The organism is Desulfovibrio sp. (genome assembly GCA_016208105.1).
Classification (GTDB): Bacteria; Desulfobacterota; Desulfovibrionia; order Desulfovibrionales; family Desulfovibrionaceae; genus Fundidesulfovibrio.
On sequence record JACQYS010000024.1, the window covers coordinates 1 to 57,495 of the forward strand.

General features: G+C 60.7%; 50 protein-coding genes and 4 tRNA genes. 28 read left to right on the forward strand and 26 right to left on the reverse strand.

The genetic code is table 11. The features are described 5' to 3' along the window. The 15 genes from tuf to HY795_15970 form a co-directional block, all read right to left on the reverse strand. Positions 1-139, reverse strand: a 139-nt coding sequence (gene tuf, locus HY795_15900) for an elongation factor Tu (protein MBI4806706.1), incomplete at its 3' end; no start/stop codon positions are given. 65 nt (positions 140-204) lie between these two features. Beyond that, a tRNA-Thr gene (locus tag HY795_15905) sits at positions 205-280 on the reverse strand. Between the two features lie 35 nt (positions 281-315). Then, positions 316-392, reverse strand: a tRNA-Gly gene (locus HY795_15910). Positions 393-450: 58 nt separating this feature from the next. Beyond that, positions 451-536 (reverse strand) — tRNA-Tyr (locus HY795_15915). A 6-nt stretch (positions 537-542) separates the two neighbouring features. After that, positions 543-618 (reverse strand) — tRNA-Thr (locus tag HY795_15920). Between the two features lie 173 nt (positions 619-791). Further along, positions 792-1,406: a hypothetical protein gene (locus HY795_15925; protein ID MBI4806707.1), complete on the reverse strand. Its 615-nt coding sequence runs from the start codon at positions 1,404-1,406 to the stop codon at positions 792-794. Continuing rightward, positions 1,403-2,047: a 4Fe-4S dicluster domain-containing protein gene (locus tag HY795_15930; GenBank protein ID MBI4806708.1), complete on the reverse strand. Its 645-nt coding sequence runs from the start codon at positions 2,045-2,047 to the stop codon at positions 1,403-1,405. Before HY795_15930 ends, HY795_15925 begins: the two co-directional genes overlap by 4 nt. Then, positions 2,044-4,206, reverse strand: a complete 2,163-nt coding sequence (locus HY795_15935; GenBank protein MBI4806709.1) for a molybdopterin-dependent oxidoreductase — start codon at positions 4,204-4,206, stop codon at positions 2,044-2,046. Before HY795_15935 ends, HY795_15930 begins: the two co-directional genes overlap by 4 nt. 6 nt (positions 4,207-4,212) lie before the next feature. Continuing rightward, positions 4,213-4,752 carry a cytochrome C gene (locus HY795_15940; GenBank protein ID MBI4806710.1) on the reverse strand — a complete coding sequence of 180 codons (540 nt, stop codon included), beginning with the start codon at positions 4,750-4,752 and terminating at the stop codon, positions 4,213-4,215. A 110-nt stretch (positions 4,753-4,862) separates the two neighbouring features. Continuing rightward, the gene (locus tag HY795_15945; protein MBI4806711.1) at positions 4,863-6,302 is read right to left on the reverse strand and encodes a mannose-1-phosphate guanylyltransferase/mannose-6-phosphate isomerase; all 1,440 of its coding nucleotides are present in this window, start codon (positions 6,300-6,302) and stop codon (positions 4,863-4,865) included. 21 nt (positions 6,303-6,323) lie between these two features. After that, positions 6,324-6,929 (reverse strand): dTDP-4-dehydrorhamnose 3,5-epimerase, encoded by a 606-nt coding sequence (gene rfbC, locus HY795_15950; protein MBI4806712.1) that lies wholly within the window; start codon positions 6,927-6,929, stop codon positions 6,324-6,326. An 89-nt stretch (positions 6,930-7,018) separates the two neighbouring features. Then, positions 7,019-7,897 carry a lipoyl synthase gene (gene lipA / locus HY795_15955; GenBank protein ID MBI4806713.1) on the reverse strand — a complete coding sequence of 293 codons (879 nt, stop codon included), beginning with the start codon at positions 7,895-7,897 and terminating at the stop codon, positions 7,019-7,021. Further along, the gene (gene lipB, locus HY795_15960; GenBank protein MBI4806714.1) at positions 7,863-8,504 is read right to left on the reverse strand and encodes a lipoyl(octanoyl) transferase LipB; all 642 of its coding nucleotides are present in this window, start codon (positions 8,502-8,504) and stop codon (positions 7,863-7,865) included. Before lipB ends, lipA begins: the two co-directional genes overlap by 35 nt. After that, on the reverse strand, positions 8,501-9,664 hold the full coding sequence (locus tag HY795_15965; GenBank protein ID MBI4806715.1) for an rRNA methyltransferase: 1,164 nt from the start codon (positions 9,662-9,664) through the stop codon (positions 8,501-8,503). Before HY795_15965 ends, lipB begins: the two co-directional genes overlap by 4 nt. After that, positions 9,654-11,195, reverse strand: coding sequence for a DUF4445 domain-containing protein (locus HY795_15970; GenBank protein MBI4806716.1), 1,542 nt, complete (start codon positions 11,193-11,195; stop codon positions 9,654-9,656). The genes HY795_15965 and HY795_15970 overlap by 11 nt, the downstream gene beginning before the upstream one ends. A gap of 472 nt (positions 11,196-11,667) precedes the next feature. Here HY795_15970 and HY795_15975 point away from each other — a divergent pair, with 472 nt between their 5' ends. The 5 genes from HY795_15975 (at position 11,668) to HY795_15995 (ending at position 17,371) form a co-directional block, all read left to right on the forward strand. Further along, positions 11,668-12,273: a C40 family peptidase gene (locus tag HY795_15975; GenBank protein MBI4806717.1), complete on the forward strand. Its 606-nt coding sequence runs from the start codon at positions 11,668-11,670 to the stop codon at positions 12,271-12,273. A gap of 115 nt (positions 12,274-12,388) precedes the next feature. Beyond that, positions 12,389-13,444 carry a hypothetical protein gene (locus HY795_15980; GenBank protein ID MBI4806718.1) on the forward strand — a complete coding sequence of 352 codons (1,056 nt, stop codon included), beginning with the start codon at positions 12,389-12,391 and terminating at the stop codon, positions 13,442-13,444. Next, positions 13,441-14,622 (forward strand): response regulator, encoded by a 1,182-nt coding sequence (locus tag HY795_15985; protein ID MBI4806719.1) that lies wholly within the window; start codon positions 13,441-13,443, stop codon positions 14,620-14,622. Before HY795_15980 ends, HY795_15985 begins: the two co-directional genes overlap by 4 nt. A gap of 67 nt (positions 14,623-14,689) precedes the next feature. Further along, the gene (locus HY795_15990) at positions 14,690-16,237 is read left to right on the forward strand and encodes an exo-alpha-sialidase (protein ID MBI4806720.1); all 1,548 of its coding nucleotides are present in this window, start codon (positions 14,690-14,692) and stop codon (positions 16,235-16,237) included. Positions 16,238-16,243: 6 nt separating this feature from the next. After that, on the forward strand, positions 16,244-17,371 hold the full coding sequence (locus HY795_15995; GenBank protein ID MBI4806721.1) for an acyltransferase: 1,128 nt from the start codon (positions 16,244-16,246) through the stop codon (positions 17,369-17,371). Positions 17,372-17,387: 16 nt separating this feature from the next. Here HY795_15995 and HY795_16000 read toward each other — a convergent pair whose 3' ends face one another. Further along, positions 17,388-18,011, reverse strand: coding sequence for a YkgJ family cysteine cluster protein (locus tag HY795_16000; GenBank protein ID MBI4806722.1), 624 nt, complete (start codon positions 18,009-18,011; stop codon positions 17,388-17,390). A 512-nt stretch (positions 18,012-18,523) separates the two neighbouring features. On the opposite strand from HY795_16000, the gene HY795_16005 reads away from it, so the two are divergent. Continuing rightward, positions 18,524-20,704 (forward strand): glutamine synthetase III, encoded by a 2,181-nt coding sequence (locus HY795_16005; protein MBI4806723.1) that lies wholly within the window; start codon positions 18,524-18,526, stop codon positions 20,702-20,704. A gap of 180 nt (positions 20,705-20,884) precedes the next feature. On the opposite strand, the gene HY795_16010 is transcribed toward HY795_16005, so the two are convergent. The 3 genes from HY795_16010 to HY795_16020 form a co-directional block, all read right to left on the reverse strand. Then, complete coding sequence (locus tag HY795_16010; protein MBI4806724.1) at positions 20,885-21,301, reverse strand: YjbQ family protein; 417 nt, start codon at positions 21,299-21,301, stop codon at positions 20,885-20,887. Positions 21,302-21,447: 146 nt separating this feature from the next. Further along, on the reverse strand, positions 21,448-22,014 hold the full coding sequence (locus HY795_16015; GenBank protein MBI4806725.1) for a tetratricopeptide repeat protein: 567 nt from the start codon (positions 22,012-22,014) through the stop codon (positions 21,448-21,450). Between the two features lie 276 nt (positions 22,015-22,290). Further along, positions 22,291-23,139 carry a glycosyltransferase family 2 protein gene (locus HY795_16020; protein ID MBI4806726.1) on the reverse strand — a complete coding sequence of 283 codons (849 nt, stop codon included), beginning with the start codon at positions 23,137-23,139 and terminating at the stop codon, positions 22,291-22,293. 198 nt (positions 23,140-23,337) lie between these two features. Here HY795_16020 and HY795_16025 point away from each other — a divergent pair, with 198 nt between their 5' ends. From HY795_16025 to HY795_16040, 4 genes are read left to right on the forward strand one after another with little or no spacing between them, the layout of a single operon-like run. After that, the gene (locus tag HY795_16025; protein MBI4806727.1) at positions 23,338-24,438 is read left to right on the forward strand and encodes an MlaE family lipid ABC transporter permease subunit; all 1,101 of its coding nucleotides are present in this window, start codon (positions 23,338-23,340) and stop codon (positions 24,436-24,438) included. Then, positions 24,438-25,184: an ATP-binding cassette domain-containing protein gene (locus tag HY795_16030; GenBank protein ID MBI4806728.1), complete on the forward strand. Its 747-nt coding sequence runs from the start codon at positions 24,438-24,440 to the stop codon at positions 25,182-25,184. The genes HY795_16025 and HY795_16030 overlap by 1 nt, the downstream gene beginning before the upstream one ends. Positions 25,185-25,192: 8 nt before the next feature. Beyond that, positions 25,193-26,185 carry an MCE family protein gene (locus HY795_16035; GenBank protein MBI4806729.1) on the forward strand — a complete coding sequence of 331 codons (993 nt, stop codon included), beginning with the start codon at positions 25,193-25,195 and terminating at the stop codon, positions 26,183-26,185. After that, positions 26,182-26,805, forward strand: coding sequence for a membrane integrity-associated transporter subunit PqiC (locus HY795_16040; GenBank protein MBI4806730.1), 624 nt, complete (start codon positions 26,182-26,184; stop codon positions 26,803-26,805). The genes HY795_16035 and HY795_16040 overlap by 4 nt, the downstream gene beginning before the upstream one ends. A 9-nt stretch (positions 26,806-26,814) precedes the next feature. On the opposite strand, the gene HY795_16045 is transcribed toward HY795_16040, so the two are convergent. The 5 genes from HY795_16045 to HY795_16065 form a co-directional block, all read right to left on the reverse strand. Next, complete coding sequence (locus HY795_16045; GenBank protein MBI4806731.1) at positions 26,815-29,481, reverse strand: AMP-binding protein; 2,667 nt, start codon at positions 29,479-29,481, stop codon at positions 26,815-26,817. 16 nt (positions 29,482-29,497) lie between these two features. After that, positions 29,498-30,724: a diaminopimelate decarboxylase gene (locus HY795_16050; protein MBI4806732.1), complete on the reverse strand. Its 1,227-nt coding sequence runs from the start codon at positions 30,722-30,724 to the stop codon at positions 29,498-29,500. A gap of 65 nt (positions 30,725-30,789) precedes the next feature. Then, positions 30,790-32,133: an HD domain-containing protein gene (locus tag HY795_16055; protein MBI4806733.1), complete on the reverse strand. Its 1,344-nt coding sequence runs from the start codon at positions 32,131-32,133 to the stop codon at positions 30,790-30,792. Positions 32,134-32,243: 110 nt separating this feature from the next. Then, entirely contained in the window at positions 32,244-33,179 is a 936-nt protein-coding gene (locus HY795_16060; protein MBI4806734.1) for a TIGR01777 family protein, read from the reverse strand. Between the two features lie 48 nt (positions 33,180-33,227). Further along, positions 33,228-33,788 carry a DUF4390 domain-containing protein gene (locus HY795_16065; GenBank protein MBI4806735.1) on the reverse strand — a complete coding sequence of 187 codons (561 nt, stop codon included), beginning with the start codon at positions 33,786-33,788 and terminating at the stop codon, positions 33,228-33,230. Between the two features lie 90 nt (positions 33,789-33,878). Here HY795_16065 and HY795_16070 point away from each other — a divergent pair, with 90 nt between their 5' ends. From HY795_16070 to HY795_16080, 3 genes are all read left to right on the forward strand, one after another. Continuing rightward, positions 33,879-34,349, forward strand: coding sequence for a 23S rRNA (pseudouridine(1915)-N(3))-methyltransferase RlmH (locus tag HY795_16070; protein ID MBI4806736.1), 471 nt, complete (start codon positions 33,879-33,881; stop codon positions 34,347-34,349). Positions 34,350-34,477: 128 nt separating this feature from the next. Then, complete coding sequence (locus tag HY795_16075) at positions 34,478-35,569, forward strand: nitronate monooxygenase (GenBank protein MBI4806737.1); 1,092 nt, start codon at positions 34,478-34,480, stop codon at positions 35,567-35,569. Positions 35,570-35,605: 36 nt separating this feature from the next. Beyond that, the gene (locus HY795_16080; protein ID MBI4806738.1) at positions 35,606-35,821 is read left to right on the forward strand and encodes a hypothetical protein; all 216 of its coding nucleotides are present in this window, start codon (positions 35,606-35,608) and stop codon (positions 35,819-35,821) included. On the opposite strand, the gene HY795_16085 is transcribed toward HY795_16080, so the two are convergent. Continuing rightward, on the reverse strand, positions 35,791-36,525 hold the full coding sequence (locus HY795_16085) for a class I SAM-dependent methyltransferase (protein ID MBI4806739.1): 735 nt from the start codon (positions 36,523-36,525) through the stop codon (positions 35,791-35,793). The two genes, HY795_16080 and HY795_16085, sit on opposite strands and share 31 nt — an antisense overlap. A 156-nt stretch (positions 36,526-36,681) precedes the next feature. On the opposite strand from HY795_16085, the gene HY795_16090 reads away from it, so the two are divergent. The 8 genes from HY795_16090 (at position 36,682) to HY795_16125 (ending at position 44,549) form a co-directional block, all read left to right on the forward strand. Further along, positions 36,682-37,563 carry an ACP S-malonyltransferase gene (locus HY795_16090; GenBank protein MBI4806740.1) on the forward strand — a complete coding sequence of 294 codons (882 nt, stop codon included), beginning with the start codon at positions 36,682-36,684 and terminating at the stop codon, positions 37,561-37,563. A 159-nt stretch (positions 37,564-37,722) separates the two neighbouring features. Continuing rightward, positions 37,723-39,378 carry an arginine--tRNA ligase gene (locus HY795_16095; protein MBI4806741.1) on the forward strand — a complete coding sequence of 552 codons (1,656 nt, stop codon included), beginning with the start codon at positions 37,723-37,725 and terminating at the stop codon, positions 39,376-39,378. Between the two features lie 114 nt (positions 39,379-39,492). After that, positions 39,493-40,266, forward strand: coding sequence for an SPOR domain-containing protein (locus tag HY795_16100; protein MBI4806742.1), 774 nt, complete (start codon positions 39,493-39,495; stop codon positions 40,264-40,266). 46 nt (positions 40,267-40,312) lie between these two features. Then, positions 40,313-40,867 carry an arginine decarboxylase, pyruvoyl-dependent gene (locus HY795_16105; protein ID MBI4806743.1) on the forward strand — a complete coding sequence of 185 codons (555 nt, stop codon included), beginning with the start codon at positions 40,313-40,315 and terminating at the stop codon, positions 40,865-40,867. Between the two features lie 63 nt (positions 40,868-40,930). After that, positions 40,931-41,971, forward strand: a complete 1,041-nt coding sequence (locus HY795_16110) for an MBL fold metallo-hydrolase (GenBank protein MBI4806744.1) — start codon at positions 40,931-40,933, stop codon at positions 41,969-41,971. A 111-nt stretch (positions 41,972-42,082) separates the two neighbouring features. Next, positions 42,083-42,724, forward strand: a complete 642-nt coding sequence (gene nth / locus HY795_16115) for an endonuclease III (protein ID MBI4806745.1) — start codon at positions 42,083-42,085, stop codon at positions 42,722-42,724. A gap of 5 nt (positions 42,725-42,729) precedes the next feature. Then, the gene (gene tgt, locus HY795_16120; GenBank protein ID MBI4806746.1) at positions 42,730-43,905 is read left to right on the forward strand and encodes a tRNA guanosine(34) transglycosylase Tgt; all 1,176 of its coding nucleotides are present in this window, start codon (positions 42,730-42,732) and stop codon (positions 43,903-43,905) included. 2 nt (positions 43,906-43,907) lie between these two features. Continuing rightward, positions 43,908-44,549 (forward strand): YdcF family protein, encoded by a 642-nt coding sequence (locus tag HY795_16125; GenBank protein ID MBI4806747.1) that lies wholly within the window; start codon positions 43,908-43,910, stop codon positions 44,547-44,549. A gap of 59 nt (positions 44,550-44,608) precedes the next feature. Here HY795_16125 and HY795_16130 read toward each other — a convergent pair whose 3' ends face one another. After that, positions 44,609-46,636: a diguanylate cyclase gene (locus tag HY795_16130; GenBank protein MBI4806748.1), complete on the reverse strand. Its 2,028-nt coding sequence runs from the start codon at positions 46,634-46,636 to the stop codon at positions 44,609-44,611. Positions 46,637-46,760: 124 nt separating this feature from the next. On the opposite strand from HY795_16130, the gene HY795_16135 reads away from it, so the two are divergent. The 7 genes from HY795_16135 (at position 46,761) to HY795_16165 (ending at position 57,193) form a co-directional block, all read left to right on the forward strand. Next, a complete protein-coding gene (locus tag HY795_16135) occupies positions 46,761-48,809 on the forward strand; it encodes a thioredoxin domain-containing protein (GenBank protein ID MBI4806749.1) in 2,049 nt (682 codons plus the stop codon). 120 nt (positions 48,810-48,929) lie between these two features. Then, positions 48,930-49,343 (forward strand): translesion error-prone DNA polymerase V autoproteolytic subunit, encoded by a 414-nt coding sequence (gene umuD / locus HY795_16140; protein MBI4806750.1) that lies wholly within the window; start codon positions 48,930-48,932, stop codon positions 49,341-49,343. Beyond that, the gene (locus tag HY795_16145) at positions 49,328-50,587 is read left to right on the forward strand and encodes a Y-family DNA polymerase (protein MBI4806751.1); all 1,260 of its coding nucleotides are present in this window, start codon (positions 49,328-49,330) and stop codon (positions 50,585-50,587) included. The genes umuD and HY795_16145 overlap by 16 nt, the downstream gene beginning before the upstream one ends. Before the next feature lie 347 nt (positions 50,588-50,934). Next, on the forward strand, positions 50,935-52,641 hold the full coding sequence (ilvB, locus tag HY795_16150; protein ID MBI4806752.1) for a biosynthetic-type acetolactate synthase large subunit: 1,707 nt from the start codon (positions 50,935-50,937) through the stop codon (positions 52,639-52,641). Positions 52,642-52,710: 69 nt separating this feature from the next. Next, the gene (locus HY795_16155; GenBank protein MBI4806753.1) at positions 52,711-53,634 is read left to right on the forward strand and encodes a DUF362 domain-containing protein; all 924 of its coding nucleotides are present in this window, start codon (positions 52,711-52,713) and stop codon (positions 53,632-53,634) included. An 86-nt stretch (positions 53,635-53,720) separates the two neighbouring features. Beyond that, positions 53,721-56,048, forward strand: a complete 2,328-nt coding sequence (gene hypF, locus HY795_16160; protein MBI4806754.1) for a carbamoyltransferase HypF — start codon at positions 53,721-53,723, stop codon at positions 56,046-56,048. 467 nt (positions 56,049-56,515) lie between these two features. After that, positions 56,516-57,193: a helix-turn-helix transcriptional regulator gene (locus HY795_16165; protein MBI4806755.1), complete on the forward strand. Its 678-nt coding sequence runs from the start codon at positions 56,516-56,518 to the stop codon at positions 57,191-57,193. Positions 57,194-57,495: the final 302 nt, after the last annotated feature.

Below are 57,495 nucleotides of genomic sequence, written 5' to 3' on the forward strand. Positions count from 1 at the left end.
ATGCCACGTACTCGCCGAAACCGCGCATGTGCGACAGCTTGGTGATGGCGGCAGTCAGCGTGGTCTTGCCGTGGTCGATGTGACCGATGGTGCCGATGTTGACGTGCGGCTTATTGCGCTCGAATTTGGCCTTACCCATGGTAAACCCCCTCAAGTGGTTCTTTAGTGGCTGCCGCCAGTTTTTATACTATTGGTTGTTATTTATGGAGCCCACGACCGGAATTGAACCGGTGACCTCTTCCTTACCAAGGAAGTGCTCTACCGACTGAGCTACGTGGGCCTTCAATTTGAAGCGAGGCCGGAGGGGACGTGACGTGGAGCGGGAAACGGGACTCGAACCCGCAACCCTCAGCTTGGAAGGCTGATGCTCTAGCCAATTGAGCTATTCCCGCGTCATATCCGCAGTCCGAACGACGAAAACTCCGTCTCCTGCGCTTCTTTCTCTTCTCGTGGTGGTGGGGGGTGGATTTGAACCACCGAAGGCTGACGCCGACAGATTTACAGTCTGTTCCCTTTGGCCACTCGGGAACCCCACCCTATTCTGGAGCTGGCGATGGGACTTGAACCCGCAACCTGCTGATTACAAATCAGCTGCTCTGCCAGTTGAGCTACGCCAGCGCCAAGACGGCGAGGCTTAGCCCAATCCCCAGTTGAACGCAAGGGCTTTTTGCCCTCACGAGGTAACGCCTTCCAATCTCAAAGAGCGACGGGCTAACTGACAGAAGCATTTCGTCTTGTCAAGCGCCCGGAAGCTCTTTGCAACATATATTTTACCCCCGCGCCAATTTGGTTCACTTCGAAAGCCCCCGGGCCCGCAGCCAGGATGCATATACGCCACATCCCAAAGCGAAGGCCAGGACCAGCCAGTCCTGCTGGCTCGGGGTCACAATGTGGCCGTGGACAACCGGCATATTGGGACTCAATCGCAATGCAAGGAGAATGAAGGCGCCAAGACCGGAAAAGGCGATCACGAATTCGAGTATTCCACTGCAGGGCTTTAGGAAGAAAGACGACAGGCAGACAGCGAAACCCAGTATTGCCTGGCAGAACGTATTGCTCCAGTCCCAATGCGCAACCAGAAACCACACCCGCACCGGCTGTCCGATCATGGCGACAAAGAGAACGAACGCCGCCAGGTACAAGCCCACACCAAGAACCTGGGCTGAACGCATGACTGGCCCGAACCCGCCTTCCCCCCTGACTGCCGCGGCTGCTCTGAGGAGAATGACTCCACCACCCAGCACCATCATCACGTTGGCTGCCGCGAGCCACAACGCGGGCTGGGAATCCGCATCCGGGGCGGCCAAAACCAGGCCCTGGGTCCAGATGGGAACCATGGCGAACCATCCCAACACTCCAAGGGCCAAAGCCCCTGCCCAGGGCAGAATGCGGCTCAGGGCAATCACGCCCTCTCCCTGGCCCAGGTTCGCCTGGAAACATAAAAGACCTGGGGCATTGTCTGTTTGTTCGGCAACAGGACAAAGCCTTCCGGATCTACTCCAAGATGTTCTAGGTTCCCGAACTTTATGGCCCCGGAAGGGCAGGATTCGGCACAGGCCGTGGTGTAGCCGTCCGGCCCGTTCAGCACCAGCCGGTGCGAACAGAAGGTGCACTTCTCAACCACCCCTTTGGACCGAACCGAGGCGAACGGAGTGATCGTGGTTTCCATGCCACCGGGCCAGGCCGCAGAGGTCCACGTGAAGCGCCGCACCCCGTAGGGGCAGGCCTTCATGCAGGAGCGGCAGCCGATGCACCGGGCATATATCTGGCTCACTATGCCTCCCTGCCCGCTCTTCTGGGTGGCTCCCACCGGGCAGGCCTTCACGCAGGGCGGATTCTCGCAGTGCATGCAGGGTTTGGGCAAATACAGCGCGTCGGACCTGGGGAAAGCCTCACCATTATCTTTTTGCGCAACCGTGATCCAATCCGAAGGCCTCTCCAGAGCGGACGGCGGGATGTTGTTCTCCAGGCGGCAAGCGCTGACGCAGACCCCGCACCCAGTGCAGCGGTCCAGGTCGATCACCATGCCCCATTTGACACCGCTCATATGCGCTCCAGCCTCACCCGGCATCCGGCCCAAACCTCGACTCCGCTTTGGGGCTCGGTCCAGGTGGACTGAACCCGCCTGGCGTTGGCACCAAGGCCCTCTCCCAGACCCAGGAGAAGCGCGGCATGCCCGTCCGTCACCGATTCATCCAAAGTCACCAGAGCCTCAAGCCGTCCAGCATGGCTTATCACCCGTACCACGTCCCCGGGCTTCACGCGAACGGTCTTGGCCGTGGCACTGTTCAGCCTGAGAACGGATCTGCCATCGCGTACTTCGTCAGAGCGCAGGCTGGTGACGGATTGCAGCGGGACACCGCCGGGCATGCACACGCGCAGACTGGCCTGAGGAGCGAGCTTCAGCGGAAGCCCCAGGTCGACGGCCTCAGGGATCAACGCCTTGGCCAGAAAGGCCGCCTGGCAGGAAAGCTCGGCCCGTTCAGGCTGCGGATTGACCCAAAGCTGCCCCTCCACAAGCGACCTCCAGAGATCCGCCTCGGGGGCGGGCTGGGCATCGCCTGCCAGCACGCGCCAGGGAGCGACCTCTCGCGCCACGAATCCGCCTGCCCGTTCCATGGCAAGCACCCGCTCCCTGAGAACCTGCCTGAAAGAGGATGGGCCAAGGGGACACTCAAGACGAACGGCAAGTTCAAGCAGCACGTCGCCAGGGTGGCGGGCGTCCGCCCTGGTGCGCACCAGCGGCCGGGAAAGCCCGTAGCAGGAAAAGGCCAGGCCATACGGGGTGGTCACGTCGTCCCAGCGTTCCAGGGGCATGGGCGAGGGCAAAACAAGCTCGCACAAGCGGGCCGATGCGGTCATGACCGGAGTGAAAGCCACCTTGAACAATGCCTTGGACACGGCCCGGGAAACCAGCTCCGTTTCCGGCAATCCGGCCACCGGATCCGCCTCCACAAGCAAAAGAACATCCGGAGCATCCGCGCGGCCCATGCCCATGCGCTTGAGCTCTCCCGCCAGACCCAGCTCGCGGTTTCTGGCAGCGGCCAGATGAACCCCGTCCAGGGCACTGGAGAAGGTGGGTGGCTTCGCCCGCAGGTGCGCTCCGGCAACGCGGCCGCCGCCCTCACCCGGCCACAGGCCGGTCAGGTAGACGCCGCCAGGCCGGTTTACCCTCCCGGTCATGACGGACAGTGCGAATCCAGCCACCTGCGCGGCCACCCCAAGCCCGTCCCCGCTCTGAGACCCAAGGATCGGGAGGGTTCCTTCGCTAAGGCGCAGGGCCATCTTTCGCAAGACATCGGGAGCCATCCCGGTGGCGAGACGCACCTCCTCAGGCCCGAAGCGCTGCCGGACAAGGGAAATAAAATCCGACATGTCCCGAGCCCTGCCCGTGACCGGGCCCATGTCGGCCAGATGCCAGGCCAGGCCCATGGCCAAACTGGCCTGCGCTCCTTCGGGTGCGGGATGCCACTCCCGGCAGAGAGCGGCGGACGCTCCACGCACCGGCCCGAGAAAGGCCGAATGCTCGTCCGCGCGCCCGGCCCAAGCCTTTCTGAAGTGCGGGGACGCTGGCATGGATTCGAAAACGTCCGCCCCGAGAAGCAGGAGTCCGCTGGCGTTGTCCACATCGAAGCCCGGCTGGCAGGCTGCCCCCATCAATGCCATGGCCGAACGTGCGGCAGCCCCCTCTGAAGGCATTAAATACTGTCTGGATGAGCCCAGCCGATCCATGAAAGCGGCCAGAATGTCCTGCAGCCCCCCCTGGCGAGCGGACCCCACGGACATCACTCTCTCCGGGGCCAGGCTGATCTTCTCCGTAAGAAGGGCAAGGGCCGCTGCCCAAGAGATGGGTTCAAACACACCCGAGGAATTTTTCTGGAGAGGGCCGCCGACCCTGCCGGGATGAAAGAGATTATATGCCTCGGCCTGGGCCGGCGGCGTGACTCCCCCCCGGCTCAAGGGATGCGCCGGATTGCCCCGAACAAGAACCGGCCTGCCGTTTGCCGAGAGCACAGTGATGCCCATGCCAGAAGGGCAGGCCAGACTTACGGTGCTCATTTCCCGCAGGCGCTCGGCGGGCAAGGTTTGAGACTCCTGGCTAGATCTGGCCAGGTCGCTTCCGGCCCGCCAAGGCGCCGGACTGGCAGCAACTCCGGCCGCCATTCCAGCAGCCAGGCCGATGAATTCTCTGCGCCCGAGTCCCATGCCAGCCTACCTGTGGCACACCACGCAGTCGTCGGCCGCCCGGCTGTCCGCGTGACAGGCCCGGCAGCGCGCCATGCGCATGGTGTGGTTGGTGTAGCCCGAAACAAGGTTCAGCTTGAGTTCCGGGTAATCTTCGCGGGACATGTCCGGATGGCATGAAGAACACCCCCTGCCCAGGTGCGGCTCGTGGACGAAGCGCACATGCTGGGGCTCACGAGCCAGGGACAGCCAGGGAACCTGTTTGCGCTTCTTCACATACTCGGTGACCAGTTTGTCGATCTCCCGCTCGTCCTCGGTGCGCCCGCCCGTGGGTTCGGGATGGCAGCCCGCGCAGACCGAAATCGGGGGGAATCCATTGAAGGAGGCTCCAGGGCCGCCCATATGGCAGGTGGCGCAGGGGACGTCCTGCTTGGCATGAATTGAATGGCTGAAACGAATGGGTTGCGTTATTACTCTCGTCACCAGCCTGGAATACCCAAGCCAGCCAGCCGCTAACCCGGCCGCCAGGCCCAGGGCGATGAAGCGCCAGGGCAGAGGGCTACGCACCGGTTCCCGCCTGAACAATTCGCCCCCGGGGGAAACCAGTTTTCCTTCCGGGGGCGGTGGTTAATTCGTCGCGACGAGCCGCGGGCATAGTGCTAGCGCCAAAGAGGCAGCTATTTGCCCGCGGGCTTTGCATTGCGGCCGTAGACGTCCTCGAAACGGACGATGTCGTCCTCTTCAAGGTACGGCCCGGTCTGGATCTCGATGATCTCCACCGGGACCTTGCCCGGGTTGGAGAGCCTGTGTGTGGCGGTCTTGGGGATGTCTACGGACTGGTTCTCCGTGAGCAGCATTTCCTTGTCGTTCACCTGCACCAGGGCGGTTCCGGAAACCACCACCCAATGTTCGGAGCGGTGGTGGTGCATTTGCAGCGACAATTTGCCGCCCGCCGGAACCTCGATGCGCTTTATCTTGTAGTGCGGCCCGTCCTCCAGCACGGTGTAGCTTCCCCAGGGTCTGCGCACCGTGACGTGGGCGTTCACCAGCTGGCTGCCCTGTTCCTTGAGAGCGGTGACCACATCCTTGACCCGCTGTGACTCGCTTCGCGGGCAGACCAGGGTTGCGTCCCGGGTCTGGATCACGATCATGTCCTCAAGTCCCACACAGGCGAGCTTGCCTCCCTGGGAAATGAGCAGGTTGCCGGTGCAGCCCTGGGCCATGACATCGCCCTGCACCGCGTTCTGGTCGGCGTCTTTCTGCCCCATACGGTAGATGGCTTCCCAATTGCCCAGGTCGTCCCATACGAAGCGGGCTTCCAGCACGGCCAACCGGTCCATTTTCTCCACCACGGCGTAATCCACTGAGATATCCGGTAGTTGTCCGTACCCCTGGGCCAAGGGGGATTCTTTGCGTTTTTCCCACCACTCCCAGAACAGGGGTTGGTGTGTGCGCACGGCCTCCAGAAATACCTGTGCGGAAAAGACGAACATGCCGCTGTTCCAGTAGTATTCGCCGCTCTCCAAATATTTCTGTGCCGTGGCGGCATCAGGCTTCTCCACGAAGGAAGCCACTTCAAAAGCCCCGGGGCCCAGGGATTTCCCCTTTCGGACATAGCCGTAGCCGGTTTCCGGCTTGGTGGGCTTTATGCCGAAGGTGACCAGCCGCCCGTCGCGCGCCAAGGGGAGCGCGTCGGCCAGGGTGTCCAGCCAGGCGCCGTTGGACTCGATCATATGGTCGGAAGGAAACACCGCCACCAGGGCTTCCGGGTCCTTGTCAACGATGCTGTCCAGGGCGAGCATGATGGCAGGGAGAGTGTTGCGGCCCACGGGTTCGGCCAGTGCCCCCTTTTCCAGCAGCGGGTTGACCTCGCGCAGCTGCCCCCTCACCTCGAAGACGTGTTCCTCGTTGGTGACCACCCAGACGTTTCCAGGCTCGAAGGCCTCCATGGCCCGGGACACCGTGCGCTTGAGAAGCGTCTGCCCGCCGTCCAGGGAAAGCAGCTGTTTGGGTAAAAGCGTGCGGGACAGGGGCCAGAGCCGGGTGCCGGAGCCTCCGGCCAGAATGACGGCATGGCAGGAAGCGAACCGGTCCGTTGGGTCCTTGGGGTCGGTCATGTAATTGGCCTCGATGGAAAGTTAGCCTTCGAAGACGAAGGGGGACTGAAAATCCTTGAATCGGCCAAGCTGGGCGTCCTTGGGCGAGAGGATGGGGTCCTTGACGCCCCAGTCCACTCCGAGGTCCGGATCGTTCCAGATGAGCCCGCTGTCCTGCTCTGGAGCGTAGCAGTCGTCGACCTTGTACAGAAATTCCGTGTCCGGAGTGAGCGTCAGATAGCCATGGGCAAAACCCTTGGGCACTAACAGCTGGAGGAAGTTCTCCCCGGAGAGCACGAAGGATTTCCACTGGCCGTAGGTGGGCGAGCCCTTGCGCAGGTCCACCACCACGTCCAGCACCTCGCCGCGGGTCACGCGCACGAGCTTTGTCTGGGACCGGGGGGGCAGCTGGAAATGCAGACCCCGCAACACCCCTTTGCTGCGCGACAGGGCGTGGTTGTCCTGTATGAACTGGTGTTTGAGACCCTGGGCTTCGAACGTTGCCTGGTTGAAGCTTTCCATGAAAAAGCCCCGGTCGTCCTTGAACACCTTGGGAGCATAGAGCCAAAGTCCTGGTATGCCTGTGGCCTGAAAGCCCACGACGTCACCTCCTTGAGGCGTGGATAAAACTGGTGGTTTGTATCCCATACGGCTTCGCCCGGCAACCGGGCTTGGTTTCTTGTTCTCCGACTGGCTCGTTCAGCTTTCCACACTGCCACGCGCATCGAAATACTGTGCTATTTCAAAAGATTACTAGCGTCGTGACTGGAACGTACCAGCGGACCGCAATACATGACCGGAATGCCGAGTTCCTGGCCAAGCGCGGCAACCTCGTCAAATTCCTCGGGCGGAACATAGCGCACAACCGGCAGGTTGCGCCTGCTGGGACGGAGGTATTGTCCAACCGTGACCATGTCGCACCCCAGGCGCGCAAGGTCTTTAAGCACCCGCGCAAGCTGTTCCCGGGTTTCGCCCAGACCGAGCATCAGGCCGCTCTTTACTTTCGACTCATCCGAAAAAGCTTTGACCCTGGCCAGAAGCTCGAGGCTGCGCTCGTATTTGGCCTGGGGGCGCACTGTCGAATACAGTTGGGGCACTGTTTCAAGGTTGTGGTTCACCACCTCCGGCTTGGCTTCCAGCACCGTACGCAACGCCGCCGGGTCACCCTGAAAATCCGGTATCAAAACCTCCACCGAAGCCTGGGGGAGTTCCCGGCGTACTGCCCTGATGCTTTCTGCGAACTGGTGCGCGCCTCCGTCGGGAAGGTCGTCCCGGGTTACCGAGGTGATCACCACATGCTTGAGCATGAGTTTTTTCGCGGCCGTGGCCACCCGCTGCGGCTCATCGGCCTCAGGCGGCGCGGGCTGGCCGGATGTTATGTTGCAGAACCCGCACGATCTGGTGCACTGGCCGCCCAGGATGAGAAACGTGGCCACGCCTTTGCCGAAACATTCCGACATGTTGGGGCAGCGGGCCTGGCGGCAGACCGTGTGAAGATCCTGCCCGGCGACCACCGAGGCCGTATGCGCGAAAGCCTCGCCCAAGGGCGGCTTCACCTTGAGCCACGAAGGGAGACGGGGGTTACCGGCCCGCGTTTGATTCAAAGGCGTCGACAAGGGCATTCTTGACTCTCCGGACGTCGGCCTCTTGGCTGTCGCGTCCCATCCTCTCAAGTTCACGCGCCGCCGAGGTCATTTCAACCCCAGGCAGGCCGCAGGCCGTTATCATGGAAAACAGTGACAGATCCGGCCCGGCATTGAGCGCCAGGCCGTGATAGCTCACCCAGCGCTTTACGCCAATCCCCACGCTTGCAATCTTGCGCGGCCCCACCCAAACTCCGGGACGGCCGGGGCTGCGGTCCGCCGTGATGCCCAGGCTGGCCAAAGCGTCGATGCCGGTCTGCTCCAGATCATAAAAAAAACGTTTCAGCCCCCCCGGCCTGCCCGACAGACGCATGATGGGATAGAGCACCGCCTGGCCTGGAAAGTGACAGGTCACGCTTCCCCCCCGGCTGGCCTTTTCCACATCCACCCCCCGGGCGCGCAGTTCCTCAGCAGGCATGCGCACAAACGCCTCTCCGCCATGACGGCCAAATGTGATCACAGGGCGGTGCTCCAGGATGAAAAGCCGTTCCTGGCCTCCCTGCAACACGTCTTCCAGGGCTTTCTGCTGGACTTCCAAGGCTTCGGAAAAAGAAACGAGGCCCAGATCAATCACTTTCATGGAGCAGTTTTCTCACGGATCGGGGTGACCCAGGCTCCGCTCTTGGGATCGCGCTCGCCCGGTTTGGGCATGTCGGCCTCCAGGAGCGCCCCGGACACCACCCCTCTGGGCGGCTGATGAAAAGTGAGCAACCGAAGCCCCTCGGATGCGCAGGCGTAAGCGCCCTGTCCAGTGGGCAACGGGAAGCGGTGGGAGACCACACGAGACTTGGATGCATCGTATGCCGGCGGCTGGGCCGCCATGTGCATGAAGCTCAAGCTGGCCCGGTCTTTGTCCAGGCCGGCCAGTCTGGTGAGCTTGGCCAGCCAGTCAGGCGCATTCTCAGCCGGGAACACGAAATGACACCAGGAACGCCACCTGGGAGCCAGCATGGGGCATGGGGAATCATGGGTGCACGGCGACAAGGGGGACAGGCCCTCTTCCATAAGCATGCCGCGAAGACGCGACAACAAGTTGCCCCCCAGGCGCGTACCGGGCTCCACGAGCAAGAGCCTGCCCTCGCGGGACAGCCGCCCCGAAAGCATATCCCCCAAACGTTCCAGACCCTGATGCCCCTCCTCCCCACGGCCCTTGGCCAGTTCGTTCAGGGCGTTGGCAGCCATCAACAGCTGAAAAGGTTCCTGCGGAGCCTTATGGGCCGGGGCCTGGACGAGCTCGATGGTCCAGGATTTCCCTTTGGATCCGGAAACCGCCTCGAACAAGGCTCGCCCAGCGCGCATGACCTGCCCGGTCTGGTCCACGCAGACCAGCCTGATTTTTCTCTCCCGCAGTTGGGGGCGCGATATCCAGAGGGCCTGAGCCAGGGTCAGCGGTCCGCATCCCAGGTCCAGCACGCTCGAACCGTCCGGGATATCAAAGTCCAGTCCGGAGAGAAGGCGGGAGAGGCGAAACAGGTTCCAGGGCAGGAAATAATAAAGGTAGGCCGAGAGATTCGCCGGGGCGGACAAGTAGTTGGCCTGCGGGCCCGGGCCCCGCTCGGCGGTCAAGGCCAGGGAGAGCCGCTTCACGTCCTGAGGCAGGCCAGCCTTGTGCTTGGCTTTGAGCGGATGCACCCCTTCCAATACCTGGCGATACCCCGCCAAGGCGCTGACCAGATCCGGGGAAGGCCTGGAAATGAGCAGAGCGGCACGACGTAGAAGCGCGGCCTGTTCATCCGGCATGGGCACACCTCATTGATTCGAGATACATCTTTTGAAATCCGGGGAAGGACACCACGTCCACCAACCGGGTCTTTGCCGGAAGCTCGCCAAGCCAGTCGCGGACATCGTACCTGGCGGCGGCCAGACAGGCCCCATCCAGCGAGGTATTCCCCGCGGCCCGAACTTTGCCCGCGCCTCCCGGCGGCAAAAAGCCCAGGGTTTCCAAATCCGGGGCATGAATGTGCTCGCCCAAGGCCCCGGCCAGAAACACCGTCGAAAGCCCGCCGTAGGCCATGCCGGCTTCGTGAAGTAAAATCCTGACTGCGGTTTCGAAAGCGGCTTTCACCTTGAGCATGGCCTCTATGTCGGAGGCGTGGACCAGGAGTTCTCCAACGTTGAGTCGGGGTTCGCCCGAATCCCTCCTCACTCCGGCCAAGATTCGAGCAGCCAGGGGCGACGCCGCCTCGCGGGCGAACTGGCCAGCTTCGGTAATGACGCCAAGCGACAAAAGCTTGGCCAACAGGCTTAAGTACCCGGTACCCGAGATGCCCCTGACCGTTCCGGCACCGCCACCGAAGGGAACCGGCACGAGCCCTCCGGGCGAGAGGCCAAAGGCGACAGCGGCTCCAGGCCCTGCCAGCATTCCCTGGGCCATGCCCACGCCTTCGAGAGCCGGCCCCATGGGGACGCTGGCCAACAGGAATCGGCCATCGGGCAAGGCCAACGCGAATTCGCCATTGGTTCCGAGGTCGGCCAGCAGATAGGGCCGGGACGGCTCTGGCCTGGAAAATTCCAGAGCCGCGAGCCCCGCGCTCACGTCCCCGCCAACGAAAGGCGCAATGAGCGGCGGGATGTAGACCCCGGGCAGATCGTCGTCAAGGGTTTCAACGCTGCCGCCGGGCCAGTCCACCCGGTACGGCGCGGAAGCCAAGCCTGAGATGTCTTTGCCCAAGGCCAAATAGGTCATGCAGGTGTTGCCCGCCAGGCAGACAGCTCCGGGAAGGCAGGGCAGGCCGGCCAGGATGTCCCGCACGGCAAAACACACGGCTTGACGCAGCCGCATGGCGCCATGGGCCGCCCGGGCAAGGGCCAGCCGGGACATCACTTCGGAGCCGGCGCCGAGTTGCGGGTTGCGGAAGGAGCCGGACGTGGACACTTCCCCTTGGACAAAACGCCAGTGAACGGACGTCGTTCCAAGGTCGATGCCCAGAACGGCGTCGGTACATGACCGGGGAAGAGCGCGGTAAAGAGGCTTGGACGGCGCCAAAGTGGCCTCGACCACTGAACCGGGTACTGGGGGACGCTTGCAGGCGAGACGCCACCCCTCATCAAGCCTGCCGGGAGAGAGAATGTCCTGTTCCTCGACAAGCGGTTCGGGGGGAGTGGTAAGGAACTTCACCTGGCACAATCCGCATCGCCCGGCGCCTGAGCACAATGCCTTGGCCTGGAACGCCCCGGCGATGAAAAGGTGCTGCGCCAGGGTAAGGCCTGGTACAAGGGGCGCTTCAGATATTGGACCGCCCTTTTTGGCGACAATGCTGAACGTACTCATTTCAGTTGACGGGAGGATGCGTGCATGCAGGCAAATTCGCAAGCTTTTTTGCAATCAACTAATAAAAAAACATCTTAATATATACTTTATCTACCTTTCAGCAACACCAACATGTCGCACGAATTTAGCCACTTAGCACATCAAACATCAAATGCCCGGAAAACGCTGGACATTTTTTTCCCAAGCGGCTAAAAGCTGCCCCCAGGAAGGTAGAAAAGCGAGGCTCCCGGCTGGGTTTGTCCCTACAATGCCGTCCCCGCAAGAGCGTCACTCTTTGGAGCGAGCAAAGCCCCGAAAGACGCAAATATCAAAGGGACCTTCCGGACGCCCGAGAATCCTTGGCCCATCATGATGCTGCGGTCTAGCGGCGGGTCTGGATTCTTAACTGAACATGTCTACAACGGCTTACATCTTCATAAAAGGAGACGAGGAAGAGATGCATCGCACCACACCCCTTGCCCCTTGGACGACCATGCGAACGGTGATCGTGCTGGCTATCCTGCTCATCACAACCGCATGCGGCTCCAAACAGTACTCGAACAAACAAAACCTTGCAGAAAACCCTCAAACCGCTGAAAATATCGCCGCCTCTTTCGAACCAACTTCACCATTCCTGCACTTCAACAACAACAATTATTGCACCTTGCCTGTTCCGAGCGTTGTCGCCGGCTCCAAAAACCCCTTCGAGCTCTCCGGCCTGACCGGCACAACCACCCACCAGCGTCTGGTGGCCCTGTCTTTCAGCCAGATCGGAACATTGTACCGTGCAGGCGGAACCGAACCCGCCACTGGCTTTGACTGTTCCGGCTTCACCACCTGGGTATACAGCAAGCTGGGCATCAACCTGCCCCGCAGCTCCCGGGAGCAATTCCAGGAAGGCAAAGTGATCGCCAAAAGCCAGCTTCGCAAAGGCGACCTGGTCTTCTTTGGCAATAAAAAGCGCATCACCCACGTTGGAATCTATCTCGAAGACAACAAATTCATACACAGCTCGAGTTCCGGAGACACCGTCAAGATATCGAGCCTGGACGAGCCCACCTGGGAGCGCAAGTATACTGGAGCGCGTCGCGTTTTCTAAGCATACGGCCATACGACTCTGAACTTCTGGGCGGAAAGCATTGAGCTTCTCCGCCCTTTTCATTGGCGAGCGTTTAGGGTATCGATGAAAAAAGTACTGTGAAATGGTTCTTGGCATGGCCAGCCCCAAAAAATCCAAGAAATCTTCCTCCCGCGCACGTCACACCTGGGTTTTCCTGGCTGGAATCGCCCTGCCCTTTTGCATCGCCGCCGGTTGGCACGCGGCATACGGGCAGTTGGAGCCTACGCAGCCCCAGGCCAGACAGGAATCCACACAGCAACCAGCCAAACACGCTTCCCTCTCTTCCGCCACGACCGTTCCCCGGGAGGCCCTGCCAGCTCCGGCCGCCCCGGCTCTCTCCCCCCAGGAGGAGTTGGTCGAGATGCGACAGCTGTTTTCGAAATCCGTCCAGAAACCCACCATGGACAGGATTGAGCAGCTGAAAAAGCAGTGGAACAAATCACCTAAGTTGCAGCAGATTCTTGAAGAGCGGCGTCAGCGCCTCGCTTCTCTTGGTACTGCGTATTACGAGTTTGTCCGCAAGGACGCGATGCATCAGATGGCCAAATCAGGCCGTGATTTCACCGAATCCCAATACTTCGTCTACGTTGACCGCAATCCCAACGCTCAGTTCATAACAGTGGGTTTCTACGACGCGGAACGCAAGCAGATTGAGTTTTTGGGCACAGATCTCATCTCCTCCGGCAATATTGAAAAAGGCGGTGACTACTTCGAAACCCCCACCGGTATTTTCGAGAATCTGGTGGACAATTTCTCCTACCGTGCCCTGGGAACGCCTAACCAGGATGGTTGGCGTGGCCTGGGAGCCAAGGACAGCCGCGTCTGGGACTTCGGCGACCAGAAAGGTTTCAAGAAATACAAAAACGGCAACACCGTCAGCCAGATGCGCCTTCTCATGCACTCCACTGACCCGGACAAGGGCGAACCACGCCTGGGACGAATTGATTCCAAAGGCTGTGTGCGCATTTCCCACGGACTCAACGGTTTTCTGGATACCTACGCGATTCTTGATCGCAACTATGAACAATGGGTTAAAACAAAACCCGACTCCTGGCTCTTGAGGAAGGATAGAAAGCCTGTCTCGTACCCAGGGAAATACCTCATCATCGGTGACTCCGCCCAGCTGATCCAGGCGCAGGGAAAACCGTGAACACCCCCGCCCAGAACGCCATTGCCCGGCCTTACGGAGATGGCGCGACACAGAGTTCACTTCGAATTCTCTGTATTGACGACGAACCTGCCATAAGACTGAGCATCCAAGTATTCCTTGAAGACCACGGGCACACTGTCACTACGGCCCTCAACGGACTCGAGGGCCTGAAAGCGATCGAGTCCCAGGAATTCGACTGTATTCTTCTCGACCTGGCCATGCCTGGCATATCCGGGCTGGAGGTGCTCAATAAAGTCAAGGAGATGAGGCCCAACCTGCCGGTGATTGTGGTGTCCGGTACGGGCAGCATTCCTGACGTCATAAACGCTTTACGCCTTGGAGCCTGGGACTTCATCACCAAGCCCATAGAAGACATGGCCATCCTGCTCTACGCAATGGACAGAGCCATGGAGCGCGCCAGACTCATCCGGGAGAACCAGCTCCATAACGAACGGCTCGAAACCCTGGTGAAGGAACGGACACGTGATCTTCGCTCGGAAATCGCCGAGCGGCTTGCCGTGGAAAAGGCCCTACGCGCTTCACTCGCAGAAAAAGAGGTTCTTCTCAGGGAAGTGCATCATAGAGTCAAAAACAACTTGCAAATTGTGTCGAGCCTCTTATCGCTTCAGGCAGCCAAGTCAGACCACGAAATGTCCGGGGAATTCCTGGACAGCCAGGCCCGGGTGCGGGCAATGGCCCTTGTCCATGAAAAGCTCTATTCGTCCGAGGATCTCAGCTGCATCAACTTTCCAGAATACCTTCGCCAGCTCGCCGCATTTTTACTCCAGGCATACACCCCGGAAAGCACAACTATAACCCCTGACATCCATTGTCCTGACTTCTGCCTGCCCGTGAATTCCGCCATTCCGTGCGGCCTCATCATAAACGAACTGTTTACCAACAGCTTAAAGCATGCGTTCGCCGGCCGCCCCGTGGGCCGCATCATCCTCAGAGCCTGGCTGAAGGACAATACGGCCAACCTGCTCATCGCTGACGACGGCGCGGGACTGCGGCCCGGCTTCGACATCAAAGAGACAGAAACCCTTGGCCTGCAACTGGTGACCAACCTCACCCGCCAGCTCAAAGGCAGCCTGAAGGTTTCTTCAGGGCCCGGGGGCGCCGCCTTCCATCTTCGGTTTCCTAACTCTCCTGCCCGAACGGCACCTAGCGCCAGCTAGGAAGCCCACTCGAAGCTTTTGACATTGCCGGTGATCGCGGGCACATAGATTCGCTGGAGGGACCTTGATGCCCAGCATTTCCAGCGACCATTCCCGGCATGTTGTCATCGATGCCCGGCCCGGCCATTACCTCTGCTTCCCGGATGTGCGGCTTCTAAAGAGCGGACGGCTCCTCTGCGTGTACCGGCAGTCCGACAAGCATGTGGCCGACCGGGCTGACCTGCTTTTCAAAACCAGCGACGACCTGGGCAAGACCTGGAGTCCGCCGCGCTACCTGTGCGCGGGCGTGGGCCATTGTCCCAGAATAACCCAGCTCGAGGACGACCGAATCCTTGTCCTGGACGACCACTCCCGGAGCCAGTTCTGGAGCATGGACAATGCCGGAAGCTTCATCCGCGCGCCATACACCGGGGCATACATGCCCCTGCCTGACCGTGTTTTGCCGCTTCACCCCAGCCATTTCCTGACCACCGCGCACCACCATCGTGGAGACCAGGCATTGCCCAAAATCCGCCAAGCGCCCTCAGAGCAGTTGATTTACGTATCTAACAACCAGGGAGCCACCTGGCGAGAGTACTCGGTTCTCGCATTCGACAAGAATCTGGTGCTCTGCGAAGCTTCGATGATACGTCTGGAGGATGGCAGGCTCTTGGCCATCATGCGGGAGAATTCCTTCGTTTTTGAGCCTATGTATTACTGCCTGAGCGATGACCAGGGAGTGAGCTGGAGCATTCCGCGCCCAACTCCGCTGTGCGGCCACAGGCCCACTATCGGACGTACTCCATCAGGAAAGCTGCTCGTCACCTACCGCAATGTGGGGACGGACGGTGGAACCGCCGCATGGTTGGGGAACCTGGACGAGCTGGACCGCGATTTCGAGGTTCACGGGCTGCACCCTTCAGATGGCAACCCCATCCTCACCCCCGAGGGGCTTCTTATCGAGAATGAACCGGGACTTTCAAACGCGGTGCGCTACGCCCTGCGCCCCATGACCGATCCTGAACGGGCCCAGGCGGAACTCACCGCGGAAGTCCTGGTTGCCGAGGCCCAGGAAAAGGCCTGCGCCCTGCATTTCGGTGGGTGGTGGCGGCTCTTTCCGGACAGGCTGGAACCGCCGGCCAAGGATGCTCCGAGCATACCGTTCGAGCCGGGCTTACCCCTTCGTCTCACGCTGCGTTATACCCCGGGCCAGATTCAGGCCCAGTTGAATGGTCAGCCCGTGGGGAGCTATCCCGTCGACGCCCGCCAGGCCGAGACCAGGGCGGTGCTCTTCGGCAATGCCTCAACCCAGGAGCTAAACGGCGGAAGACACCTGTGGAAAAAACTCTCGCTATCCATCAGCGAGCCCCGGTATGAAAGGGACTTCTCCTGGCGCTGGGATCACTCCATGGGCCATCCCGACGCCTATGTCCGGGCCCGGGTTCTGGAACTGGCCAACGATCGCCAGGCAAACTCCGGTGACTACGGCTATTCGGGGTGGGATCCGCTGCCCGATGGCCGTTATTTCTGCGCCTTCCACCATGGGGGCGCGGACCAGCCAGGCTACGAGCCGAGCCGCTCCAGCCACGTGAGAGGGGTCTGGTTTACCGATTCCGATTTCACTTCAAACCCGTGAGGCCCCATGAGCACGCCAGCCCCCGCAAAGAGAAAGACACTAGGACAGATCGAGGTCATGCGCGTCATAGCAGTAACCGGCATATTCCTCTACCACCTCTGGTCGGATGTGCCGAAGGCCGGGACCGAGAATCCCATGGGTCCTGCCTTTGGAGCCATCCTCAGCCAGGGCTGGCTGGGCGTGATACTTTTCAACGTGGTCACGGGCTTCGTGCTCACCCTGCCGTTCGCCGGTCCTTCGGGCAGACCAATGCCAGGCTACCTTGAATTTCTTCGCCACCGCTTCCTGCGCATATGCCCCAACTATTACATCGGGCTGGTCTTCTGGACCATCGTGGCCATCATCGCGGGCAAGGCAGGCGCCTCTCTGGCAAGCTCATTCACCCAGCACCTTCTCTTCGTGCACACCCTCAATCCCGCTGTCTTCTTCGACATCGTACCCGCATACTGGTGGATGGGGCTTCTGGCCCAGTTCTATCTTCTGTACCCGGTTTTGTGGGGGCTTTTCACGAAGTTCGGCCCCAAAAAGGCCGCGTTATGGCTGTGCTGCGGATGCTGGGGGTTCTGGGCGGTGCTCGAAATCCTGGCCAAGCTGATGCCCGGCTCCATCTTCTCCATGGGCAACTACCTTTTCTACTTCAACCTTCCCTACCGGTTGGGGGAATTCGCCCTGGGCATGTTCCTGGCCTGCAAATGGCGTGATCCCGATGCCAACCCGGTCATCGGCCAGGGGCTGTCCCTGGGCGAAGCGTTCTCAGGGAAACGTACCGCCGCCTGGATCGGACTGATCGTTCTGTCTGCCTGGGCTCTTCTCTTCGGCATTCCCGGCCCATTTCTTCTGGTGACTCATCTGTACTGGCTGTCCGTTGTGTTCTGCGCCGGCCTGGCCATCTTTTTTTCAGACACCATGGACCGCCTTGGCACATGGGGCCCTGTCTCGAAGTTTGCCGCGGCCTCATACAGCATCTATCTGATGCACCAACCCATACTCGGCTATGCGGCCCAGTGGGTTGCGCCCAACATGGAGCCCTTCCCGGCCTTCATTTTCTTGACGGGCGCATGCGGGCTGCTCTCTATCTGGGTGGCACTGCTCACAGACAGGCTGGTAGCCAAAATCAACACCCTTCTGGGATAGCCGCCTGGCCGCAGTGTTAAGCGGCTTCTGAGGACTCAACGCACCGGCCCTGCCTGATCATCTCCACGAGATCGGCGGGGCTGGACGTTTTGTGAGCCCCGGCCGGCCTCAACAACCCTCCAAGGAGTGCTTCGAGTTCGATGGGGTCACTTGGGCGGAAATGAATGTCCAGATGGGGCAGCAGGGACGCGTAGGCCTTGAAGGCGTATTGCCTCAACGGAGTGAGAACGTCCGAGCGGCGCGTACGAAGGGGATTCTCGTCAGGAGAGCACGCTCTGCCAAATACAACCAGCTGCCTGCAGGACAGAAAGCGCATGGAGTAGACCGCACAGGTCCCTTCCACCAGAAACGGGCAGGAGCCGTCGTCACTGCCCGTGAACCTGGCCAGGGCCTTTTGGGCAACAGGGGATTCGTCATGGCTTAACCGCCAAAGAGCACCGGCTACCTCCAAGGACGTGGCCGACAGATGGCTGGAGGAACAGCACCCGGAGCAGCGTTCTCCGCAGGAAGGCCTTATACCCCGCAGCTCGACTTCCTGACGCACAGCCAGCCGCACTCCCGAGTCCATGATAGCCTGGGCCTTGATGAGGCTTTGCAGCCACGTCGGCGTCAAAACGCCGTCGCAATATGCGTTCGTCATCTTGTTTCTCCTCGTATTTCGGCCTCTTGGACTGGGCGTTTTTACATACTTAGCAACCTTCATTCCAAAGTGATCCCCTTTTTTGCCTCCCCCTTTTTTCGCAATTGCCAATTTCAGCCTCTTCAGACAAAATACCGAATATTTCGACCATAAAACCTTAAAAATGCGCTCCCACAGCTCTTTTCTCCCCTTCCACTTGCCGACAGGACCATCAATTTTCGGAAAAATGTGACTTCGGAACAGATTTACAGGTTGCGCCTCCTTTACAATATTTCGGGACTAATTTACATTATTGAAAATGACAGAGGGAAAGTAGGACAAGCTGAACCAGATGATTCCGTGGTATTTCAAAAATCAACAATTTTGAGGTACTTCGAACGCATCTCCCCGGCGGGAGCCATTCCAGGGCACCTGCCGCCTGGCCGGAGTATGGACATGGCCGGGCCTAAGCTGACCGCGCCTTCCCTCGCACCTAACAAATGAGCATTCTAAACCCCTATGGAGAACGCCCTATGAGTGGAATCCAGGCACGCTTGAACGCCATCTCGGCGATCATCAACTACAAACCGGCCCATGCCCCCTTAAACTTCCACGACACCAAGCCCACCGAGGTTTTTGGTTCAAACGTTTTCAACGACAAGGTCATGAAGGAACGCCTGCCCAAGGCGGTATACAAGTCCCTTAAAAAGACCATTCAGCTGGGCGAAAAGCTCGACGCTTCCCTGGCCGATGTCGTCGCCAACGCCATGAAGGACTGGGCCATCGAAAAGGGCGCCACCCACTTCACCCACGTCTTCTATCCCCTGACCGGACTGACCGCTGAAAAGCACGACGCCTTCCTGGTGCCCGACGGAGAAGGCGGCGCTTTGGCCGAATTTTCCGGAACCATGCTCATCCAGGGCGAACCCGACGCTTCCAGCTTCCCCTCCGGCGGGCTGCGCGCCACCTTCGAAGCCCGCGGCTACACCGCCTGGGACGTGACCAGCCCGGCCTACATCCTTGAAAATCCCAACGGCACCTTCCTGTGCATCCCCACCGCGTTCGTCTCCTGGACCGGCGAGGCCCTGGACAAGAAGACCCCGCTGCTGCGCTCCCTGCAGTCGCTCAACAAGCAGGCCAAGCGTGTGCTGAAGCTGTTCGGCGTCAACACCAAGCTGCCCGTCACCAGCTTCGCCGGCCCTGAACAGGAATACTTCCTGATCGACCGCAACTTCGTGTTCTCCCGCCCCGACCTTCTCATTGCGGGTCGTTCGCTCTTCGGCGCGCCCTCGGCCAAGGGCCAGGAGTTCGAGGACCAGTACTTCGGCGTGGTTCCCCGCCGCGTCCTGTCCTTCATGATGGAAGTGGAGCGCGAGCTCTTCAAGCTGGGCGTGCCGGTCAAGACCCGCCACAACGAAGTGGCTCCCAGCCAGTTCGAGATCGCGCCGATCTTTGAGCAGGGCAACCTGGCCACCGACCACAACCAGCTGATCATGACCACCCTGCGTTCCGTGGCCAAGCGCTACGGCATGATCTGCCTTTTGCACGAAAAGCCCTTCGCGGGCATCAACGGCTCGGGCAAGCACCTGAACTACTCCATCGGCAACGCCGAGTTGGGAAGCCTCTTTGATCCGGGCGCCACTCCCCACTCCAACGCCCAGTTCCTGGTGTTCTGCGCCGCCGCCATCCGCTCCCTCCACAAATACGGCGCTCTGCTTCGCGCCACCGTGGCTTCCGCCTCCAACGACCACCGCCTGGGCGCCAACGAAGCTCCCCCGGCCATCATGAGCGCCTACCTGGGCGAACAGCTGACCGACGTGTTCGAGCAGATCAAGAAGGGCCAGGTGAAGGGCTCAAAGCAGAAGGGCGTCATGCATATCGGCGTGGACACCCTCCCCCCGCTGCCCATGGATCCGGGCGACCGCAACCGCACCAGCCCCTTCGCCTTCACCGGCAACCGCTTCGAGTTCCGCGCCGTGGGTTCCTCCCACTCCATCGCCGGCGCCCAGGTGGCCCTGAACGCAATGATGGCCGAATCCCTGGACTACATCGCCACCGAGCTTGAAAAACTGGGCAAGGTCAACAAGACCCAGTTCAACGAAGGCGTGCAGAAACTCCTGCAGAAGATCATGAAGGAGCACGACGCCGTGATCTTCAACGGCGACGGATACTCCGACGCCTGGCACAAGGAAGCGGCCAAGCGCGGCCTGCCCAACCTGAAGACCACTCCCGAGGCTCTGCCTGTTCTCTCCAGCAAGGAAGTGATCGGCCTCTTCACCAAGTACGGCATCTTCACCGAGGCTGAAGTGAAGTCCCGCCAGGAGATCTACCTGGAGCAGTACGTGAAGACCATCCTCACCGAGGCCAACCTGGTGATCCGCATGGCCCGCACGGTGATCTTCCCGGCCGCCATGCGCTACCAGGGCGAACTGGCCGGCACCTGCGCCAACCTAAAAGCCATCGGACACGACTTCAAGATGGCTTCCCTGGAAGACGTGACCACCAAGCTGCGCGCCATGCAGGCCGAAGTGGACAAGCTGGAGAAGCTCTTGGCCCACGAAGGCGGCGACACTCTAGCCCATGCCAAGTTCATGTGCGACAAGGTTCTGCCCGCCATGAGTGCGGTCCGCTCCTATGCGGACGCCCTGGAGAGCGTGGTTGCCGACGACCTGTGGCCCCTGCCTTCCTACCAGGAGATGCTGTTCATCCGCTAAGACGGAGAACGGACGAACGAAACACGAAGGCCGCTCCCGATTGGGGGCGGCCTTTTTTGTGCAGGAGCTCTGCGGGATTAGCCTGCGGCGGCCAAAGGGCTTTGCCCTTTGGAATCCCTATCCGCTTCGCGACGAATGAGCTTCTCCCTCTTCGCTTTTGAGAATAAAGATGAACGGTTGTTATTCCCCGATTATCTTCACCAGCACCCGTTTCTTGCGCCTTCCGTCGAACTCTCCGTAAAAAATCCGCTCCCAGGTTCCCAGGTCCAGGCGCCCCGCGGTGATGGCCACCACCACCTCGCGCCCCATGATCTGACGTTTCATGTGGGCGTCCGCGTTGTCCTCCCCCACGTTATGGCGATACTGCCCCACAGGCTCATGTGGAGCGAGCTTCTCCAGCCACTGCTCGTAGTCGTGATGCAGACCGGACTCATCATCATTGATGAACACGCTGGCCGTTATGTGCATGGCGTTCACCAGCACCAGGCCTTCCGTAACCCCCGAGTCCCGGAGGCAGTCCTCAACATCATGGGTGATGTTCACGAACCCGCGCCGCGTCGGGATATTGAACCAGAGTTCCTTGCGATAGCTCTTCATGGCAGCTCCAAAGTATGATCGCCGGGCGTAATCCACGCCCTGCATATATTTGCAAACATGTAGAATGAAGCAAGCGAAGGAGCAACCGGAAAGGAAAAGACGGAGCCCCCTGGCGAGCGCACGCCAGGGGGCCCGGACAAAGTGGCCTAGAGGTCTTTGTACTTCTTAGGAATCTTCAGCTTCGGATTGAGCTTCTTGGCCATGGCGAAATCGGACTTGGCCTGTTCCGGGTTGGGGGGCGACATGTTCATGCTGCTGATGCCGCGGTTGTAGTAGTAGCCAGCAGTGATGATGCTGGGCTGGGAACCGGAGATGGCCTTGGTGAAGTCCTGCACGGCCTCGGCGTGCTTGCCCTTCATGGCCAGGGCACGGCCCCGCTCGTAATAGGTACCCAGCAGGTCCGGCTTCATCTCCAGAGCCTTGTTGAAGTCCATGATGGCTTCGTCGGTCTTTTTGGTGTTGGCGTAACACATGCCCCTGTCAGAATACGCATTGGCGAGAATGTCTTTGGGCGTTTGGGGATTTTCGATGACCTTTGTCATGGCCGCCATGCCGGCGCTCCACTGATGGTTGTTCACCAGTTCCACAGCCTTGGCATACGTGGCGCTGATGTCCTGCTGCTCGGCTTTCGAGGCTTTTTTTGCCGCCTGGGCCGGAGCGACGCAAACGCACAGCGCCGCGAAGAGCATCATCACAAGAATACGCTTGCTCATAGGAACCTCCTGAGGTGTTGGATTTTTATCCATTAGGTTCAGGATGTGCCTCACAACAACGCAATGATCAAGAAAAATCAGTTTGTTCGGCTGCCCCTCTCACCGCAATCACTACCAACTAAATAATATCATTAATCAATTTACATTAGGAGCATACGCTGTTCGTAGCGTTGTAAAGTGAAGGCAGACGGCGCCTAAAGTGCGAGGCGCTTAAGCGAAGGCCAGGCGTTCGCACGCACTGCTTCAGGGAAAAGGAACAGCAGGGGGTAGGCGGGGTTATCGCCGGTCGCGCTCCAAAGCTTCCAGCCTGGCCTCCAGGTTCAAAACCCTGGATTCCAAGTCGGCGTCTCTGGAGCTTTTCGAACGCTGGGAAACGGTTTCGGCTATGAGATCATCCCGGATAAGCGTCTTCTCAAAGAATATCTTGATGAGCGTGGAGAGGTAGCGACGCCCCATCTCCGTAAGGTGCAGATTGGAGCTGCCCCAGGTTCTGCCCTGCCAGCTGATGGGCACCTGCAGGATGTTGTAGTTGCGGATAAGCGCGGACAAGGAGAGTTCGATGGTGATGTTGAAGTGGCTGGCCCTGTAGGGTCCGCACTCGCGTATGACATGGGAGCGGTAGGCCTTGAAGGAATTGGTCAGATCGTTGAAGCGGGTCCAGAAGAGCAGCCGGAGCATGGTGTTCACCAGCCTGTTCACCATGAGCTTGATCTTCGGGTAATTGCTGGTCCTGGAGCCCTTGATGAATCGGGAGCCGAACACGCAGTCATAGCCGTTCGAGATCTCTTTGAAATACATGACCACATCGTCCGGCTCGTCCGAGGCGTCGGCCATGTAGATGATCAGCACGTCGCCCTTGGCCGCATCGAGCCCCGTCCGGATGGCCCGTCCGAACCCCCGGGGGGGGAAACGGTCCACACGCTTGATGCGCGGGTTCTCCGCGGCCAGACCCGTGAGCACCTCGGATGTCTGGTCGGTGCTGTTGTCGTTGACCACCACCAGTTCATAGTCGATTCCGGCTGCCTCGAGCCGCGTCCAAAGACTACGAAGACTGGTGGAAATGTTCTGCTCTTCGTTGAACGCGGGGATGACGACAGAGAGAGTCAAGGGAGTATTCTGGGGCATGAGTGGATCTGGCATAGTCCGAGGCTGGTTTTCCTGTCAATTTCGAAGTCCTCGGACTTACAAGGACAACAGGATTCGGACGGCATAAGTGTGAGGCGTCCCCTCTCATTGACCGTCCTGCGGGCGTGGCGTACAGCGGACGTGCCTTGAATCGAACTCCGCGAGCCTTACATGACGCCCCCTGACCATGCCGCCACAATGAACCACAAGCCCGCAACCACGGGATTGGCCATCACATTATCCGGGCGCCTGGATGCGGAAGGCGTGACGGTTCTCTGGGATCGAGCGGTTCGCCTGGCTTCAAGCCCTGGCATGGCCCTCACGGTTGACGCCTCCGGAGTAAGCTACTGCGACGGAGCAGGTCTTGCCCTGCTGGTTGAGCTTCGCCGCAGGGCCGAGTCAGCCAGGGCGGCATTCACCCTTTCTGGATTGGACGATAGATTCCGGGCCCTTTACGACCAGTTTTCCCCCCAGGACCTCCTTCCCCCGCCCTCCACCTTGAAAAAACCGAGTCTGCCCGAGGAGGTGGGACGCAAGACGTCCATCCTTTTTGACGATATCTACGCCCAGGTATCCTTTGTTGGAGAATTCGCCACAGCTGTGGTCCGCGCGTTGGCCAACCCGCGCCGGGTGCGCTGGAAGGATGCCGTGTACGTGGCTGAAACGGCCGGTGCCAACGCGTTTCCCATCATCGTGCTCATCGGGTTCCTCATGGGGCTCATCATGGCCTTCCAATCCGCCATGCCGCTCAAGCAGTTCGGCGCGGAGATCTTCGTGGCGAACCTTCTGGGGCTTTCGCTCCTGAGGGAACTCGGGCCTCTGGTCACGGCCATCATTCTGGCCGGGCGCTCCGGCTCCTCCTTTGCCGCGGAGATCGGCACCATGACCGTGAACGAGGAGATCAACGCCCTGGTCACCATGGGTTTGGACCCGGTACGGTTCCTGGTGGTCACCCGGGTGCTGGCGGCCATGGCCATGACCCCGCTTCTGACCATCTTCTTCAGCGCGGCCGGTTTGGTCGGCGGGGCGCTGGTCATGCTCTCCCTGGGCTATCCCCTGGTGGCCTTCCTCAACCAGGTGCACATGTCCGTTACCATAAGTGACATGATGGGTGGACTTTTCAAGGCCATGGTGTTCAGCCTTCTGGTGTGCGCCATCGGTTGCCAGCGCGGCCTGCGCACCCGGGGCGGGGCCAGCTCAGTTGGTCAATCCACCACCAGTGCAGTGGTTTCCGGCATAATCCTCATCGCCGTTGCCGACGGGGTGTTCGCGGTGGTCTTCTACGTGATGGGGTGGTGATGGCTGTCCCGGTTATAACCGTCTCCAACCTGACCATGGGCTACGGCGACAAGGTTGTGCTCAAGGACATCAACTTTTCCGTGCAGCCTGGCGAGGTTTTCGTCATCCTCGGCGGTTCCGGGTGCGGCAAGTCCACGCTCTTAAAGCACATGATCGGGCTTTACCCGCCCATGTCCGGCACCATCCGCATCCAGGGCCGGGACATTGTCGCGGCACATGGGCGAGTTCGCCGGGAGATTCTCAGGTCCTTCGGGGTCATGTATCAGTCCGGCGCCCTGTTCGGCTCTTTGACGCTTCTGGAAAACATTTGTCTGCCTCTTGAAGAGTTCACCCGTCTGCCCAAGGACGCCCGCGAGGCAGTGGCCCGATTGAAACTCAAACAGGTCGGGCTGGCCGGTTCCGAGGAGAAGCTGCCCTCCGAACTGTCCGGCGGCATGCAAAAGCGCGCGGCCATAGCCCGGGCCATGGCCCTGGACCCGGCCATACTCTTTCTGGACGAACCCCAGGCCGGGCTCGACCCGGTCACCTCGGCGGGCATGGACGAGCTTGTCTTGACCCTGTCCCAAAGCCTGGGCATCACCTTCGTTGTGGTAAGCCACGAGCTTGCCAGCATCTACGCCGTGGCGCACCGCGTCATCATGCTGGACCCCGAAACCAAGGGCATCATCGCCGAAGGACCGCCCACCGAGCTTCGCGAACACAGCCCAAACCCCAAGGTCCGTAAATTTTTCAATCGGGAGGCGTAAAGCCCGTCATGAGCGTCCACTCCAACTACTTCAAGCTCGGCCTCTTCATCATAGGCGCCACCTCCCTGGTTCTCGTCGCCCTGGTTTTTTTCGGCTTAGGATCCCTGCACAAGGACAAGGTCATGCTCGAGACCTACTTCGACGAATCCGTTCAGGGTCTCGATGTGGGTTCGCCGCTCAAGTTCAAGGGGGTGAAGATCGGTTCCGTGGAGCGCATCCGCTTCGTCTTCAACAAATACACCAACTTCAGGGACATACCCTTCCGGTACGTGCTGGTGGAAATGGCTTTGGATCCTGAATCCGCCCTGGCGGTCAAAAACCGCGACGACATGAAAGACGCCATCCGCAACGAAGTGGAGAACGGCCTTCGTGTTCGAATCGCCCCTCAAGGGCTTACCGGCACCGGTTACCTTGAAATGGACTACGTCAATCCACGGGCCAGCAAGCCTCTGCCCATCGAGTGGACTCCCGAATACTTCTATGTGCCTTCCGCGCCGAGCACCATCGCCCGTTTGGAAGAAAGCTTCGAGACCTTCTCCAAGATTCTGCGCAAGGTTGACGAGGCGGGCGTGGACCACGCCATCCAGAACATCAACTCGCTTCTGGTTGTGATCCGCGAGGCGGTCAAAGACGCCAACGTGCCCGGCCTTTCCGGCAACGTGGATTCTCTCATCAGCGACCTGCGAAAGACCAACGAGCACCTGAACTCCATGATTGGCAGCAAGGAAGCCCGTGAAGCTCTGAAAAACCTGGGTGAAACCCTGGTCAACCTGAAGGCTTCCACGGAAAACCTGCCCCAGGCCATCGTCGACCTGCGCAAGCTCCTCAAAGAATTCAATACCCTCGTGGCCAGCCAGCGCGACGAGGTGCAGGGCCTGCTGCAGCAGGGCAAGCAGATGTTCGAGAACTTAAACGACCTTACAGGCGACGCAAAACGCAACCCCTCGCGGCTGCTGTTCGGTGCACCGCCCGCAAAAGCGAATCCGGAGAAGAAGAGATGAAAAGAGTAGGCGCCGCAATTCTCGCCTTGGTTCTCCTGGCCCAGTTCGCCGGATGCGCTCCTTCGCTTTCCCGTCCGGCCGTGGAACGCCGGTTCTACAACATCACGGCCCAGCGGACGGACGTGGCCGCGCCCCAGCAGGACAAGACCGTGCTCAAGGTGCGGCCCCTGCAGATAAGCCCGGCCTATCAGGGAAAAGAACTGGTCTACCGCCTGGGCGAGGTGGAGTTCGAGTCGGATTATTACAACGTCCTTTTCGTGCAGCCCTCCAGCAACCTGTCCCAGCAGGTGGAGCAATGGCTGGGCAGAGCCGGGGTTTTCTCGCACGTGGTGGATTCCACCAGCCAGGTGGCGGACACCCACCTGCTGGAAGGTCTGGTCAACGCGCTGTATGGGGACTTTCGGGACAGGGCCAACCCCAAGGCCGTGCTTGAGGTGCAGTTCTTTTTGCTGAAAAACAACAAGAACGAGAACTACTCGGTGGCCTTTTCCAAGTCGTACAAGAAGACCGTGCCTTTCTCGGCCGGTTTCAAGGACGCCGGGGTGCTGGTTGCGGCGTACAACCAGGCCCTGGCCGAGGTGCTCGCGGAATTGGAGATGGATTTGCGGGGGGCGAAATAGAGCGGCGCCTCACCCTCGCAACAGCCTAGACACCGCCATACGGATTTCTTCCGGGTCCTCCGGCATCATGGGCTTGGCGAAAGTCACCGTCACCGTGTGACGTTTGAGCCTGCCGCCCACCGGCCACGCTTCGAACGTGCCCGTTATGGCCGCTGGAACCACGGGGACACCAAGCTCCTTCGAAAGAATCACCGGTCCTTTCTTGAACTCCTGGAGCTCCCCGGTAACGGTCCGGGCTCCCTCCGGAAACACGCACAGAAGCTTTCCGTGGCGCAGCACGAAGGCGCTCAGGCGCATGGTTTCGGAAATCTTTCCGGCATCCACCGCGATAAGGCGGAATCTGGCCGCCAGCCTGCGGATTATTCTCGCCTCGAAAAACCTGGCCAGACCAAGGAAAAACAGGCGCGTTTTATGCCGCATGGGCGTGGCAGCGAAAATCATGAATCCGTCCAGATAGCTCGCGTGGTTTGGACAGATTATGGCCGCCCCCTCTGGGATGTTCTCCTGGCCGCGTACCCTCAGACCAAACCCCAATCTGGCAACACTACCGATTAGCCCTGCCAGCATCATAGTGGCGGAACGATCCAGAAGCCCAATGTCCAGGCGCACCCTGGCCGCCAAATCAGGCGTCAAACCAGCGTCATGAGCATCCTGGGACGTCTCGCTCGCGCGTTGATCCCTGGTTTTCGGATGATCCGTGGGGGCGTTCTTCCTGACAGTTTCGCTTGAGGATTCGCTCGCGAAATCACTGACATACTCCACCACGTCGCGGGCCGTGGCCAGCTGTTGAAAAGCCTCCTCGGGAACGGAACGGCCCAGATCGTCCTCAAGAAGAGTCAGAAGTTCCAGACGCTTGAGCGAATCCAGGCCAAGATCAAGCTCCAGATGCGAAGACGGCGAGATCACCTCCGCACCAGTCACCTCACGAATGGCAGCCAAAGCCCTTTGGCCAGCCTCATCCAATTGCCGCCATGTCTCGCCGCCCGGCTCCGGCGCGGTCCGCCCCTCGGCCAGCATCTTTTCCACCAGATGGCGCTTGGTCTTGCCCAGCCGCGTCTTCGGGAGCTCTCCCGGCACGATCACAACGTTGCTCACCCGCTTGTACGCGGGCAGGTTTCTGGAGAGCACTTCAAGGTCCCAGCGGATGTTGTGGCGCACGTCCGGAGAGTCCGTGACCTTGAAGAATTCCAGGTTCGGGGTCACCACGGCCCTGAGCGCCCCGCTTTGATCCTGAAGCACGCAGATGTCGCCCACGCTCGGAGCCTGGCGGTAGTGTGCCTCGACCTCTTCGGCAGGAAATTTCTTGCCGCTTGGCAGCACGATGATGTCTCGTTCGCGCCCGCGCACGAAGAGCAAACCGTCCGGGTCCATCCGGCCCTGGTCGCCTGTGCGGAACCAGCCATCCCTAAATGCGTTGGCCGTGGCTTCAGGGTCCTCGAAATAGCCTGGCATGACGTTTTTACCGCGAACCAGTATTTCACCGTACCCCTCGGCATCGGGCGCGTCGATGCTGGCCTCGATGCCGGGAAGCGGCACACCAACACTGCCGTGTTTTCCCGTGTCCGGACGGTTGATGCTTATCACCGGGGAGGTCTCGGACAGGCCGTACCCCTCCAGGACCGGTATCCCCAGGCTGGCCATGCCACTCATCACTTCAGGCTCGCACTTGGCCCCGCCGGTGATGAAGAAGCGAAAATCCGGCCCCAGACCACGTCGCACGGCCCGGCGCAACGGCCCCAGCGGGTCCGGGCGCAATCCGGCGGTGGCTGACAAGAGCTTCTGAAGACCCTGACCCAACCCAAAGGGCAGGTCCTCGAAGCGTTTGCGGATGCGCCGGAAAAACACTCCCACATATTGCGGAGTGAGCACCAGCATGCTGACCTGGGCCTTCTTGAGAGCGGCCAGTATGGCCTCGGGCATGAGCGTCTCCACGTAGGTGGTGCGCACCCCGAGCAGAAGCGGCACGAGCAGATTCACCATGCAGGGGTAGGCATGGTGCAGGGGCAGTACGGCCAGAAAGTTGTCAGTGGGATAGAGAAGCCCGGTCGCAAACACGCTGGCCACGTTGGCCAGGAGGTTCTCGTGCGTGAGCATGACGGCCTTGGGCCTTCCCGTGGTGCCGGAGGTGAAGATGAGAACGGCCACGTCGTGGGGTTCGGCAATATGGATGTCCGCTTCTGAAAGCGGCTCGTGCGACAGCGCCTCTTCCAGGCCGCGAGCCAGAACGCAATCCGTTGGCGGATCATCAGAGAACGTTTCGGGATGGGAGGCGAGAACCAGGCGGGCACGGCACTTCTGCACGTAATAGGCCGCATCGGCTGGCACGGATTGGACATCCACCGGCACCGCCACTCCGCCGGACAGGATGATTCCGAAATAGGCCGCGCCCCAGGCGGGAGAATTCTCCAGGCTCAAGACAACCGGGTCCCCTGGCGTGAGCCCCTTCTCGCGCAGCCAGGCCGCCACGCGCAGGGACATGTCCAGAAAGCCCCGGCGGTCCATATCCGCAAAGGTCCCATCCGTGCGGGCCAGGCGCAAAAACCATGCGCCGCCGTACGACTCCACGGCGGCCAGCAGGGCCTGGCCCAAGGTGCCCGTGTCTAACACGGAGGACGAGTGTTTCACAGCGCTGCCAAATTCCACCGATTCGTGCCAGGCTTCAGAGGCACCGGGCATAAAGAGAGAGACTTGCTCACGTCCAAAAATCCACCACATCCTGAACGCTCTCACGCTCTTTTAAGACCAAAACCCGCCCGCCTGTAATGCCTATCACCTTGGGCATCTGGCGGCTGTTGTAGCGCGACCACATGGCGTACGTGTAGGCCCCTGCGTCCAGGACCAGAATAAAATCCCCGGGAGTCATGTCCGGCAGGGATCTGGATTTGGCAAGGAAATCGCCGGAAAAACACAATGGGCCAGCTATGTTCCAGGAAGTCCCGGGCCCCTCTTTGAGTGTTCCGTCAGGTCTGGCGACGGCGAACTCGTGCTTCCAGGTTTCAGGCGCGTAGCAGGTCCGCAAAAACATGTCCGCGCCAAGGTGGATAACGGCGGTCCGGTGCCCGGGCTGCTCCTTGACATATTCCACCCGGCTCGCGGCGAATCCCTGGTTGGCGAAAACCCATCGCCCGAACTCGGTAAAGATCCTCACCCGCCCGGCAAAAAGGCCGGGGCACTCCCGCCTCAGGGCTGCGGCGTATTCGCCCATGCTGGGAGCGACGTCTTCTCGGCTGTAGGCAACTGGCAATCCGCCGCCGACATCCACGCGGACCACCTGTTCGCGCCCGCAGGCCGTGTTGATGGCCGAGCGCAATTCCATGAGGATCTTCGCTCCATGCGTGAACAGCTCAAGCCCGCACCCCTGTGACCCTACGTGCATGTGCAGGCCCGTGAGCCACGGACGGCGCGCATACGCCTCCACGATCTCCTTTCGTTTGGCCACCGGTTCGCCGAATTTGGAGTATTCCCCGGCCACGCTGGTGGCCGCGATGGTCCCCTGCCCCACCTGGGGGTTCACCCTAAGCCCTATGGTGGCGCGGAGAGATTCCCCGGCGGTCAGGGCGTCCAGCCGGTCAAGTTCCTGGAAATTGTCCGCATTGATGTGGACGCCGTGTGCCAGGGCCTGACGCAGCTCGGAAACCGTCTTGGCCGGGGAATCAAACACTATGCGCTCCGGCGGACAGCCTGCGGCGAGCGCCAGATGCAGCTCAGGGAGAGACGCGGCCTCCAGTCCGGCTCCGAGCGCAACGAGGCGGTCCAGAACGGAAGGCATGGGCATGGCCTTCACGGCCACGGCATGGAGCGCGTCCGGAGGGAAGAGTCTTAAAAGCTCACTGTATCTGGCGCCCAGACCGTCGAGATCGTAACAGAGAACAGCGGTATCGTCCTCGCCGATCACGCCCTGAGCGAGCGCTAAAGCCAGGGAGTGACATGCCCTGCCCGCTGATTCCGGCAGGGCGTCACTTGCGACAGAGAACGCGTCTTCGGTCAATTCGCGGCGTCCATGTCGAAGCTGAAGCGTCCCGACTCAAACAGCTGAATGCATACATCCACCGCTTCCGCCAGATAGAGGTTCGCCCGGTTTTTCCTGATCTCCCCCAGGGCGCGATCCAGGCCCAGAGCGGCACGATAGGGTCTGTGCGAACTCATGGCCTCCACCACATCGGCAACCGCGAGAATATTCGCCTCTTCAAGGATTTGGCCGTTGGAAAGCCCGCCAGGATACCCGGAGCCATTTATCCGTTCATGGTGCTGCAGGACGATGTCAGCCACCGGCCAGGGGAAGGGGATGTTCTTCAAGATGTCGTAACCGACCTCGGAATGGGTTTTGATGAGCCCCATCTCCATGGCGGTCAAGGTGGCTGGTTTTGCCAGTATTTCCGCCGGGATATAAATCTTGCCGATATCATGGAGAAGCCCGGCGACGCGCAGCCCTTCCAGGCGTTCCTCGTCGAAGCCGAGTTCCTGGGCGATGGCCCCGGCCAGGGCAGCCACCCGCTGCTGGTGGCCAGCAGTGTACGGATCGCGCTTTTCAGCGGTGACCGCCAGGGCCTGCACGGTGGCCTCCAGGGTCCGCCTCAGGCTGGACACGTATTGCCGCAAATTCTCCTCGCCCTTAACGCGGTCGGTGATGTCCCGGATGACCAGCACGTTGCCGATATTCACACCCCAATCATCGATGATCGGCGAGTTGATAGTCTCGATGGGTACGGACTCCCCTTTGGCCCTTTCGAATGTGCATGTATGGCTGCCCAGCTTGGTGAGGCATTCGTCGGTTTGCCGGATAAGATCGGTGACCGATTTGTCCTTTGCATCATCCAGCGAAACTCCCAGCAATTGTTCGGCCACGGGATTCAAGAATTTCACCCGCCCGTCCGGCCCTGTGGTGACCACCGCCTCGCCCAGGCTTTTAAGCGTCGTGGCCAGAAGCCTTTTGGAAAGAATCAACTCCCGGTCGGTTTCGAACTTGTAGACTGCCATCTCGATGGTGGTCTGGAGCTCGCGGTCCTCGAAAGGCTTTATGACGTAGCCGAACGGGTTGGTTATCTTGGCCCTCTCCAGGGTCTGCTGGTCAGCGTATGCGGTCAGATAGACCACTGGGATGCCGAAATTGTCGTTAATTATCCCTGCGGCTTCGATACCGTCCATCTCGCCTTCCAGCATGATGTCCATGAGGATGAGGTCGGGCTTGAGCTTGCCGGCCCGATCCACGGCATCTTCCCCCGTGGAACAGACCGAGAGGACCTCGTACCCCATGTGCTTCAGGCGGTTTTGTATGTCCAGGGCGACGATTGCCTCGTCCTCGACCACCAGTATCCTGTGCTTTTGCATCACGACTCCCGGGTTAGCGCACCAGAGGCCCAAAACAGCAGGACAAAGGCGCGATCGTCGACGTCATCTGGGCGAACCCTTCTTAAAATACACCCTCTCGAGCCTGAGTTCTAGGACATCAGTTCCTTCAGCGCGTCCGCAATTCTTGGATGCCTGAACTCGAATCCCAGCTCCACAAGCCGCTTGGGAAAGGCCAGGCAGCCAGACAGCAAAAGCTCGTCGGCCATGCTCCCAAAAAGTAGCCTGAGCGCTGCCGACGGAACTGCTAGACCACAAGGCCGAGACAGTGCCTTGCCCAAATACTGGCAGAATTCCAGGTTGGAAACACCCTCAGGGGAAGTGAGGTTGAACGGTCCCAACGCATCAGCCCGCTCCATGAGAAAGATGATCGCCCGTACCTCGTCTTCCATATGGATCCATGGGAAGCCCTGGCGTCCATTGCCCAAAGGCCCTCCCATGAACAGTTTGAAGGGGGTGAGCATTTTCTGGAGAACCCCGCCTTCGCGCCCGAGAACCATGCCCGTGCGGATGACCGCCCGGCGCACCCCCATGTTCGTAGCTTCGCGCGTGGATTCTTCCCACCTGAGACAAATTTCCGTCAGAAAGCCTCTGCCTGGCGGGGAATCCTCGTCCACCGGATTGTCGCCGGTGTCCCCATAATAACCCACCGCGGAAGCCTGGATCAGAACCGAGGGTTTCACGGACGCGCTGGACACAGCTTCGAGCATGGCCTGACCAGCGCGGATCCGGCTTTCAAGTATTGAGCGCCTTCGCATAGGCGTCCAACGCCCATCGGCGATTCCTTCCCCGGCCAGGTTCACCAGGGCGAAGGCGCCGTCAGCCAGATGGCCCCACCCCTTGGAGGTCTGCCCGTCCCAGGTTTCAAAGGCCGGGAGCGCGCCCTGGGGGGCGACCGAGACAGTCCTTGGCCTGCCGCGCGTCAAAGCCACCACCTGATATCCCCGTGCGAGAAGCGCTCGGCAAAGATATCTCCCGATGAAACCGCTTCCACCGGAAACGACCACGCGCCGGTTTTCAGTGTTCATGAGGCCCCTCCATCATTCAGGGAACCTAGGGGATAATCCTTCGTGAGGTCAATAGGAGAAGTCGAGTTGGTATATCGCAGGAGGAATCGCGTCAAAATTCCAAAAGAAAAGCGCCCCTTTGAGAAAAGATGACACGTCCTGGCGCACCAGGCGGATCTCAAGGGTAAGCGAGTAGGCATTGCCTCGGGAGAGCTGATCCCACCCGCCGAGGTCCATGGACATGGCCCCCCACGCTTCCTTCATAAGCAGTGGAAGACTCCGGCCCCGGTAGTGCTCTCTCGAAGTTCCCGGGTGGAGAATCTCGTACGGGCCGCCGTCGTGCAAAATAAGTTGGCTCAAAAGCGTGGCTTTGGACACGCTGGAATTCCAGGCATACGTGCGCTTTTGCGAAAGCCTGGCCTTGCATTCCAAGGCCAGCACCTCGCCCTTCTCGAGTGCTCCCCGGACGATATCCTCGCCCTGAATGTCCACACCAAAACGCACCTTGACGCGGCCCTCGTGGTTGTCAATCACCAGGTTCGTCAGGCCAATGCGCTGGGCGCGCGCATCCCCCCAACAAGCTGTCGTGGAAGCAACAAGGAGAAGAAGGATAAAAACGGCGCGACGCATGGAAATTCCTAAGCTGGTGTACCTTTTCGGGCCTACCTTATGCCCGGGGCTTTGACAACAGCCTAGCCCGGGGGTAGTTTTACAAAACTAATGAATCGGCTGCGGCTCATATTCATCGGAGAACTCAAGGCTACCTGGGCGGCGCAGGCGTGTAGCCACTACCTGGACGCCTTGTCTCGCCATGTGCGCTGCGAAGTGACCATCCTGCGGGATGCAAAAGACGCCAAGGCCCCCAGATCGCGGAAGCAGAAGGAAGCCCAAACCCTTTTGTCGGCACTTTGTCCCAAGGACTTGGTGGTCGGCCTGGATGAGGGAGGCAAGGCTTACGGTTCCAGAGGGTTGGCCGCCAAGCTTGGTCAATGGATCGACGACCCGGGGAAGGCCCCCTGTTTTGTTATCGGCGGTCCTTTCGGATTCGGCCCGGAAGCGGAAGCCCGCTTCGACCACCGGATGAGTCTTGGCCCGTATACTTTGCCGCACGAACTGGCCCGGGTGGTGCTTCTGGAACAGTTGTATCGAGGGATGAGCATCCTGGCGGGGCACCCGTATCACCATGATTGATACCTTTGGGCGCCATTCTCTCCTCGACATTTTCTCCAGAACGTGTTTTTCAAGCGCCTTCACCCTGGCGGTTCAGATGACTCCGCCCATTGCCTTTTCCGGTCTTTTTTGAAATCTTTGGAGCTGACATGTCCTTTCCATCCCTCACCATCGGCGACCTAACCGTACGCATCCCCATCGTTCAGGGGGGCATGGGTGTGGGAATTTCGCTTTCAAAGCTGGCTTCCGCCGTGGCCGAAGCGGGCGGAATCGGGGTCATCGCCGCAGCCGGCATCGGCATGGGCAAGCCCGGCTACGCCACACATTTCATCGAAACCAACAACCAGGCGTTGCGCGAAGAGATACGGGCCGCACGGGAAAAGACTTCGGGAGCACTCGGGGTCAACATCATGGTGGCCCTGACAAACTACGTGGACCTGGTGACCACAGCGGTGCAGGAAGGCATTGATGCCATTTTTTCAGGAGCGGGCCTGCCGCTCGATCTTCCCGCCCACCTTCCTGAAGGTTGCAGGACCAAGCTCATCCCCATTGTTTCCTCAGCCAGGGCCGCCATCATTTTGTGCAAAAAATGGCTCGCCCGGTTCGGCCGTGTCCCCGACGCCTTCGTGGTCGAAGGGCCTCTGGCAGGAGGTCACCTGGGGTTCAAGCCCAACCAGCTGGACGATCCGGCCCATTCGCTGGAAGTGGTTGTGCCCGAGGTCATCGCGGGTGTCGCACCCTACAGAGCCCCTGACGGGAGGCCGATCCCGGTCATTGCCGCTGGCGGCGTCTACACCGGCGCCGACATCCGCAAGTACCTCCTCATGGGCGCGGCCGGAGTGCAGATGGGCACCCGCTTCGTGGCCACAGACGAATGCGACGCCGACCAGGCTTTCAAGCAGAGCTACATCGACGCCCACGAGGAAGACATCGTCATCATCCAAAGCCCTGTCGGCCTGCCTGGCCGGGCCGTGAACAACCGGTTCCTGGAAGAAGCCTCCAAGGGGAACAAGCGTCCCAAGACCTGCCCCTTCAATTGCGTCGGCTCCTGCGACCACAGAACCACCCCCTACTGCATCATGCTGGCCCTGATGAACGCCAAGAAGGGACATCTGGAACACGGCTTCGCATTCGCGGGGCAGAACGCCTGGCGGGTGACGGAGATCGTTCCGGTCAAACAGCTGATCGCTGAGTTGGAAACCCAATACGATCAGGCCGTGGCCCAAGAAGCCGGAGCCTAGCGGCCAAGCCGCGAGCGCCCCCAAATCGCCATGCCCATGTTCGACACGCAGTATCTGGAGAAGCTCGAGGCCTACTTCGCCTCGGGCGATCTGGAGATGGACTTCGAATACGCGGACGAGGACAAACGCGGCCGCATCCTGGACTTCCTGGAACGGCTCATGGACTTGGCCGACCAGGCTGACCAGGCTGCCACCAAGCTCATATTCAAGGGCCAGCTCGATCAGATGCTGGGCGCGAACACCCAGAAATAGCCCATGCCCCCCCGGCTGGGATACGCCTTGCTCCTCGCCAGAACGAATCCCTCGGGAACCGGCCCATCCGGCGAAGCCTCGTTGGCGAAAACGACCACCACAGGGTAGCCTAGCGCTTCACCTGATCCTGCCTTGCTCCCCGGTTCATCCAAGGATGCTTCGCGCGAACCCCTTGGAGCTGACTTGCCGCCCTCCGGCGCTGTTTGCCTGCCATGCCCGGACGCTGTCTTGAGAAATTCCCGCCACGGCTGAAAAGCCCTGGACAGGCAGATGTCGGCGCTCTCCCGCACCGCTTCGGCCCGCCCCTCAAATACCTCGGTTCCGGGAAGACGCATCATGGCCACGCACTGTCTGAGAAATCCGGCCCGAATGGCCCTGGGTTCAATCATCACGTACCGGCCGGCCTTCCAGAAGAGCCTGAGCGGAATACCGGGGATACCGGCGCCCGCCCCGAAGTCCAGGGTCACAGGTGAGCCGGGGAGGTCAAGTTCGCCAAGAAGCTCGGCCAGATGCCAGCTGTCGGCCACCAGCTCGGAGAGCATCTGGGACCAGACACGCGGCCCCACCAGATTGGTCTTGCGGTTCCAGGTCTGAAGAAGCCCCAGGTATGTTGCCAGTCCGGACGACTGTTCGGCAGTGAGCGTGCGGCCAAGTTTCAATGCCGCGTCCGCCACATCCGGGGGAGAAGGATTGCCAGTTGCCATGGGCCGGGGTATGGCCCAAGAATTGACGCCCGTCAAAGGATGCTCTACCAACGCGGCGAAAGATAATCCCACCGTGCAAGGAGTCTTCAACCAGTGACCACACACGCTCCCTCCGTGGCCGTGCTTTTCCCCGGCCAGGGTTCCCAGGAAAAAGGCATGGGACGCGACCTGGCCGAAGCCAGCGCCGATGCAATGGAACTCTGGAAGCTGGCCGAGAAAGCATCCGGCCTGGCGCTTCGCGAAATATATTGGGATGGCGACGACGCCTCCATGGCCAACACCCGAAATCTTCAGCCGGCCATGACCGTGACCACCCTCAACCTGTGGCTCACGCTCAGAAACAAGCTTTCGCCCATGGGCATGGCCGGGCACAGCCTGGGTGAATACGCCGCCCTGGCCGCCGCAGGCGCCCTTCCCATCCAGCAGGTACTGGAGATGGTCAGCCTGCGCGGCAAGCTCATGGCCGAAGCCGGCGGCACGGACGGAGCCATGGCAGCGATCTTGAAAGTATCGCTGGAAACGGTTGAGGAACTCGTGGGCAAGGCGGCCCAGGCCACGGGCGGCACGCTCCTGGTAGCCAACTACAATACCCCGGGCCAGTATGTGATTTCCGGCCGCAAGGACGCCGTGGACCAAGCCGCCGGCCTGTGTAAGGAAGTGAAGGGCCGGGCAATTCCCCTGGCCGTGAGCGGCGCGTTCCACTCCCCCATGATGGCCGAGGCCGCTGCCGAGCTGCAAAAGGTACTGGCAAAAGCGGACTGGCGCGCCCCATCCGTGCCCGTGTTCGCCAACGTTACCGGCAAGGGCGAGTCCGACCCCAGGCAGCTTGAGGGCCTTTTGTCGCGTCAGATGACCTCTTCGGTGCGCTGGATCGACACCATGGGCGCCATGTATGCGGCCGGAGCCAGAACATTCGTGGAAATCGGCCCCAAAGGGGTGCTCACCAAGATGGTGAAGCCCAACCTGGACGGCAAGGACGACGTGAACGCGGTAAGCATTGCCAGCAAAGAGGCGGCGGAGACTTTCACCCTGCCTTAAGGACTGCCCAACGCGAGGATTGAAACAGGGACGCCTCCGCCTGGTCCAGAGCCCGCCTGTGCTTGCGGGGCAAAGACGGATGGAAGGGACGCCTCCGGCGGCCAAAGGGCTCGCGCCCTTTGGAATCCCCAATAATTTCGGGAAACGGGATACGACATCATGCGCGCGCTGACCCATTTACGGAGCCTTCTGGGCTCCATTCTGGAAAAGAAAGGGGCCGCCTGGCCCGAGAAAGCCACCATCGAGCCACCCAAGGACAAACAGTTCGGGGACATGGCCTGCAACGTGGCCATGCTCGTTGCAGGTAAGCTCGGCATGAAGCCTCGCGACCTGGCCGAGGAGTTGAAAAAGGAACTCCTGGCCCAGGACCCCGGCCTCTCAAGCGTCGAAGTGGCGGGTCCAGGATTTCTGAACGTCACGTTCGCACCGGCCTTCTGGCAACAGACCGTGGCCGAGGTGCTCGAGGCCGGGCACTGCTTCGGCAAATTCAATCTGGGGCGCGGCCGCAAGGTTCAGGTGGAATTCGTTTCAGCCAACCCCACCGGCCCCCTGCATATAGGGCACGGGCGCGGAGCGGCCGTGGGCGACGCCCTGGCCCGAATCCTTCGGGCCATGGACTACGAGGTCTCCACCGAATACTACATCAACGACGCTGGTCGCCAGATGCGCCTTCTGGGCGAATCCATCTGGGTCCGCCTTCTGGAGCTTCTGGAAAAACCCGTGGTCTATCCGGAAGACTGGTACAAGGGCGAATACATCATCGAGCTGGCCCGCGAACTCATCACCTTGAAGGGCAAGACCCTGGCCGATCTGCCCCCGGATGAGGCCCAGGACATCTGCTACGAATACGGCATGAAAGCCATCCTGAACGGCATCAAGAAAGATCTGGCCGACTTCCGGGTGGAGCATCAGGTGTGGTTCTCCGAAAAGTCCCTTGTGGCCGCCGGCACGGTCGAGAAAACCCTTGAAGATTTGAAGCAGCGCGGTCTGGCCTACGAGCAGGAAGGGGCCCTCTGGATGGCCACCTCCCAGTTCGGCGACGACAAGGACCGGGTGCTGCGCAAATCCACCGGCGAGCTCACCTACTTCGCTTCGGACATCGCCTACCACGCCAACAAGTACGGGCGCGGATTCAACACCGTCGTGGACATCTGGGGCGCGGACCACCACGGATACGTGCCCCGCATGAAGGCGGCGGTCCAGGCGCTCGGCCGGGACAAGGAAGACCTGAAGGTCATTCTGGTGCAGTTGGTGAACCTCATGCGCGCGGGCGAACAGATCGCCATGTCCACCCGGGCAGGAAAGTTCGAGACCCTGGCCGACGTGTGCGCCGAGGTGGGCGTGGACGCAGCCCGCTTCATGTTCCTTTCGCGCAAGTCCGACAGCCACCTGGACTTCGACCTGGAGCTGGTCAAACAGCAGTCCATGGACAATCCGGTTTACTATGTACAGTACGCCCATGCGCGTATCTGCTCGCTTTTCGCCAAGGCCGCCGAGCGCGGTGTATCCATTCCCGAAACATCCGCTGATTTGCTCGCCCGCCTGGACACGGCCGAGGACCTTGACCTCATGCGCCTCATGGAGCAGTATTCGGATATACTGGCCAATGCCGCACTGACCATGAGCCCCCACATCATAAGTTTCTACCTTCGGGATCTGGCCGGCCTCCTGCACCGGTACTACACAGCCCACCCTGTGCTCGCCGCCCCGGATGAGGAGCTCATGAGGGCCCGCATGCTCATATTGGCTGCCGTGGCAGAGATTATCCGCAATGGCCTTGAGCTGCTGGGCGTCAGCGCTCCGGAGAAAATGTAATCTTCAGGTAATGATGAACGTATGGTTTTGGCTTAAGCTACACCCTGGTTTTGGATCGCCGCCTGGTCAAATGCCCGGCGACGGCCCTGCCTGCAACAGCAGCCGGAGTTTTTCATGAAGGTTGTGGACCGCTTCAACGTATCAAAATCCCCAGAAGGGCCCAGGAAATTCACCTTTGAATTCACCGGTCCTGGGCTCATCTCCGTGGCGGTTGTGGGTATCCTCGGCATCGTGTGGGTTTTCATCCTGGGCGTTTTGGTGGGCAGGGGCTACAAGCCCGAGAACGCCGTGCCCCAGGTTGCCCAGATAATGCCCACCGCTCCGGCCCAGACGCAGCAGGACAACAAGGAACCGCCGACGGTGTTGAAGCCCGAGGAGCTTCATTTCCAGGACACGCTCCAGGGGAAAAAGCCCCCGGAGACCGTCACCGTGGATTCGGCCAAGAAACCAGCCGAACAGCCAGCAACGGCATCTCCCCAAGGCGGTGCGGCACCCTTGGCCCCAGCGGTGCCCACCAGCACCCTGGAAAAGACTCCCTCGCCTCTGCCCAAGGGCCAGGTGGCAACGTCCCCGGCCCAGCCGGACAAGAAGGCTCCCCATTCCGAGCCGGCAAAGCCCAAGGAGTCAAAAGACGCCAAGGACTCCCCGAACCAGAAATATGCCTGTTCCTATCAGGTCGCCGCACTGGATAAAAAATCCCAGGCTGACGCCGAGGTCGAAAGGCTCAAGAAAAAGGGTCTCAAGGCCTCTGTGGAAGAGGTGAAACTCGAAGGAAAGACGTTATTTAGGGTTATTGCGCAGGTAAAAGGAACCGAAACGGAGATTAAGCAAGCCCTTGAAAAAGCAGGGGCAAAAAAGCCTATACTTCGAGATAAAAAATCTTTATGAGTCGATTCCCCCGCGAGGCGGGAGGATCCCCCACGGAGGACTTCGAATGTTCGGACAAACGTTTGTTCCGACCAAAGCCTTCTTCACAAGAGGCATTGGCCGTCACAAGAATAAGCTGCAATCCTTTGAGCTGGCCCTGAGAGACGCTGGAATCGAAAAGCTGAACCTGGTGTACGTCTCCAGCATCTATCCCCCCAACTGCACCCTTCTGACCGTGGAAGAAGGCACCGCGCTCCTAAACCCCGGGCAGATCACCTTCTGCGTCATGGCGCGCAACGCCACTGACGAGAAGGGCCGCTTCGTCGGCTCCGCAGTGGGCATGGCCTTCCCCGCCAGCAAGGACAACTACGGATACATCTCTGAGCACACCTCCTTCGGCAAGGACGAAAAGGAAATCGGCGACTTCGCCGAGGACCTGGCGTCCACCATGCTGGCCACGACCCTGGGCATCGACTTCGATCCCGAGACCGCCTACGACGAACGCCGCGAGATCTACATGATGTCCGGCAAGATCATCGAGTCCAAGTCTCTCCCGAGCGTCACCCAGGGAGTCTCCGGCATGTGGACCACCACCATTTCCGCCGTGGTGTTTCTGCCGTAGGTTCGATGCAACTCCTTGTTTCGCCAACGCCCCGCCCGCGCGGGGCGTTTTCATTTAAGGGGCATGAACGTGTCGCTTAAGCATGCACTCACCGCAATGATCGCGTCGCTTTTGCGGGCGCACCGGTCCAGGGATTACGAAGGCCCAGCCTCGGACCATTTCGACGGCAGACGGTTCTACAACCCGTGGGACAAATCGGGCAGGGGCCTGGGTGATCTTTTCAAGTGGTGGTTTACCGGTAGTGCCACCCCCTGGCCAAAATCCGTTCCCAACGTCCGCGTCGATGCTCCCCCCGAGAGGATTCACGGGCAATCCCTGCGCATAACCAGCATCGGGCATTCCACCACCCTCATCCAGACAGCGGGGAAAAACATCCTCACCGACCCGGTCTGGTCGGACAGGGCGGGCCCGCTTGGCCTGTTTGGACCCAAGCGTGTCCGTCCGCCCGGCATTCCCCTCGACAATATTCCCCGCGTGGACGTGGTGCTGGTGTCGCACAACCATTACGATCATCTGGACCTGCCAACCTTGGCGGCCCTGTGGAAACGGGACAGGCCCAGAATCATAGCTCCGCTCGGAAACGCCGGGCTGACCCAAAAAGGCGCGCCAGGACTTTGCTGCGAGGAGCTGGACTGGTGGCAGTCTTTGGACATTGCTCCCGAGGTGCGCATCCACGCCACTCCGGCCCACCACTGGTCCGCCCGGGGCATTCTCGACAGGAGAAACGCCCTGTGGGCCTCCTTCGTCGTGGAAACCCAGGGAGGCAACATCTGTTTTTTCGGGGACACCGGTTACGCGGCCGGAGAGCCGTTCAGGCAGATTCGTGAACGGTTCGGCTCCTTCCGGGCGGCGCTTCTGCCCATCGGGGCCTACGAGCCTCGCTGGTTCATGGCCGCGGCGCATATGAACCCGGAGGAAGCGGCACGGGCTTTCCAGATTCTAGGCGCGCGTTCCGGAATCGCCCATCACCACGGGGTGTTCAGGCTTTCCGACGAAGGAATCAACCAGCCAGTGACGGATCTCAAGGCAGCCCTGCTCCGCCTGGGTATCGCACCTGAAGTGTTCCGGTCCCTTGCTGTCGGCGAGGGATGGTCTCTTTCTTGAAACGAAAAGACCGCTTTGGACGTCATATGTGCATGACCCGGACAGGAAGTGTAATTCATTGAGCCATCCTCGCGATTGCCCGTCGACCCTGTTTCCGGTATCCCCCAGCCCATGACAGCAACAGAACGCGCGCCACTCATATTTACGCGCCTGCGCGCCAAATACCCCAAGACCGTTCCGGCCCTGGACCACCACAACGCCTGGGAACTCCTGGTGGCCACGGTCCTGGCCGCCCAGTGCACGGACGCCCGCGTGAACCTGGTCACCCCGAAGCTCTTCTCCCGCTGGCCCGGCCCTGCCGAACTGGCCAAGGCTTCCCAGGAGGATGTGGAAGAGGTGGTGCGCTCCACGGGCTTTTTCCGCAACAAGGCAAAAAATTTGATCAGCGCGGCCAAACGCATCATGGAGACCTACGGCGGCAAGGTGCCCGGCACCATGGCCGAACTGATCACCCTTGGGGGCGTGGCCCGAAAAACGGCCAACATCGTGTTGTCCAACTCCTTCGGTGTTCACGAGGGGATTGCCGTGGACACCCACGTCACCCGCCTTGCCTTTCGCCTGGGCCTCACCGATTCAGACAACGCGGTGAAGATCGAGCGTGACATGATGCCTCTTTTTCCAAAAGACCAATGGGGCGAGATCAACCACCTGCTGGTCTATTTCGGCCGCGAAGTCTGCCCGGCACACAAACCCAAATGCCCTGCCTGCGAACTTACAGACATCTGCCCCAAACGCGGCGTGGCCAAAACATGAACGACATGCACGAAGCACACTGCCAGGGGGCATCCGCCTCCACTTCCCAGAACAGCGCCGCGCCAGGGACTTTTACCTTGAAAACCAGCGATGGAAGCGCCCGCCTGGGCGAACTCCATACCGCCCACGGCATTGTCCACACCCCGGCCTTCATGCCCGTGGGCACGCTTGGCACCGTGAAGTCGCTCTGCCCGCGGGACCTCAAGGAAGCCAGCGCCCAGATCATCCTGGGCAACACCTACCACCTGTACCTTCGCCCGGGCGACGACCTGGTGGCCAGGCGAGGCGGGCTGCATGCCTTCATGGGTTGGGACGGCCCCATCCTCACCGATTCCGGCGGGTTCCAGGTGTTCTCGCTTTCATCCCTGCGCAAACTCACACCGGACGGAGTGGAATTCCGCTCCCACCTGGACGGCTCCAAGCACTTCTTCACCCCGGAGAAGGTCCTGGACATCCAGCGCAACCTGGGGTCGGACATCATGATGGTGCTCGACGAGTGCGTTCCCTTCGGTGCCGACCACGCCTACACAGAGAAGTCCTTGGAACTCACCCACGCCTGGGCCGAGCGTTCCAGACTGAACCACCTGCCTGGCCAAAACGGACAGTTGGTCTTCGGCATCGTGCAGGGCGGCTTTTTCACGGATCTGCGTGAACAGTCCGCCGAGGCCATCTGCTCCATGGGGTTTGAAGGCCACGCCATTGGTGGGCTTTCCGTGGGCGAATCCACGGCCGAGATGTACGACCTCATCGCCCACACCGCGCCCCTCCTGCCGGCAGCCAAGCCCCGCTACCTCATGGGCGTTGGCAAGCCCCTGGACATCCTCACGGGCATCGAAAACGGCATCGACATGTTCGACTGCGTGCTGCCCACCAGAAACGCCCGCAACGGAACCCTGTATACGTCCCAGGGCCAGGTGAACATCAAGCGCGCCGAGTACAAGGAGGACGATTCCCCGCTGGACCCGGAGTGCTCATGCTACACCTGCCGTACCTTTTCCAAGGCCTATCTGCGACACCTCTACATAGCCCAGGAACTGCTCTCCTACCGGCTAAACACCATACATAACGTGCATTTCTTCCTGCAGCTGGCCACCGGCGCGCGCCAAGCCATTGCTGAAGGAAACTTCGCGGGCTACAAGGCCCGTTACCGCAAGGCATACGCTGGAAGTACGGAGGCGTAGTCATGAAGCCGAATTTCAAAACAGCATTGCACGTTGTCGAGCATCTCCTGCTGGCCGCAGCCGTGGTCGGGCTCGGCATCCTCCTCACGGCCGGGCACTGGCTCCAGAACAGCGACTCTCCGGCCACATCGGACGCCATGGTAGTCCTGTGCGGCGATTTCAGCCGCGCCGCCTACGCGGCCGAGCTCTACAAGCTGGGCATGGCCAAGAAGGTGTATGTGGGCCGGGCCTACCGGCTGAGAAGCGAGAGGGTGCTGGACCAGAACATGCTTTCATTTCCTCGCCATGAGGAAATCTACAAGGCGCTCTTGCGCAAAAAGGGCGTGCCGGCAGAAGCCATCGAATACTACGGGGACGAGCTTTTGAGCACCTACCAGGAGGCTGAAACCCTGGCCTCGCAGCTGGGTTCCAAGCCCGGTTCGCTCCTGGTGGTGACTTCTCCATACCATGTCCGCCGCGCCAGGATAATCTTCAAGGATGCCTTCCCGGATTGGGACATACGGGTGGTGGGCACTCCCACTGAGAAGTTGCCCGCTGCCTGGTGGACCGACCAGGAATCGGCCCGCATAGTGCTCCTGGAGATTCCCAAGACAGTCTACTACCTGCTGGGGGGCCGGTTCCGTTCCACACCGCAAGGCAAGTAACCTATCGAGAAACGTCGCATTTCCCAGGTAGCCGTCGCAAACCGTCCGCGATTGCCCCTCTACTGTTTCGGCAGGCCCTCTCCGGTGGCCATGGCCGGGCTGTCCGCGAAGAGATAACTGTTCTTTCCCCTGCTCTTGGCCCGGTACATGGCTGTGTCTGCGTGGTTGAGAAGCAAACCCGGAGTCACGCCGTCTTCGGGGTATACAGCGATACCGATGCTTGCTCCTATGCGGGCCTTCCCGTTGGCGAGTTCAAACTCCGGGGAAAGCGCCGCCAGCATCCGGGAGGCAATGTTCGCGGCCTCACTCGGCGATTTCAGGTCCATGAGCACCACCACGAACTCGTCACCGGCGTAGCGTGCCAGTGTGTCGTTGGAGCGCAGGCAGCCAGCCATGCGTTCTGCCACCTGCACCAGCAACTCGTCTCCGGTTTCGTGGCCGAAGGTGTCGTTGACCTGCTTGAAGTCGTCCAGATCCAGAAACAGGACTCCAGCCTTGGTTGCGTTACGCATGGCTGTGGCCACGGCCTGCTCGAGCCTGTCCGCCAGCAGAAGGCGGTTGGGCAGACCGGTGAGGGCGTCATGGAAGGCCAGGTCGCGGATGCGTTCCTCGGCTTGCATTTTTTCGGTCACATCGGTCACCATGAGCAAATGACCGCCGTCCCCCTTGCGCCCCTGGATCGCGGAGAAGGACAATTCAAAACGTCCGGGCCTGTCCGGCAGCGAAGCTGCTGTTTTAAATCTGCTGGACTGTTGAATACTCTCGTTCGACGGCCATTCTTCGGGTGGAGTTTTGCCCATGGCCAGCACTTCACGCCAGGAAACGCCGATGGCCTTGGTCTTCACGGTGCGGAAGAGGTCCTCGGCCACTCTGTTGATGCGAAGCACTTTCCCTTGGCCGTCAATCACCAACAACGCTTCCTGCACCGAGGAGAACGTTCTCTCCCAGTCTTCGGCAGCATTTCGCAGCGAGCTGAGAGTCTGCTTCAACCGCACCGAAAGCTGAAAAAAGGCCCGGGCCAGTTGGCCTATCTCGTCGGAAGAACGCATCCCGCGCAGGGCGTCCATGGCGCTGGAGGCAAAAGGCCTTGTGAAAGCGCCCTCCGGCTTGCGGAGGTCCTGGCTGATGACGTGCGTGGCCTTTTCCAGCGCTTCAAGCGGCCGTGTGATGCGGCGCATGGCCGAAAAACCAACCGGCAGCACCAGAACCAGGGCACCCAGGAAAAACAGCCCCACTGCCAAGGCGGCCTCGTGCATGGGCGCCATGGCCTCCTTGATGGGCATTTGTGTCAGTACCACCCAGCCCCAGGTTGGAATCTGACGAGAGGCGATAAGGAGCGGAACCCCCTGGCTGTTGATGGTTTCCCCTGGCCCCTCAAACCCCTCCACGGCCTTGTCCAGAAAGAGATTCCTGCCCTTTTCAAGAGGCTTTAGTATCCTGGATGTGTCGGTGTGGATAATGAACCGCCTGCTGTGGTCCATAACGTAGATATAGCCGGTCTTGCCTATCCTGCGTTGCTGCTGTTCTCCCAATGCCCACGGGGAGAGCAGATTCAGCGAACCGCAGAGCACAGCCTGAATTTCTCCTCCGGGCCCTTTGAGAGGGGCTGTGATGGTGAGCACCGGCAAACCGCTGCGGGCGGACACGTACGGGTCGCCAATCACACCACGCTCCAGGGCCATGGTGCGGGTGTAGTAGTCCCTGTGAGCGAAAGACTGCCCATGAAGCTCGGGGTGGGGAGGATAGTCGGCCAGAAACCGCCCTTCCCGGTCCAGCAGGAAAAATCCATTTTCGAACTTCGGGTAATGAGACGATTGTCGTGCCAGGTACTCCCGGACAGGCCCCAGGTCGCCGGATTGGTTCCAGCCAGCAGGCATATTCCCGGCGATGGCCCCCATATCGCGGATGTTCTCATCCACGAACGCGCGTATTTCAACAGCCAGGGAATTCGCTTCGGATTCGAGCTGCTGGATGACGAGGTCCTTGATGGCCTTCTGCTGGTAGGCAAAAAGGAAAAAACTCGTGGCCGCTATGACGGCAAGAACGAGCCCGGTGAGCAAAAGTGACGCTTTGGCGCTGAGTTTCATAAAAATGTGACCGTATTACAAGTTACACCAAGCCAGAAAATACATCTATGGGGCGAACACGAATTTCCTGGTTCCCATAAAAAAAGTGGTCTACCTTCACCCGCAGCACCCGCCAGGAGGTCACATGCCGGAGTTCACCAACAGATTGGTTCATGAAAAAAGCCCCTACCTCCTCCAGCACGCGCACAATCCTGTGGACTGGTTCCCCTGGGGAGAGGAGGCCTTTGCCAAGGCCGAGGCGGAAAACAAACCTCTGTTCATTTCCATCGGCTACTCCACCTGCCACTGGTGCCACGTCATGGAACGCGAATGCTTCGAGGACGAGGAAGCGGCAAACCTCCTGAACGCCACGGCGGTCCCGGTGAAGATCGACCGGGAGGAGCGCCCGGACCTGGACGGAATCTACATGACCGCCTGCCAGATGATGACCAGCGCGGGCGGCTGGCCCCTCTCCATCTTCGCCGACCACCTGGGACGGCCTTTTTTTGCGGCCACCTACATACCCAAGCATTCCCGCTTCGGACGCATGGGCCTCATGGACCTCTTGCCGAGCGTCCGGGAAGCATGGACCAATCGGCGCGGCGACGTGGAACAGACCGCCGGCAAGATACTTTCAGCCCTGGCCGATCACCAGAAAGTATCTCCCTCCCGCACGGACCCAGGCCCCGAAGTTTTGGACACCGCCTATCGCCAGCTTGCCTCGCGGTTCGACCAGGAACGGGGAGGCTTCGGGGAGGCCCCCAAGTTCCCTTCTCCCCACCAGCTGCTCTTTTTGCTTCGCCACCACCGGCGTACAGGCGAACGCGTGGCCCTGGACATGGTCTCCATAACACTCACCGCCATGCGGCTGGGCGGGATATTCGACCATGTGGGCCTTGGCTTCCACCGGTACTCCACGGATGCGGACTGGCTGCTGCCGCATTTCGAAAAAATGCTCTACGACCAGGCAATGCTCCTCATGGCCTACACGGAAGCCTTCCAGGCCACGGGTGACCCCTTGTTCAAGCGTACCGCCCTGGAAGTCGCCCGCTTCGTGCTGCGGGACATGACCGGTCCCGAAGGGGCTTTCCACAGTGCCTGGGACGCTGACAGCGAGGGCGAGGAAGGCAAGTTCTACGTGTGGACAACGGATGAGCTGCGCCGCATTCTCCCGGTCGAGGACGCACAGCTCTACGCCGAGCTTTTCGGTTTTCTTCCGGACGGAAACTTCACCGAGGAGGCCACCGGCCACAAGACCGGGGCCAACATCCCCCACTTGGCGGCTCTTCCCCCCGAGGATCTGGCCGAGCGCCTGGAATCCATTCGGGAGCGTCTGCTCGACGCCCGGAACAAGCGCGTCCGGCCTCACAAGGACGACAAGATCCTCACCGACTGGAACGGCCTGACGATCGCCGCCCTGGCCCAGGCCGCCCGCGTACTTAAAGAACCGGACCTCGCCCAGTCGGCCGCCCGGGCAGCCGACTTCATTCTGGCCCGGTTGCGCGACCAAAACGGACAGCTTTTGCACCGCTATCGCGACATGGACGCCTCCGTTCCCGGCAACCTGGACGACCATGCCTTCCTGGCCTGGGGTCTCACGGAGCTCTACCAGACCACGTACGACCTGGGCTGGCTCCAGGCCGCGCTTGATCTGGCGGACCAAGTCCTCGACCGCTTTCAGGACAACGAGCACGGGGGTTTCTTCTTCACCGCCAAGGACGTTCCCACGCACCTGGTGCGCCAGAAGGAATTTTTCGACGCGGCCCTGCCCTCGGGCAATTCCGCCGCCCTTCTGGTCCTTCTCAAGCTTTCCCGCCTGGCGGCGCGGTCTGATCTGGCCGAGGCGGCCTCCCGCCTGCTCCGCTGCCTGGGCGACGGGTTGACCCGCTTCCCATCGGGTTTCACCATGCTTTTGTGCGGCCTGGACTTCGCTCTGGGGCCCGGCTCGGATGTGGTGCTGTCCGGTCCTGACGCCGAATCGCTCGAGCCCTTCCTGACGGCCCTGCGCAGCCGCTATCTGCCCATGACTCTGGTGCTTGTGCGCGATGAGAAGGGCGAGCTGGCCTCCATGGCCTCCTACACCGCCGGCATGTGCCCTCTTGACGGCAAGGCCACTGCCTACGTCTGCCGAAACGGGAGCTGCGAACCACCTACGACAGATGCGGTGAAGATGCTCAGCCTGCTGACCAAGTAGCCGAGCCGCCCCTTTCCTGAACGCTTCCACGTCTCTGCGCTTAGGCCCTGATGCAGAGCGAGTCATCTGTCCGACAAATCAAACTTGCCGCCTTCGTCAAATTAAACTATACAATTTGTCATGCGCTCACCGACAGACTTCTCGCTCCCCGTGGTCGACGCCCCGTCCGGCTTCCCCTCCCCGGCCGAGGATTACATCGACCAGCGCCTGAACCTGAACGAGCACCTCATTATCCGTCCATCCTCGACGTACTTCTTCCGGGTTCGAGGCGATTCCATGAGCGCAGCGGGAATCGCCTCCGGAGACCTCCTGGTGGTGGACCGCTCCGTCAGCCCCAAGCCGGGCCATGTGGTGGTGGCTGCCGTGGACGGGAACCTCACCGTCAAACGCCTCAAGCTCGCAGGCCGCAAGCTTGCGCTGGCCACGGAGGTCCCCGAATCCCCTCTCATCCTACTGACCGAAGAACGCTCCGTGGAAATCTGGGGGGTGGCTGTTTATGTCATACACGGGTTGACGTCATGCAGATCGCTCTGATGGACTGCAACAACTTCTACGCCTCGTGCGAGAAGGTTTTCGCGCCGCATCTGGCAGACCGTCCGGTGGTGGTGCTCTCCAACAACGACGGGTGCATTATCGCCCGTTCCAAAGAGGCGAAGGACCTGGGCGTCCCCATGGGCGCTCCGGCGTTCAAATGCCGCCAGCTGTTCGCCCGCCAGGGCATTGCCGTCTTTTCTTCCAACTATGCCCTCTACGGGGACATGTCCGCGCGGGTGATGGCCACGGCCGGCGGGCTGGTGCCGCGCATGGAGGTGTACTCCATCGACGAGGCGTTTTTAGACATCACGGACATGCCCGCCAACGCGGCGGAAACTGCCCGGATGCTGCGTGAGAGGGTGAAGCGCGACACGGGCATCACGGTGTCTGTCGGCATAGGTTCCACCAAGACCCTGGCCAAGGCGGCCAATAAACTGGCAAAGAAAGATCCGGCGTTCAACGGGGTGCTCGAAATCCCGGACAGTACACAACGGGGAGAATACCTGAGCCTTCTGGAAGTCTCGGACATCTGGGGTATCGGGCCTCGCCGCGCCAAGCGGCTCAAAGCGTCCGGCGTGCTGACCGCCCTCGACTTCACCCGCCTTCCCCGCGACTATGTAAAGAAAAAATTTACAATTGCCGGACTGCACACCTGGCTGGAGTTGCAAGGAGTTCCCTGCATCCCCCTGGGGGCGGCGCCCAGGTCCAAGAAGGCCATTGTCACCTCGCGCTCCTTCGGCCACCCGGTCACCCGGCTGGACGACCTTCGCGAAGCGCTCAGCCACTACGCCAGTCGTGCCGCCGAAAAACTGCGCGCCCAAAAGGGGCAGGCCGCGACGATTCTGGTCTGGGTGCAGATCTACACCGGCGACGCACAGCAGCCCCTAAAAGGCGTACTGCAAAGCCAGGCCATGAATCCGGCCACTTCCCGCACCACAGAAATCGTCCGCGCGGGCATGAAGGCGCTGGAGAGCATCTTTATCCCGGACCGCCGGTATAAGAAACTTGGAGTGATGCTTACCGGCATCGAGAACGAGGGAGGGATGCAGCTTTCGCTTCTGCGCGAACCGGACCGGCGCAAGGACAGGCTCATGGCCGTCCTGGACCAGGTGAACGCCAAATGGGGCCGGGAGACTCTTTTTGCGGCCTCGTCCGGCATAAAGCGTCCCTGGGGTATGCGCCAGGAGATGCGCTCGCCGCGCTACACCACGGTGTGGGCGGAACTGCCCGTAGCCCTGGCCTGAGGCTTGGCGGCACCTCTCGCCGATATCGGACAGGGCGAACATCATCGGCCGAAGCGCCCCTGGGAGATTCAATTCATTCTCATGCAGTCGCTGCGCAAAGAGTGTTGACAGACCGCCAGCGCCAGAGGTAGGCGAAATGCATGCAGAACAACACCGCCCGCACCGTCTCCCGAATGACCAGCGTCCTAGTAGTACGCCAGGTAGTTCTCGCGGCCGCTTCCAGCGGGTTGTGATCAGTACGTAGTATCGAATCTTCAACCCCCGCCGGCGCGGCTAGCCGGCGGGGGTTTTTCATTTCAGCTCCAGAAACCTCCCCGGCCCGCCCGGCACCTTACGCGGAGGTCACCATGAGCATCACCGGCGCCCACTACATCGTGAAATTCCTGGAAAGCCGGGGAGTGCGTACCGTCATCGGAATCCCCGGCGGTTCCATCCTTCCCCTGTACGACGCCCTGGGGCAAAGCGTGACGATCCGCCACGTACTGGCCCGGCACGAACAGGGTGCGGCCTTCATGGCCCAGGGCATGGCCCGCCTCACCGGCATCCCCGGCGTGTGTCTGGCCACCTCGGGCCCTGGCGCCACCAACCTGGTCACGGCCATCGCGGACGCCCAGCGCGATGGCGTGCCCCTGGTCTGCATCACGGGCCAGGTGCCCCGCGCGCAGATTGGTACCGAAGCCTTCCAGGAAGTGGACATCGTGGCCGTCACGAAGCCCATCACGAAATTAAGCCGCATGGTCGAAAGCGCCAGGGAACTGCCGCACGCCCTGAACAAGGCCTTCCGGCTTGCGGTTGAGGGGCGTCCCGGCCCGGTCCTCTTGGATATTCCGAAAGACGTGCAATGCCAGACGCTCGAGTTGGAGCTGCCCGCTGTTGCCTCTTCCATATCCCAGCCCGCCCCCCTGAGCTGGGACGCATCCCGGGCGGCAGCCATGATAAACGCGGCAAAAAGGCCCGTGCTGCTTCTGGGAGGCGGAGCCGTGCGCGGGGGGGCACCGCAACACGCCCGGAGCCTGGCGGAAAAGGCGTCTCTGCCCGTGACCATGACCCTCATGGGCCTTGGGGCGTTTCCCGCGACACATCCGCTGAGCCTGGGCATGCACGGGATGCACGGACATCACTGGGCCAATGCCGCCCTTCACGAATGCGACCTGCTCATCGCGGTGGGCAGCCGCTTCGACGACCGGGCCACGGGCAAGGTGGACGCGTTTTGCCCCAAGGCGAAGATCATCCACATCAATGTGGACGAGAAAGAGCTGGGCCGAATCAAACATGCGGAGTTGGGCATCGTGGCGGATGCCGGTCTTGCCCTGGCCGCCATTCTCCCCCTGGTGGAAGGCAAGCCGCGACGCGAATGGCCCAGTCGAATAGACAGACTCAAAGCCCATGCCCCCGCCACAGGCCCAGCCAATTGCCCTGGATGCGCCCGGAGCCTTATCGGCGAAGTGGCGTCAATGCTTCGCGAGGACGCGGTGATCGTCACGGATGTGGGCCAGCACCAGATGTTCGTGGCCCAGAGTTTCCCCTACCGGGCACCGGGGCGTTGGCTGACCTCAGGCGGATTGGGAGTGATGGGCTTCGGGCTCCCGGCGGCCATTGGCGCTTCGCTGGCCGAGCCCAAGGCGCAGGTGGTCTGCTTCACGGGTGACGGCAGCCTCAAGATGAACATCCAGGAGCTTGCCACACTGGCCGAGACTGGGGCCAACGTGAAGATAGTGGTGCTGGACAACCAGAGCCTCGGCCTGGTGGCCCAGCAGCAGAGCCTCTTTTTCGAGGGACGCAAAAGCGCCTCCCGGTATGGCCGCGGAACCGATTTCGCGGCTGTGGCCGAAGCCTTCGGCGTGAAAGGGGTGGATCTGGACGCAAGCACCGACCCAGCCGCGAAGCTCGAAGAAGCACTTCGCGCAATTGGTCCGGTTCTGATTCATGCCCGGGTGGATCGGGACGCAATGGTCTTCCCCATGGTGCCTCCTGGGGCTCCGAACTCGGAGATGCTTCTTTCCCATCCGGAGGCAGAGGATGCGAGCATGCCGGCGGCGATCAACATGGGGTGAGGCGGGGCATGCAGACAACCATCACTGTGCAGCCTTGGCGGCCAGGGTGAAGGCGTGTACTATCCATCCATGCCTCAAGACGTGTTTCTCGAGCATTTGCCGAGCTACTCCAGTCCGGACCTGGACACCCTCACCGGGCGGCTGCTTGAGCTCTCGGGATGCAGGCCAACTCGTGGGGATCACGTGCTGGTGAAGCCCAACCTTGTGGCACCGAGCAACACGGCCCTCTCCTGCACGCACCCCGCTGTGGTGCGCGCCGTCTGCCGGTATCTGGCCGACTTTGGCGCGCGCATAACTGTCGGCGATTCCCCCGCCTTCGGCACGGGGCGCATCGTAGCCAGAGCCTGCGGCCTGGACAAGGCTTTGGCCGGGCTTCCCGCCACCATCGTCAACCTGACCAGGCCACGCCAACTGCCACTCACGCTTGGCGGCACGGTCGGGGTGTCGGCCCAGGCGCTGGACGTCCCCTTCATCGTCAATGTCCCTCGTTTCAAGGTCCACGACCAGATGCGGCTCACCTTGGCGGTGAAGAACTTCTTCGGTTGCGTAATGGGGTTTCGAAAATCCTTGGCCCACCAGAAACATGGTGAAAAAGGCACCCGCTTCGAGAGCATGATCATGGACGTCTGTCAGGCCATGCCCAAATCCGTGAGCCTCGTGGACGGCGTGGTGGCCATGCACGTGTGCGGCCCGGCCAATGGCAAACCCTATTCTCTTGGCCTCCTGGGAGCCTGCGCCAATCCCGTTGCCCTGGACACCGCCCTGCACGCCGTGCTCGGTTTGCCTCCGGACGGCACCCCTCTGGGAGAGGAAGCGGCAAGAAGGGGACTCGTTGAAGAGGTGTCTTATTCAATGAAACGACCGGAGGACTTCGACACACTCGGTTTCACCCTGCCAGGCGAACTGGCACCGGTGGCCTTCAAACCGGGGCGGTTCCTTAAAGGACGCTTGAAAAGCCTGTATATCAGGCTCTCCGGAGCTAAACAGTCCTGAGGCGCATGCTCCTCGAGCAGGGCCATTAAACCCCGCGCCGTGCGCGTCTTTCTTCTTTTTGCTCCTTGATGTAGCTTGGTCCAAGCATGCAGACCATCGAACGAGATCGTCATGTGGTGGTGGGCCGGGTCCAGGGAGTAGGGTTCAGGCCTTTCATCTTCCGCCTTGCACAACAGTGTGGCCTTGCCGGATTCGTCTTGAACGCCCCTGAAGGCGTGGTCATCGAAATACAGGGTGCGCGGGTCGACCTGGACCGTTTCGCCAGGGATTTGGTCTCGACCTTGCCGCCCCTGGCCATGATTGTTGAGAACTCCCGGGCGCAAGTCCCCGCCGTCGAAGGCGACGCCGGCTTCGTTATCCGCGAGAGCTCCGCCGGGCAGGGGCATCACGTGCTTGTCAGTCCTGATGTGGCCACATGCCCGGATTGCCTGGCCGACATGGCCGCCCCGGACAACCGAAGACACCGCTACCCGTTCACCAACTGCACCAACTGCGGCCCGCGTTACACCATCACCGCGAGCCTCCCGTACGACCGTCACGCCACCACCATGGCCTGTTTTCCTCTCTGCCCAGAGTGCAAGGCAGAATACGAGAACCCGCTGGACCGCCGTTTCCACGCCCAGCCCAATGCCTGCCCAATCTGCGGCCCAGCCGTATGGTTCGCGGACGGTTCGGGCGAGAGATTGGCCGATGGTCCCGAGGCGATGGAACTGGCCGCACAAGCCCTGATCGATGGCAAGATTCTGGCCCTCAAGGGGCTCGGCGGGTTCCATCTGGCCGTTGATGCGCGCAACCACGCCGCAGTCGCCGAGCTTCGCCGCAGGAAAATGCGGCCTGCCAAGCCGCTGGCCGTCATGTGCCCGGACCTTGAAACCCTGGCCTTGCTGGCCGACTTTGGCGACGAAGAGGCCAATGTGCTCTCCGGCCTGGAACGCCCCATCGTGCTCGTGCGGCTGAAAAAGGACAGCCCGCTCTCGCCGGACGTCTCCCCGGATACGGACCACCTGGGGGCCATGCTGCCCTACACCCCTTTGCACCACGTGCTGCTGGCCGCCATCCGGGAGCTCTCTTCCGTACCGCCAGTGCTGGTGATGACCTCCGGCAACTTGAGTTCCGAACCTATCTCGCTGGGAAACCGCGAAGCTCTCGCCCGGTTAGGGCCAATCGCCGACTTTTTTCTTCTTCACAACCGGGACATCCTGGTGCGCACCGATGATTCAGTGGTCCGTTTCCTGCGGCCTGACCAAGAAAAACCGGCCCTCCAGTTCCTTCGCCGGGCCAGGGGATTCACCCCCTCCCCTATATTCCTGCCCGTCAAGGGGCCGAGCGTGCTCGGCGTCGGGCCGGAACTCAAAAACACGGTATGCATTACCAAGGGCGACCAAGCCTTTTTGAGCCAGCACATCGGCGATATGCAGAACCTGGAGACCGCCGGGTTCCACAAGGAAGTCATTTCCCATCTGGGCCACATCCTCCAGGTCAGGCCCGAACTGGTGGTGGCGGACAAGCACCCGGACTACCTTTCCACCCGCTACGCGCTGGAAGAAAGCGGCCTGCCCGTTGTCAGGCTGCAGCATCACTTCGCGCACATCCTCGCGGTCATGGCCGGCAAGCAGATCATGGAGCCCGTGCTCGGGCTGGCCATGGACGGCTCGGGTTATGGCGACGACGCCACCATATGGGGAGGCGAGTTCCTCTACGTCGACCCTGCGGGACCAAGCCTCGTGCGGGCCGGTCACCTCTTCCCAGTGCGTTTACCAGGAGGCGAGGCGGCCATCAGACAGCCCTGGCGCATGGCCATGTCCTATCTTCTGGCCCTGGGCCGCGACCCGCTCGCAGAGGGTTGGCCGTGGCTTAAAGGCCGCGAACAAGCAGCCGGCCTGGTCCGTGCCATGGTGGAGAAAGGCCTGAATAGCCCTGTGACCACAAGCTGCGGCAGACTTTTCGATGCCGTGAGCGCCCTGACCGGTATCTGTCCTGAGATCAGCTACGAGGGTCAGGCAGCCATCAGGCTGGAACATAGCCAGGACCCTTTGCCGCACGCCGGGTATGCGTGTGGGGTCCAGGAATCCGCTGGTTTAACCTTACTTGATTCCCTGTCTCTCTTCGGCCAGGCTGCGGACGACACGTTGCAAGGCAGACCCGCCAGAGAGGTAAGCCGCCTTTTCCACCTCGGCTTGGCGAACGGTCTCTCCGAGATGGCTCTTCTGCTTTGCGAACGTTTCGGAACACGGCATGTGGCGTTAAGCGGGGGAGTGTTTCTCAACAAGACGCTTTCCACTCTGCTTCCGGGCATGCTCGCGCGCTTTGGACTTGTGGCTCACACGCACGAATACGAGCCTCCAGGGGATGGATGCATCTCATTGGGCCAGGCTTTTTACGGGCAACTCTGGCTGAACGCAGCTGGCAAATAGACTCTCCCGGGAACCGAAATGCTCCCCCGGGGTGTTCAACGCCATTTACATGGCGGGTTTCCCGCATTTTGCATGCCCCAAACGCATTCGCCCTAATGTATCTACCCTGACAACCGCTTGGAATAAATGCCTAAACACTGAAAACGGGTACTCTGTTTTTTTGCTTGCGCTGCTTGGCGTACTATATATAGGAGCTTTTCACGTCGGGGCGTGCCCCGGCAGACGGAATCACCAGTGAACTCAGGCCAAACATGGCTTAGGTCGGTAGTGGCACGAGGCAATGTGCCTATCTGGTTTTCGCGACCCCTACAGGGCCAAGCAAAGAGATACGAGTTTATATATTTTTCTGTGATTGTTTGACTCAAATCTTCGCTTGGACTATTATTTCTGGAAGTTGGGTATCAGGGGTTCGCACCATTGGTTAAACGGAGCGCTCCACGACGTTGCCGGGAGCCAAGAGGTGACTCATGTACAATGCATTTGATGAAGCTTTGGAACGTATTAAACGCGCCACTGGCGCTCGCACCCAGGTGGATCTGGCGGCAATACTCGGCATCCGCCAGTCAAGCATCTCCGACGCCAAGCGGCGTCAATCGATCCCCGCGGATTGGTTGCTTAAGCTGTACCGCAGCCATGGGCTCAATCCGGACTGGGTCACCACCGGGGAGCAGCCCCAGGTGCTCCGGGAAGGAATGGCTCTGCCCGTTGGGTTGATGGAATCCGGCTCGACCTACTCGTCCGACAAGCCCCGGTCGCGCACCGTGACCGTAAGCTCCATGACCGGCGTGATTGTCGAAGACGGTTCTTTCCAGGACAAGCCCATCGAGATGCTGTCCATCCCAGAACCTTTCACCTGCCCTTCCCTGACGGTCTTCAAGATGGAGCACCAGAACATGGAACCCATCCTGCGCCGCGGAGCCTACTTCGGCGTGAACAAAGACCAGAAGCAGCTCCGCTCAGGTGAAATTTTCGCAGTGGCCGTCCCCAACGAGGGAATGGTTGTGCGCAGACTCTTCAACGACTTCGAGCACAACCGAGTGATTCTGCGCAGCGAGAACCCTTCCTATAAAGAGGAGTTTTTAAGCTCCTCCATCATCGCCGGGAACATCATCGGCCAGGTGTGTTGGGTATTGCAGGAACTGTAGTCTCAGCGCACTCATTCTTTTGGGCCGCTTTCCACAATGTGGAAAGCGGCCTTTTATTTTGCAGACCGATACACATTGCCACACTTTTTCCATCGCTGAGCGCCATGAAATTCAATCGCAACATCAAATATTGCTTCACAAAAGCCGCCTTGCGCATCCATCTACGTGGCTATCCCCTTAACTCCGCATAGGTGACAGGGGTGGCACTGGAGCAGGCCCTCAAGAGGCGGTCGAAGCCCTGCCCAGGCCAGAAACGGCGGTTGAATCGGTAGCAGAATTCATCGAGGTATTTTTGAAGATGC

Excerpts from the sequence above, each read along its gene's own strand:
- ilvB (MBI4806752.1), top strand. The coding sequence starts at position 50,935 with ATGAGCATCACCGGCGCCCACTACATCGTGAAATTCCTGGAAAGCCGG.
- HY795_16075 (MBI4806737.1), top strand. The coding sequence starts at position 34,478 with ATGTCCTTTCCATCCCTCACCATCGGCGACCTAACCGTACGCATCCCC.
- HY795_16125 (MBI4806747.1), top strand. The coding sequence starts at position 43,908 with ATGAAGCCGAATTTCAAAACAGCATTGCACGTTGTCGAGCATCTCCTG.
- HY795_16030 (MBI4806728.1), top strand. The coding sequence starts at position 24,438 with ATGGCTGTCCCGGTTATAACCGTCTCCAACCTGACCATGGGCTACGGC.
- HY795_15990 (MBI4806720.1), top strand. The coding sequence starts at position 14,690 with ATGCCCAGCATTTCCAGCGACCATTCCCGGCATGTTGTCATCGATGCC.
- HY795_16165 (MBI4806755.1), top strand. The coding sequence starts at position 56,516 with ATGTACAATGCATTTGATGAAGCTTTGGAACGTATTAAACGCGCCACT.
- HY795_15930 (MBI4806708.1), bottom strand. The coding sequence starts at position 2,047 with ATGAGCGGTGTCAAATGGGGCATGGTGATCGACCTGGACCGCTGCACT.
- HY795_16100 (MBI4806742.1), top strand. The coding sequence starts at position 39,493 with ATGAAGGTTGTGGACCGCTTCAACGTATCAAAATCCCCAGAAGGGCCC.
- HY795_16130 (MBI4806748.1), bottom strand. The coding sequence starts at position 46,636 with ATGAAACTCAGCGCCAAAGCGTCACTTTTGCTCACCGGGCTCGTTCTT.
- HY795_15980 (MBI4806718.1), top strand. The coding sequence starts at position 12,389 with ATGGCCAGCCCCAAAAAATCCAAGAAATCTTCCTCCCGCGCACGTCAC.
- nth (MBI4806745.1), top strand. The coding sequence starts at position 42,083 with ATGACAGCAACAGAACGCGCGCCACTCATATTTACGCGCCTGCGCGCC.
- HY795_16040 (MBI4806730.1), top strand. The coding sequence starts at position 26,182 with ATGAAAAGAGTAGGCGCCGCAATTCTCGCCTTGGTTCTCCTGGCCCAG.
- HY795_15975 (MBI4806717.1), top strand. The coding sequence starts at position 11,668 with ATGCGAACGGTGATCGTGCTGGCTATCCTGCTCATCACAACCGCATGC.
- hypF (MBI4806754.1), top strand. The coding sequence starts at position 53,721 with ATGCAGACCATCGAACGAGATCGTCATGTGGTGGTGGGCCGGGTCCAG.
- HY795_16000 (MBI4806722.1), bottom strand. The coding sequence starts at position 18,011 with ATGACGAACGCATATTGCGACGGCGTTTTGACGCCGACGTGGCTGCAA.
- HY795_16015 (MBI4806725.1), bottom strand. The coding sequence starts at position 22,014 with ATGAGCAAGCGTATTCTTGTGATGATGCTCTTCGCGGCGCTGTGCGTT.
- HY795_16020 (MBI4806726.1), bottom strand. The coding sequence starts at position 23,139 with ATGCCCCAGAATACTCCCTTGACTCTCTCTGTCGTCATCCCCGCGTTC.
- HY795_15970 (MBI4806716.1), bottom strand. The coding sequence starts at position 11,195 with ATGAGTACGTTCAGCATTGTCGCCAAAAAGGGCGGTCCAATATCTGAA.
- HY795_16085 (MBI4806739.1), bottom strand. The coding sequence starts at position 36,525 with ATGGCAACTGGCAATCCTTCTCCCCCGGATGTGGCGGACGCGGCATTG.
- HY795_15935 (MBI4806709.1), bottom strand. The coding sequence starts at position 4,206 with ATGGGACTCGGGCGCAGAGAATTCATCGGCCTGGCTGCTGGAATGGCG.
- HY795_16045 (MBI4806731.1), bottom strand. The coding sequence starts at position 29,481 with ATGCCCGGTGCCTCTGAAGCCTGGCACGAATCGGTGGAATTTGGCAGC.
- umuD (MBI4806750.1), top strand. The coding sequence starts at position 48,930 with ATGCGCTCACCGACAGACTTCTCGCTCCCCGTGGTCGACGCCCCGTCC.
- HY795_16145 (MBI4806751.1), top strand. The coding sequence starts at position 49,328 with ATGCAGATCGCTCTGATGGACTGCAACAACTTCTACGCCTCGTGCGAG.
- HY795_16135 (MBI4806749.1), top strand. The coding sequence starts at position 46,761 with ATGCCGGAGTTCACCAACAGATTGGTTCATGAAAAAAGCCCCTACCTC.
- HY795_16060 (MBI4806734.1), bottom strand. The coding sequence starts at position 33,179 with ATGAACACTGAAAACCGGCGCGTGGTCGTTTCCGGTGGAAGCGGTTTC.
- lipB (MBI4806714.1), bottom strand. The coding sequence starts at position 8,504 with ATGAAAGTGATTGATCTGGGCCTCGTTTCTTTTTCCGAAGCCTTGGAA.
- HY795_16070 (MBI4806736.1), top strand. The coding sequence starts at position 33,879 with ATGAATCGGCTGCGGCTCATATTCATCGGAGAACTCAAGGCTACCTGG.
- HY795_16080 (MBI4806738.1), top strand. The coding sequence starts at position 35,606 with ATGTTCGACACGCAGTATCTGGAGAAGCTCGAGGCCTACTTCGCCTCG.
- rfbC (MBI4806712.1), bottom strand. The coding sequence starts at position 6,929 with ATGGGATACAAACCACCAGTTTTATCCACGCCTCAAGGAGGTGACGTC.
- HY795_15995 (MBI4806721.1), top strand. The coding sequence starts at position 16,244 with ATGAGCACGCCAGCCCCCGCAAAGAGAAAGACACTAGGACAGATCGAG.
- HY795_16155 (MBI4806753.1), top strand. The coding sequence starts at position 52,711 with ATGCCTCAAGACGTGTTTCTCGAGCATTTGCCGAGCTACTCCAGTCCG.
- HY795_16065 (MBI4806735.1), bottom strand. The coding sequence starts at position 33,788 with ATGCGTCGCGCCGTTTTTATCCTTCTTCTCCTTGTTGCTTCCACGACA.
- tgt (MBI4806746.1), top strand. The coding sequence starts at position 42,730 with ATGCACGAAGCACACTGCCAGGGGGCATCCGCCTCCACTTCCCAGAAC.
- HY795_16005 (MBI4806723.1), top strand. The coding sequence starts at position 18,524 with ATGAGTGGAATCCAGGCACGCTTGAACGCCATCTCGGCGATCATCAAC.
- HY795_15965 (MBI4806715.1), bottom strand. The coding sequence starts at position 9,664 with ATGCCGGATGAACAGGCCGCGCTTCTACGTCGTGCCGCTCTGCTCATT.
- HY795_16090 (MBI4806740.1), top strand. The coding sequence starts at position 36,682 with ATGGGACGCGACCTGGCCGAAGCCAGCGCCGATGCAATGGAACTCTGG.
- HY795_16010 (MBI4806724.1), bottom strand. The coding sequence starts at position 21,301 with ATGAAGAGCTATCGCAAGGAACTCTGGTTCAATATCCCGACGCGGCGC.
- HY795_16110 (MBI4806744.1), top strand. The coding sequence starts at position 40,931 with ATGAACGTGTCGCTTAAGCATGCACTCACCGCAATGATCGCGTCGCTT.
- HY795_16055 (MBI4806733.1), bottom strand. The coding sequence starts at position 32,133 with ATGCAAAAGCACAGGATACTGGTGGTCGAGGACGAGGCAATCGTCGCC.
- HY795_15945 (MBI4806711.1), bottom strand. The coding sequence starts at position 6,302 with ATGACCGACCCCAAGGACCCAACGGACCGGTTCGCTTCCTGCCATGCC.
- HY795_16025 (MBI4806727.1), top strand. The coding sequence starts at position 23,338 with ATGAACCACAAGCCCGCAACCACGGGATTGGCCATCACATTATCCGGG.
- HY795_16095 (MBI4806741.1), top strand. The coding sequence starts at position 37,723 with ATGCGCGCGCTGACCCATTTACGGAGCCTTCTGGGCTCCATTCTGGAA.
- HY795_16035 (MBI4806729.1), top strand. The coding sequence starts at position 25,193 with ATGAGCGTCCACTCCAACTACTTCAAGCTCGGCCTCTTCATCATAGGC.
- HY795_16105 (MBI4806743.1), top strand. The coding sequence starts at position 40,313 with ATGTTCGGACAAACGTTTGTTCCGACCAAAGCCTTCTTCACAAGAGGC.